General features: G+C 41.7%; 46 protein-coding genes, 1 tRNA gene, 2 rRNA genes and 2 pseudogenes (2 of these 51 only partly in view). 39 read left to right on the forward strand and 12 right to left on the reverse strand.

From position 1 onward, the window contains the following. The 7 genes from ABE28_RS01510 to tsaD all read left to right on the forward strand — a co-directional run. Nucleotides 1-350, forward strand: a 23S ribosomal RNA gene (locus tag ABE28_RS01510); it begins 2,583 nt to the left of the window's first position. 116 nt (nucleotides 351-466) lie between these two features. After that, nucleotides 467-582, forward strand: a 5S ribosomal RNA gene (rrf, locus tag ABE28_RS01515). A 38-nt stretch (nucleotides 583-620) separates the two neighbouring features. Then, nucleotides 621-694 (forward strand) — tRNA-Met (locus tag ABE28_RS01520). Nucleotides 695-898: 204 nt separating this feature from the next. Continuing rightward, entirely contained in the window at nucleotides 899-1,351 is a 453-nt protein-coding gene (gene tsaE / locus ABE28_RS01525) for a tRNA (adenosine(37)-N6)-threonylcarbamoyltransferase complex ATPase subunit type 1 TsaE (protein ID WP_064462454.1), read from the forward strand. Then, nucleotides 1,351-2,043 carry a tRNA (adenosine(37)-N6)-threonylcarbamoyltransferase complex dimerization subunit type 1 TsaB gene (gene tsaB / locus ABE28_RS01530; protein WP_064462453.1) on the forward strand — a complete coding sequence of 231 codons (693 nt, stop codon included), beginning with the start codon at nucleotides 1,351-1,353 and terminating at the stop codon, nucleotides 2,041-2,043. The genes tsaE and tsaB overlap by 1 nt, the downstream gene beginning before the upstream one ends. Before the next feature lie 22 nt (nucleotides 2,044-2,065). Continuing rightward, entirely contained in the window at nucleotides 2,066-2,518 is a 453-nt protein-coding gene (rimI, locus tag ABE28_RS01535) for a ribosomal protein S18-alanine N-acetyltransferase (RefSeq protein ID WP_064462452.1), read from the forward strand. Continuing rightward, nucleotides 2,515-3,525, forward strand: a complete 1,011-nt coding sequence (tsaD, locus tag ABE28_RS01540) for a tRNA (adenosine(37)-N6)-threonylcarbamoyltransferase complex transferase subunit TsaD (protein ID WP_064462451.1) — start codon at nucleotides 2,515-2,517, stop codon at nucleotides 3,523-3,525. Before rimI ends, tsaD begins: the two co-directional genes overlap by 4 nt. 278 nt (nucleotides 3,526-3,803) lie before the next feature. On the opposite strand, the gene ABE28_RS01545 is transcribed toward tsaD, so the two are convergent. Beyond that, nucleotides 3,804-5,723 carry an ABC-F family ATP-binding cassette domain-containing protein gene (locus ABE28_RS01545; RefSeq protein WP_064462450.1) on the reverse strand — a complete coding sequence of 640 codons (1,920 nt, stop codon included), beginning with the start codon at nucleotides 5,721-5,723 and terminating at the stop codon, nucleotides 3,804-3,806. A 129-nt stretch (nucleotides 5,724-5,852) separates the two neighbouring features. Here ABE28_RS01545 and moaC point away from each other — a divergent pair, with 129 nt between their 5' ends. Both moaC and ABE28_RS01555 read left to right on the forward strand, forming a co-directional pair. Beyond that, a complete protein-coding gene (gene moaC / locus ABE28_RS01550; RefSeq protein ID WP_064462449.1) occupies nucleotides 5,853-6,359 on the forward strand; it encodes a cyclic pyranopterin monophosphate synthase MoaC in 507 nt (168 codons plus the stop codon). Between the two features lie 25 nt (nucleotides 6,360-6,384). Next, nucleotides 6,385-7,047 carry a redox-sensing transcriptional repressor Rex gene (locus tag ABE28_RS01555; protein WP_064462448.1) on the forward strand — a complete coding sequence of 221 codons (663 nt, stop codon included), beginning with the start codon at nucleotides 6,385-6,387 and terminating at the stop codon, nucleotides 7,045-7,047. Between the two features lie 35 nt (nucleotides 7,048-7,082). On the opposite strand, the gene ABE28_RS01560 is transcribed toward ABE28_RS01555, so the two are convergent. Continuing rightward, the gene (locus tag ABE28_RS01560; protein WP_064462447.1) at nucleotides 7,083-7,295 is read right to left on the reverse strand and encodes a YdiK family protein; all 213 of its coding nucleotides are present in this window, start codon (nucleotides 7,293-7,295) and stop codon (nucleotides 7,083-7,085) included. Then, nucleotides 7,292-8,017 (reverse strand): CPBP family intramembrane glutamic endopeptidase, encoded by a 726-nt coding sequence (locus tag ABE28_RS01565; protein ID WP_064462446.1) that lies wholly within the window; start codon nucleotides 8,015-8,017, stop codon nucleotides 7,292-7,294. Before ABE28_RS01565 ends, ABE28_RS01560 begins: the two co-directional genes overlap by 4 nt. 326 nt (nucleotides 8,018-8,343) lie before the next feature. On the opposite strand from ABE28_RS01565, the gene groES reads away from it, so the two are divergent. Both groES and groL read left to right on the forward strand, forming a co-directional pair. Beyond that, complete coding sequence (gene groES / locus ABE28_RS01570; protein WP_064462445.1) at nucleotides 8,344-8,628, forward strand: co-chaperone GroES; 285 nt, start codon at nucleotides 8,344-8,346, stop codon at nucleotides 8,626-8,628. Nucleotides 8,629-8,687: 59 nt separating this feature from the next. Further along, nucleotides 8,688-10,325, forward strand: a complete 1,638-nt coding sequence (gene groL, locus ABE28_RS01575) for a chaperonin GroEL (protein WP_064462444.1) — start codon at nucleotides 8,688-8,690, stop codon at nucleotides 10,323-10,325. A gap of 172 nt (nucleotides 10,326-10,497) precedes the next feature. Here groL and ABE28_RS01580 read toward each other — a convergent pair whose 3' ends face one another. Then, the gene (locus ABE28_RS01580; RefSeq protein WP_064462443.1) at nucleotides 10,498-11,085 is read right to left on the reverse strand and encodes a hypothetical protein; all 588 of its coding nucleotides are present in this window, start codon (nucleotides 11,083-11,085) and stop codon (nucleotides 10,498-10,500) included. A gap of 283 nt (nucleotides 11,086-11,368) precedes the next feature. On the opposite strand from ABE28_RS01580, the gene ABE28_RS01585 reads away from it, so the two are divergent. From ABE28_RS01585 to ABE28_RS01625, 9 genes and pseudogenes are all read left to right on the forward strand, one after another. After that, nucleotides 11,369-11,866 (forward strand): GNAT family N-acetyltransferase, encoded by a 498-nt coding sequence (locus ABE28_RS01585; RefSeq protein ID WP_064462442.1) that lies wholly within the window; start codon nucleotides 11,369-11,371, stop codon nucleotides 11,864-11,866. 282 nt (nucleotides 11,867-12,148) lie between these two features. Then, nucleotides 12,149-12,469 carry a DUF3870 domain-containing protein gene (locus ABE28_RS01590; RefSeq protein WP_064462441.1) on the forward strand — a complete coding sequence of 107 codons (321 nt, stop codon included), beginning with the start codon at nucleotides 12,149-12,151 and terminating at the stop codon, nucleotides 12,467-12,469. Nucleotides 12,470-12,541: 72 nt separating this feature from the next. Continuing rightward, a complete protein-coding gene (locus ABE28_RS01595) occupies nucleotides 12,542-13,708 on the forward strand; it encodes a DUF819 family protein (protein WP_064462440.1) in 1,167 nt (388 codons plus the stop codon). A gap of 26 nt (nucleotides 13,709-13,734) precedes the next feature. Then, on the forward strand, nucleotides 13,735-14,799 hold the full coding sequence (locus tag ABE28_RS01600) for a dipeptide epimerase (RefSeq protein ID WP_180319974.1): 1,065 nt from the start codon (nucleotides 13,735-13,737) through the stop codon (nucleotides 14,797-14,799). An 82-nt stretch (nucleotides 14,800-14,881) separates the two neighbouring features. After that, the gene (locus tag ABE28_RS01605) at nucleotides 14,882-15,889 is read left to right on the forward strand and encodes a C40 family peptidase (RefSeq protein ID WP_064462439.1); all 1,008 of its coding nucleotides are present in this window, start codon (nucleotides 14,882-14,884) and stop codon (nucleotides 15,887-15,889) included. Nucleotides 15,890-16,044: 155 nt separating this feature from the next. After that, nucleotides 16,045-16,557 (forward strand): annotated as a pseudogene (locus ABE28_RS01610) (GNAT family N-acetyltransferase). A 559-nt stretch (nucleotides 16,558-17,116) separates the two neighbouring features. After that, on the forward strand, nucleotides 17,117-17,749 hold the full coding sequence (locus tag ABE28_RS01615) for a type 1 glutamine amidotransferase family protein (protein ID WP_064462438.1): 633 nt from the start codon (nucleotides 17,117-17,119) through the stop codon (nucleotides 17,747-17,749). Nucleotides 17,750-18,001: 252 nt separating this feature from the next. Then, nucleotides 18,002-18,931: an aminoglycoside phosphotransferase family protein gene (locus tag ABE28_RS01620; protein ID WP_064462437.1), complete on the forward strand. Its 930-nt coding sequence runs from the start codon at nucleotides 18,002-18,004 to the stop codon at nucleotides 18,929-18,931. Nucleotides 18,932-19,304: 373 nt separating this feature from the next. Beyond that, the gene (locus ABE28_RS01625; protein ID WP_064462436.1) at nucleotides 19,305-22,034 is read left to right on the forward strand and encodes an ATP-binding protein; all 2,730 of its coding nucleotides are present in this window, start codon (nucleotides 19,305-19,307) and stop codon (nucleotides 22,032-22,034) included. A gap of 169 nt (nucleotides 22,035-22,203) precedes the next feature. Here ABE28_RS01625 and ABE28_RS01630 read toward each other — a convergent pair whose 3' ends face one another. From ABE28_RS01630 to ABE28_RS01650, 5 genes are all read right to left on the reverse strand, one after another. Then, nucleotides 22,204-22,635 (reverse strand): VOC family protein, encoded by a 432-nt coding sequence (locus ABE28_RS01630; RefSeq protein ID WP_064462435.1) that lies wholly within the window; start codon nucleotides 22,633-22,635, stop codon nucleotides 22,204-22,206. Between the two features lie 653 nt (nucleotides 22,636-23,288). Further along, entirely contained in the window at nucleotides 23,289-24,635 is a 1,347-nt protein-coding gene (locus ABE28_RS01635) for a gluconate:H+ symporter (RefSeq protein WP_064462434.1), read from the reverse strand. Between the two features lie 117 nt (nucleotides 24,636-24,752). Next, nucleotides 24,753-25,766 (reverse strand): 4-hydroxythreonine-4-phosphate dehydrogenase PdxA, encoded by a 1,014-nt coding sequence (gene pdxA / locus ABE28_RS01640; protein WP_064462433.1) that lies wholly within the window; start codon nucleotides 25,764-25,766, stop codon nucleotides 24,753-24,755. A 13-nt stretch (nucleotides 25,767-25,779) separates the two neighbouring features. Further along, nucleotides 25,780-27,066 carry a four-carbon acid sugar kinase family protein gene (locus ABE28_RS01645; RefSeq protein ID WP_064462432.1) on the reverse strand — a complete coding sequence of 429 codons (1,287 nt, stop codon included), beginning with the start codon at nucleotides 27,064-27,066 and terminating at the stop codon, nucleotides 25,780-25,782. Then, nucleotides 27,063-27,836 carry a DeoR/GlpR family DNA-binding transcription regulator gene (locus ABE28_RS01650; protein WP_064462431.1) on the reverse strand — a complete coding sequence of 258 codons (774 nt, stop codon included), beginning with the start codon at nucleotides 27,834-27,836 and terminating at the stop codon, nucleotides 27,063-27,065. Before ABE28_RS01650 ends, ABE28_RS01645 begins: the two co-directional genes overlap by 4 nt. A 530-nt stretch (nucleotides 27,837-28,366) precedes the next feature. On the opposite strand from ABE28_RS01650, the gene ABE28_RS01655 reads away from it, so the two are divergent. The 4 genes from ABE28_RS01655 to gnd all read left to right on the forward strand — a co-directional run bounded on the left by ABE28_RS01655 (nucleotide 28,367) and on the right by gnd (nucleotide 33,480). Next, nucleotides 28,367-29,098, forward strand: coding sequence for a GntR family transcriptional regulator (locus ABE28_RS01655; RefSeq protein WP_064462430.1), 732 nt, complete (start codon nucleotides 28,367-28,369; stop codon nucleotides 29,096-29,098). Next, nucleotides 29,091-30,635 (forward strand): gluconokinase, encoded by a 1,545-nt coding sequence (gene gntK / locus ABE28_RS01660; protein WP_064462429.1) that lies wholly within the window; start codon nucleotides 29,091-29,093, stop codon nucleotides 30,633-30,635. The genes ABE28_RS01655 and gntK overlap by 8 nt, the downstream gene beginning before the upstream one ends. An 18-nt stretch (nucleotides 30,636-30,653) precedes the next feature. After that, complete coding sequence (locus tag ABE28_RS01665; RefSeq protein WP_064462428.1) at nucleotides 30,654-32,000, forward strand: GntP family permease; 1,347 nt, start codon at nucleotides 30,654-30,656, stop codon at nucleotides 31,998-32,000. Nucleotides 32,001-32,076: 76 nt separating this feature from the next. Beyond that, entirely contained in the window at nucleotides 32,077-33,480 is a 1,404-nt protein-coding gene (gnd, locus tag ABE28_RS01670) for a decarboxylating NADP(+)-dependent phosphogluconate dehydrogenase (RefSeq protein WP_064462427.1), read from the forward strand. A 551-nt stretch (nucleotides 33,481-34,031) separates the two neighbouring features. On the opposite strand, the gene ABE28_RS01675 is transcribed toward gnd, so the two are convergent. Further along, entirely contained in the window at nucleotides 34,032-34,556 is a 525-nt protein-coding gene (locus tag ABE28_RS01675; protein ID WP_083231912.1) for a hypothetical protein, read from the reverse strand. A gap of 673 nt (nucleotides 34,557-35,229) precedes the next feature. Here ABE28_RS01675 and pbp4b point away from each other — a divergent pair. Continuing rightward, nucleotides 35,230-36,606: a penicillin binding protein PBP4B gene (gene pbp4b / locus ABE28_RS01680; protein WP_064462457.1), complete on the forward strand. Its 1,377-nt coding sequence runs from the start codon at nucleotides 35,230-35,232 to the stop codon at nucleotides 36,604-36,606. Nucleotides 36,607-36,738: 132 nt separating this feature from the next. On the opposite strand, the gene ABE28_RS01685 is transcribed toward pbp4b, so the two are convergent. Next, the gene (locus ABE28_RS01685) at nucleotides 36,739-37,740 is read right to left on the reverse strand and encodes an ABC transporter substrate-binding protein (RefSeq protein ID WP_064462426.1); all 1,002 of its coding nucleotides are present in this window, start codon (nucleotides 37,738-37,740) and stop codon (nucleotides 36,739-36,741) included. 136 nt (nucleotides 37,741-37,876) lie between these two features. On the opposite strand from ABE28_RS01685, the gene ABE28_RS01690 reads away from it, so the two are divergent. From ABE28_RS01690 to ABE28_RS25920, 7 genes are all read left to right on the forward strand, one after another. Continuing rightward, a complete protein-coding gene (locus ABE28_RS01690; protein ID WP_064462425.1) occupies nucleotides 37,877-38,917 on the forward strand; it encodes a FecCD family ABC transporter permease in 1,041 nt (346 codons plus the stop codon). Next, nucleotides 38,917-39,942 carry a FecCD family ABC transporter permease gene (locus tag ABE28_RS01695; RefSeq protein WP_083231913.1) on the forward strand — a complete coding sequence of 342 codons (1,026 nt, stop codon included), beginning with the start codon at nucleotides 38,917-38,919 and terminating at the stop codon, nucleotides 39,940-39,942. The genes ABE28_RS01690 and ABE28_RS01695 overlap by 1 nt, the downstream gene beginning before the upstream one ends. 363 nt (nucleotides 39,943-40,305) lie before the next feature. After that, a complete protein-coding gene (gene hutP, locus ABE28_RS01700; protein WP_064462423.1) occupies nucleotides 40,306-40,755 on the forward strand; it encodes a histidine utilization transcription antiterminator HutP in 450 nt (149 codons plus the stop codon). 45 nt (nucleotides 40,756-40,800) lie between these two features. Next, complete coding sequence (gene hutH / locus ABE28_RS01705) at nucleotides 40,801-42,318, forward strand: histidine ammonia-lyase (protein WP_064462422.1); 1,518 nt, start codon at nucleotides 40,801-40,803, stop codon at nucleotides 42,316-42,318. Nucleotides 42,319-42,638: 320 nt separating this feature from the next. Continuing rightward, a complete protein-coding gene (locus tag ABE28_RS01710) occupies nucleotides 42,639-44,033 on the forward strand; it encodes an amino acid permease (RefSeq protein ID WP_257390789.1) in 1,395 nt (464 codons plus the stop codon). Nucleotides 44,034-44,990: 957 nt separating this feature from the next. Further along, nucleotides 44,991-46,196, forward strand: a complete 1,206-nt coding sequence (locus ABE28_RS01720) for a quaternary amine ABC transporter ATP-binding protein (RefSeq protein WP_064462419.1) — start codon at nucleotides 44,991-44,993, stop codon at nucleotides 46,194-46,196. 4 nt (nucleotides 46,197-46,200) lie between these two features. Further along, a complete protein-coding gene (locus ABE28_RS25920; RefSeq protein WP_064462418.1) occupies nucleotides 46,201-47,928 on the forward strand; it encodes a glycine betaine ABC transporter substrate-binding protein in 1,728 nt (575 codons plus the stop codon). Between the two features lie 72 nt (nucleotides 47,929-48,000). Here the strand turns inward: ABE28_RS25920 and ABE28_RS01730 are convergent, their stop codons facing one another. Then, on the reverse strand, nucleotides 48,001-48,183 hold the full coding sequence (locus ABE28_RS01730) for a hypothetical protein (protein WP_064462417.1): 183 nt from the start codon (nucleotides 48,181-48,183) through the stop codon (nucleotides 48,001-48,003). Nucleotides 48,184-48,387: 204 nt separating this feature from the next. Here ABE28_RS01730 and ABE28_RS01735 point away from each other — a divergent pair, with 204 nt between their 5' ends. The 7 genes and pseudogenes from ABE28_RS01735 to esaA all read left to right on the forward strand — a co-directional run. After that, nucleotides 48,388-49,314: a nucleoside hydrolase gene (locus ABE28_RS01735; RefSeq protein ID WP_064462456.1), complete on the forward strand. Its 927-nt coding sequence runs from the start codon at nucleotides 48,388-48,390 to the stop codon at nucleotides 49,312-49,314. Between the two features lie 786 nt (nucleotides 49,315-50,100). After that, a complete protein-coding gene (locus ABE28_RS01740; protein ID WP_064462416.1) occupies nucleotides 50,101-50,391 on the forward strand; it encodes a WXG100 family type VII secretion target in 291 nt (96 codons plus the stop codon). A 99-nt stretch (nucleotides 50,392-50,490) separates the two neighbouring features. Further along, complete coding sequence (locus tag ABE28_RS01745; RefSeq protein WP_064462455.1) at nucleotides 50,491-50,730, forward strand: ESX secretion system protein YukD; 240 nt, start codon at nucleotides 50,491-50,493, stop codon at nucleotides 50,728-50,730. 70 nt (nucleotides 50,731-50,800) lie between these two features. Continuing rightward, nucleotides 50,801-52,111, forward strand: a complete 1,311-nt coding sequence (gene essB, locus ABE28_RS01750; protein ID WP_064462415.1) for a type VII secretion protein EssB — start codon at nucleotides 50,801-50,803, stop codon at nucleotides 52,109-52,111. A gap of 30 nt (nucleotides 52,112-52,141) precedes the next feature. Then, nucleotides 52,142-52,477 (forward strand): annotated as a pseudogene (locus tag ABE28_RS26000) (FtsK/SpoIIIE N-terminal domain-containing protein); the annotation flags it as partial. A gap of 270 nt (nucleotides 52,478-52,747) precedes the next feature. Beyond that, nucleotides 52,748-56,623: a type VII secretion protein EssC gene (essC, locus tag ABE28_RS01755; RefSeq protein WP_373921329.1), complete on the forward strand. Its 3,876-nt coding sequence runs from the start codon at nucleotides 52,748-52,750 to the stop codon at nucleotides 56,621-56,623. Beyond that, nucleotides 56,616-57,671, forward strand: partial view of a type VII secretion protein EsaA gene (esaA, locus tag ABE28_RS01760; RefSeq protein WP_064462413.1) — the start only. It continues 1,875 nt past the right edge of the window; the window shows 1,056 of its 2,931 coding nt (coding positions 1-1,056); the start codon lies at nucleotides 56,616-56,618; its stop codon lies beyond the right edge, outside the window. Before essC ends, esaA begins: the two co-directional genes overlap by 8 nt.

A 57,671-nucleotide genomic window follows, 5' to 3' on the forward strand; every position in this document is an offset into this window, starting at 1 on the left:
GCTGTTCGCCCATTAAAGCGGTACGCGAGCTGGGTTCAGAACGTCGTGAGACAGTTCGGTCCCTATCCGTCGCGGGCGCAGGAAATTTGAGAGGAGCTGTCCTTAGTACGAGAGGACCGGGATGGACGCACCGCTGGTGTACCAGTTGTCTTGCCAAAGGCATAGCTGGGTAGCTACGTGCGGACGGGATAAGTGCTGAAAGCATCTAAGCATGAAGCCCCCCTCAAGATGAGATTTCCCATGGCGCAAGCTAGTAAGATCCCTGAAAGATGATCAGGTTGATAGGTCAGAGGTGGAAGCGTGGCGACATGTGGAGCTGACTGATACTAATAGATCGAGGACTTAACCAACGCTTTAAAAAAATGAAATACCTTCTTATTATCTAGTTTTGAAGGAATGAAGATTTCTTCTTGCATTTCAAAATCATATGTGTTATGATAAGAAATGTACTGAAAAAGATTATATGTTTGGTGGCGATAGCGAAGAGGTCACACCCGTTCCCATTCCGAACACGGCAGTTAAGCTCTTCAGCGCCAATGGTAGTTGGGGGTCTCCCCCTGTGAGAGTAGGACGCCGCCAAGCGATAATTAATTAAATTAATAATGCATCATTTATACCGTCGCGGGGTGGAGCAGTCCGGTAGCTCGTCGGGCTCATAACCCGAAGGTCGCAGGTTCAAATCCTGTCCCCGCAATCATGAAAAAAACGAAACTTATGTTTCGTTTTTTTGTTTTATCCGAAATCAAATAATAATGACTTTAACTTATTTGTTTCTTCTTTTGAAACAAGGTAAACTACATATAGAGCTCTTTGACTACGGTGATAAATATTTCGTTTCTGGTGGACATCAAAATCAGTAAGGAACGATTTTGCTAATAATGATAAAGGTGATTGATATATGCAGCATGTTGAATGGATTTCTCAAAATGAAGAAGAAACGGCTCTTTTTGCACAGAAGCTGGCCATAAGGCTATCAAGCAGTGATGTATTGGCTTTGGAAGGTGACTTGGGTGCAGGTAAAACGGCATTCACGAAAGGGCTGGCTAAAGGGTTAGGCGTTTCCAGAATGGTAAACAGCCCGACTTTTACGATAATAAAGGAATACATGGGGCGATTGCCTTTATATCATATGGATGTATACCGGGTAAGTGAATCCGAAGAAGATTTAGGCTTTGATGAATATTTTGAAGGTGATGGCGTGACTGTCGTTGAATGGGCCCACCTGATAAAGGATCAGCTTCCTGATGAAATCTTGACCATCTATATTTATCGTCTCGGTGATTCCAGCAGGCGGATTGTACTTGAACCTAAAGGCGAACGATATGTAACGATATGTAAGGAGATTATTTGATGAGAGTTTTAGCGATAGATACATCGAACTTCACATTAGGGATTGCTCTTGTGGACGAGAGTCAGGTAATTGGCGAGTACACGACAAATTTAAAGAAAAATCATTCGGTTCGGGTCATGCCGGCTATCCAGACCCTGCTCAAGGATTGTGATACTGCTCCAAAGGATTTGACCAAAATTGTGGTCGCGAAGGGGCCAGGTTCATATACAGGTGTAAGGATTGGTGTGACGATTGCCAAGACCTTGGCTTGGACGCTCCAAATTCCTTTATCAGGCGTATCGAGCCTGGAAGTGTTAGCAGCTAATGGACGCTATTTTAACGGGCTTATTTCTCCCTTGTTCGATGCAAGAAGAGGCCAGGTTTATACCGGGTTATACGATATGGAAAATAATCTGTTGAAAACGGTGATCGAAGATTGTAATATCTTATCCTCTGAATGGGCGAAACGATTGAAGGATTTGAATCGCCCCATTTTATTTGTCGGTCAAGACACGGATATCCATCGAGAGGCAATCGAGGAAGCATTGGGTGATTTAGCGGTATTTGCCCCGATACAGTCTTTCAACTCAAGACCTAGTGAGCTGGCCTTCCTTGGCCTTGATAAGACCGAGGAGGATATTCACCAGTTTGTACCGAACTATATACGCATGGCTGAAGCAGAAGCTAAGTGGCTTGAACAGCAGGGGAAATAAAAAAGGAAAGTGACCGATTATTATGAGTAAAACAATGACGTTCCGAAAGATGAAAACGGAAGATATCGATCAAGTGCTGCACGTGGAAACCCAGTCCTTTACTTTGCCTTGGAGCCGGGAAGCTTTTTATAATGAATTGAATCATAATCAATATGCCGTATACATGGTGATCGAGGACGAGGGGAAAATTGCCGGTTATTGCGGCGCATGGATCGTCATCGATGAATCGCACATTACCAATATTGCCATTCTGCCTGAATATCGCGGGCAAAAGCTTGGGGAAGCCTTGCTCAGGAAGATGATTGAAATCTCCATTGCCATGGGTGTGGTGAGGATGACGCTTGAAGTTCGTGTCAGTAATGGAGTGGCCATTTCCCTTTATGAAAAGCTAGGTTTTCAAAAGGGTGGAATACGGAAAAATTATTATACAGATAATTTAGAAGATGCTTATGTTATGTGGGTGAATTTTGCATGAAAACAGATCAACTTATATTAGGAATTGAAACGAGCTGCGATGAAACCGCGGCTGCGGTCATCAAAAATGGAACAGAGATATTAAGCAATGTCGTGGCTTCACAAATAGAAAGCCATAAACGTTTTGGCGGGGTCGTCCCTGAAATAGCCTCGCGTCATCATGTAGAGCAGATAACGATCGTACTTGAAGAAGCCCTGCTTCGGGCAGGTGTAAGCTATGAGGATTTGGATGCCATTGCTGTCACGGAGGGACCTGGTTTAGTGGGGGCGCTCCTGATAGGTGTGAATGCGGCTAAAGCTGTGGCTTTCGCACATGGAATACCGATTGTCGGGATACACCATATTGCCGGTCATATTTATGCGAATCGACTTATTCAGGAAATTGAATACCCTGCACTATCTTTGGTCGTTTCAGGGGGTCATACCGAATTGGTCCTTTTGGAAGAACCAGGCTCCTTCAAGGTGATAGGGGAGACGCGTGATGATGCAGCAGGAGAAGCTTATGACAAAGTGGCCCGGACTTTGGGGCTTCCTTATCCAGGAGGGCCGCATATCGATAGGCTCGCCCAAATGGGCTCACCTTCATTGAAGCTTCCACGGGCGTGGCTGGAAGGCAGCTATGACTTTTCCTTCAGCGGATTGAAATCCGCCGTGATCAACACTTTGCATAATGCAGAACAGCGAGGGGAAAAGATTGAACCTGAAGATTTGGCTGCCAGCTTCCAGGCAAGCGTTATAGAAGTGCTCGTCGTGAAGGCTGTGAAGGCTGCTAAAGAATATAAGGTTAAACAGGTGTTGCTTGCAGGGGGAGTGGCGGCGAATAAAGGCCTGAGGGAAGCGCTAACGGATGCTTTCTTGGAGTTGCCTATCGACCTATCCATCCCTCCCCTCTATCTTTGCACGGACAATGCGGCCATGATTGGAGCTGCTGGCAGTGTAATGTTCGAAAAGGGGAAGCGCTCCGGAATGGATTTGAACGGAAACCCTGGATTGGATATAGAAGTGTAGTAAAGAATGAGTAGACAGGATCCCTCAATCGGGATCCTGTTTTTGCCCTGTATCATTAAAAATAGAATATTCTGTGGATAAAGTTTTTTTGAAAATTAAATGGCATGTGTATAAACAGGTGATTATGTGGATAAGTGGATATGTTTCTGTGGATAATGTGTATAACTCTAATTATTCGCTTGTGCATGGTAATTGTTTTGTTAACAAGTTTGTGGATAACTTTAATCGTGCATTCCATTCAAAAAGAAAAGACCGAGTCATTAGACTCTGGTCTTTTGTCATTCTTCCAATTCTGCCCATTCTTCAAGAAGCTGATCCAAAGTTTCTTGTGCTTGATCGAGCTTTGTTTGGACCTCCATCACTTTTTCATGGTCCTGGAAAACATTTGGATCGCAAAGAAGTTCATTGCATTCGTTTATTTCGGCTTCAAGCTGCTCCATGGCCGCCTCGATTTCCTCTATCCGCCGCTTTCTTTGGCGTTCAGCCTTTTTTGCTTCCTTATCGATCTTGTAATTCGTTTTTTCGACAGCCACATTTACTGTTTTCGCTTGATTTTCCTGTTCAAGCGCCTTGATCTCCGCTTGCTCCTGTTTTTTCTCTACATAGTAATCATAATCACCGAGGAATTCCTCGTTGCCATCCTTGGAGAGTTCGATGACCTTCGTGGCTATGCGATTTATGAAATATCGATCATGTGAGACGAAGAGAATCGTACCCGGATAATCGATCAGTGCATTTTCAAGCACCAATTTACTGTCGAGATCCAGATGGTTCGTTGGCTCATCCAGTATCAAGAAATTCCCTTTTTCCATCATCATCTTGGCGAGCGCCAGCCGGGCTTTCTCCCCGCCGCTTAAAGTGGACACGGTTTTCAAAACATCGTCACCGCTAAAAAGGAAATTCCCGAGAACCGTGCGGATATCCTTTTCCGGTTTAAGGGGATAGTCATCCCATAATTCATTGAGTACGCGTTTATTGGAAATCAGGTTGGCCTGTTCCTGATCGTAGTAGCTGACCTCGACGTTCGTTCCGAAGCGGAAAGAACCGGCACGTGCAGGCAACTTAGAGATGATTGTCTTCAGCAGTGTCGATTTTCCAACGCCGTTCGGGCCGACTAGCGCAATACTTTCCCCTTTCGTCATCCGAGAGTTTATGTTTTTTGAGACCGTTTCATCCTCGTAACCGATCGCCAAGTCCTGGAGGTGGAGCACTTCGTTCCCGCTTTGTTTCTCAATCTGAAATGAAAAATTGGCAGATTTCTCATCACCTTGCGGCTTGTCCAGCACATCCATCTTTTCAAGCTGTTTGCGCCTGCTTTGGGCCCTTTTCGTGGTTGAGGCCCTTGTGATGTTCCGTTGGACAAAGTCGCGGAGCTTTTCGATTTCCCCCTGTTGTTTCTCGAACAGCTTCATGTCCCGCTCATAATCCTCGGCTTTTCCCTCCAGATAAGAACTATAATTGCCATAGTACTTTTTCATATTATTCCGGGAAATTTCATAGACCTGATTGACCACTTTATCGAGAAAATACCGGTCATGGGAAACGATAAGGACAGCTCCTTGATAGCTCTGTAAATATTGTTCCAGCCAGGAGAGTGTTTCGATATCCAAATGGTTCGTCGGTTCATCCAGGATCAATATATCAGGTTTCCTTAACAACAGCTTCCCTAACGCAAGCCTCGTTTTTTGCCCTCCGCTTAATGTGGAAATCAGGGTGGAGTAGTCAAAATCAGCAAACTGAAGGCCATGCAGTACGGAACGGATATCCGCTTCATACTGGTAGCCGCCTTTTTCCTTGAAGGCGACCATCAACGCGTCATATTCATTGAGCACTTTTTGGTAAACGACTTCATCCTCGAATACATCTGGCCTGGCCATATCAGCCTCAAGGCGGCGCAGTTCCTTCTCTTGATCGATAAGATCCTTGAATACGGTCAGCATTTCATCCCAGATGGTTAACTCGGATTCGAGGCCAGTATCTTGTGCCATGTAACCGATGGTGACACCTTTTGGCTTGATGATTTCACCGCCATCATGCGATAGTTGCCCGGCTATGATTTTCAGCAGCGTCGATTTACCCGCGCCGTTCCGCCCGACAAGGGCAATTCGATCTTTATTTTGAACTTCGAGCTTCATGTTTGATAAAATAAGTTCAGCTCCGTAATATTTTGATAGTTGATTGATTTGTAATAAAATCATAGTTTCACCTCAATTGATTATTTTAAGTGTAACGTATTATAGTTATTATCGGCAATAGCTTGGTTCCGGGCCAAAACAAGCTGTTACATAAAGTGGAATAATAGTGTATTATTTAGGAGGGGTTATTCAATGGCAGACTTGACGCATTTCAATGAACAAGGCAGGGCCAAAATGGTCGACGTGAGTGCCAAGCCGGAAACGACCCGGACGGCAACGGCTCGTTCGAGCATTTTAGTGAACGCTGAAATATATGAAGCGATCATCAACCAGAATATGAAAAAGGGTGATGTATTGGCTGTCGCGCAAGTTGCGGGCATCATGGCCAGCAAGAATACGTCCAATATCATCCCGATGTGCCATCCCATTGCACTGCTGGGCGTCAATATAGCCTTTGATTGGGAAAAGGAACAACAGGGATATCGCCTTGGGATTGAAACGGAAGCTAAGACCAAAGGGAGTACAGGTGTGGAAATGGAAGCGTTAACAGCTGCATCCGTCACTGCCCTAACTGTATATGACATGTGTAAGGCCTTGGATAAGGGCATGGTGATCGGGCCTACATTCTTAGTTGAGAAAACAGGTGGAGTATCCAGCAGCGATTATAGAAGACAAGTAAATCAAACAAATAGAGATTGAAAAGCATGTGTGAAGGCGGGGAAGAATGATGAACCATGACCCAAAGATACCGCAGGCAACTGCCAAAAGGCTGCCACTGTACTATCGATTTTTAAAAAACTTACACTCCTCGGGAAAACAAAGAGTTTCCTCGGCAGAGCTAAGCGAAGCTGTAAAAGTGGATTCTGCTACCATTCGTCGCGACTTTTCCTACTTTGGCGCGCTTGGGAAAAAAGGCTACGGCTACAATGTAAATTATTTATTATCCTTCTTTAGAAAAACACTGGACCAAGATGAACTGACGAAAGTCGCTTTAATCGGGGTAGGGAATTTAGGGACCGCGTTCCTGAATTACAATTTCATAAAAAATAATAATACAAAGATTGAAATGGCATTTGAAGTTTCGGAAGACAAGGTTGGAAAGCAAATAGCCGATGTGCCGATCTATCATATGGATCAAATCGATACACTATTGCAGGAAAATAATATAACGGCTGCCATATTGACAGTCCCTGCACAAGTGGCGCAAACGATCACCGATCGCCTGGTCAAAGCCGACATTAAAGGGATATTGAATTTCACGCCTGCAAGGCTGACGGTACCCCCATCCATAAGGGTGCACCATATTGACCTTGCAGTGGAGCTCCAATCGCTCATCTACTTTTTGAAGCATTATCCGGTAGTGGAAGAAGCTGCAGTGGAAGAATGAAATGAAAAAAAACGCTGCACCTTCGCAGCGTTTTTTTATTTTTTCTTATTTTTTTGCGCGGCCTTGATCTTAAAATGGACCATGATCATCCTTAGGCCCGATCCGAAATCAAGCGTCGCAATAAGGACAAGTATGTAGGCGAAGATTCCCCATCCAGAGGAATTGACGGTTTGAACCGCAATTCCCGTAAAAAGGACACCTAAGCCAGCATAAATGATTCCGATGAATAATGGTGATTGTCGTTTCATAATAAACCTCCGATGAAGGCTTGTGCAGTATCCAGCATCTTCTCAATTTGCTCGCGATTCACGACTTGTATGATGATAACAAGCGTATTCATCGCAATATGTGCGCTCATGGACACGAGGATGCGGCCTGTTTTCGCATAAAGATAAGCAAAGGTCAACCCCATTGCCGTATATAAAAGAAGATGCTCCAATTCACCATGCGCCAAGCCGAAAATAACCGAGCTGAGTACAGCGGAAATGAAGAAGTTAAACCGTTTATGAAGTGATCCGAAAATGATCTTCCGGAAAATGATTTCTTCCAAGATTGGTGCAATTACTGAAGTGACGAAAATGACCATGGGGACTTTGTAAATGATTGCAATGAGCTGCTGCGTATTTTCGGATTCACGCTGTACGCCAAGACTTTGCTCAATGATTCCAGCAACCGCTTGAGCAGTTAATGCCAGGAAGACTCCTGCTATCGCCCATAAGATGGATGTGCGAACGGAGGCTTGGTTGCTTGTGTCCATTTTTTCCTTCATATCTTTTCTCATTAAAAAAAGAATCAAGGCTAATGCGACGAAAAAGCTGAATACGATCCAGTATGCTGCAGACTTTTGCTCAAGCTCATCAGCATTCATACCGCTTGAAGCCCCTATCAGCATGAAAATGGGTATCCCGACAATACTGGATAATTGCATGGCAATGTAAGTGATGATGACGAACCAATATTCTTTTTTCAAAAATGAAAACTCCTTTAATTTAGTCGCCCATTTCGCCTGAAAATGTTCCTGACAGGGGGACAATCTATAAACGCATACTCCAAAATGGTATCAAATATTGAGGCAGAACACCACTCAAAGGTACCCCCGTAAAAACATTTCCGTATCTAATCATTATGTTAATGTAGTATACCCGGAATTTATCAGAAATTAATAAAAAATTTTCGATAAGATACTTGCAAAAAAGGCTCGGTTTATTTAATATTATAAATGTGTTAGCACTCGATGATGAAGAGTGCTAATAATCATGAAGCAAATATCAAGAGAATATGAGGAGGGTGTTTCACTTGTTAAAACCATTAGGTGATCGCGTTATTATTGAACTAGTTCAATCTGAAGAAAAAACGGCAAGCGGTATTGTTCTTCCTGATACTGCACAAGAAAAGCCACAAGAAGGTAAGGTAGTAGCAGTCGGTACTGGCCGTGTCCTTGAAAATGGCGAACGTGTTGCTTTAGAGGTTGCCCAAGGCGATCTAATTATCTTCTCAAAATATGCAGGTACTGAAGTTAAATACGAAAATACCGAATACTTAATTTTACGTGAAAGCGACATTTTGGCTGTTATCGGCTAATTATACATCATACTTAACTGAACGAAAATTTTCTTAAAATTTTAGGGAGGTACTTAAAAATGGCTAAAGAAATCAAATTTAGTGAAGAAGCACGCCGCTCCATGCTTCGTGGTGTGGATGCACTTGCAGATGCAGTGAAAGTAACGCTTGGACCAAAAGGCCGTAACGTGGTTCTTGAGAAAAAATTCGGTTCGCCGCTTATCACGAATGACGGTGTGACGATCGCTAAAGAAATCGAACTGGAAGATGCATTCGAAAACATGGGTGCGAAACTGGTTGCTGAAGTAGCAAGCAAAACAAACGACGTAGCTGGTGACGGTACAACGACTGCAACGGTTCTAGCGCAAGCGATGATCCGTGAAGGGTTGAAAAACGTTACAGCTGGTGCGAACCCAATGGGTATCCGCAAAGGGATCGAAAAAGCGGTCAACTCTGCCATCGCAGAATTGAAAGCCATTTCCCAACCTGTCGAAAACAAGGAATCGATTGCACAAGTTGCTGCCATCTCTTCAGCTGATGAAGAAGTGGGCCAACTGATTGCCGAAGCGATGGAGCGCGTTGGTAACGACGGCGTCATCACGATCGAGGAGTCCAAAGGTTTCACGACAGAATTGGACGTAGTAGAAGGTATGCAGTTCGATCGCGGATATGCCTCTCCTTACATGGTTACTGATTCAGATAAAATGGAAGCGGTCCTTGAAAATCCATATATCTTGATCACTGACAAAAAAATTACGAATATCCAAGAAATCCTTCCTGTACTTGAGCAAGTGGTACAACAAGGAAAACCGCTATTATTGATTGCTGAAGATGTAGAAGGCGAAGCACTTGCAACTCTTGTAGTGAACAAACTTCGTGGAACATTCAATGCAGTTGCGGTTAAAGCACCTGGTTTCGGTGACCGTCGTAAAGCAATGCTGGAAGACATCGCAGCTCTTACAGGCGGCGAAGTGATCACTGAAGAAATCGGACTCGACCTTAAAACTGCAACAATCGATTCTCTAGGCCGTGCGTCTAAAGTGGTTGTTACAAAAGAAAACACAACGATCGTTGAAGGATCTGGGGATACAGCGCAAATTCAAGCTCGTGTAAACCAAATCCGTGTTCAATTGGAAGAAACGACTTCTGAATTCGACCGTGAAAAATTACAAGAACGCCTTGCTAAATTAGCTGGCGGTGTAGCGGTAATCAAAGTCGGTGCAGCTACAGAAACAGAATTAAAAGAACGTAAACTTCGTATTGAAGATGCATTGAACTCCACTCGTGCCGCTGTTGAAGAAGGTATCGTAGCCGGTGGTGGTACAGCACTTCTTAACGTATACAATAAAATCGCTGAAATCCAAGCGGAAGGCGACGTAGCAACAGGCGTGAAAATCGTCCTTCGTGCAATCGAAGAGCCTGTACGCCAAATCGCTCACAACGCTGGACTTGAAGGCTCTGTAATCGTTGAACGCCTAAAAGGCGAAGCGGTAGGCACTGGCTTCAACGCAGCTACTGGCGAATGGGTCAACATGATCGCATCCGGTATCGTCGATCCAACTAAAGTAACTCGTTCAGCTCTACAAAACGCTGGATCAGTTGCAGCCATGTTCCTAACAACAGAAGCTGTCGTTGCGGACAAACCAGAACCAGCAGGCGCTGGCGGCATGGGCATGCCTGACATGGGCGGCATGGGTGGAATGGGCGGCATGATGTAATCAACGCTTAAATCCTCTAATAAAGGATTTAACGAGATTCAGAATGAATGCTCACCAAACACGTGAATATCTTTAAAGTTGAGGCCTCCCACAGTTTACTGTGGGGGGCCTTTCCTTCGGAATTTTGAGGGTTAATAGAAGCATTATCTGAATCGGAACTCTTCTTTGCAATCTATTTCGTTGTCTCATCTATATGAGTAGAATTTGAAGCATCAGAATCGAAAGTATTAAACCCATTCAAATCAATAAAATGAGCAATTACATCCTTATCTTTGTCAGCAATAATGAGGTTAAAGCCAGATAAGTTGTTTTTTATTTTCTCCAATTCTTTTGTCGTTAAATCGATGTTTATTTTGAATGGAGTTTGATATGTAGTTTTGTGATCTTTAGGTTGCTCTGCCAACACTGATTCACTGGTTGTCTTATGAAAAATATCGTATACTGCTTCAGGGTACTCCAGTGAAAAGTACAGCTTTTGGGTGTTTTCCTGTAAGATTTCGTATATTTCCAGATTTATTTCGTAATTCATAAGTAATGTTAATTCCTTATTCTCAGGAATATAATTCATTTCAAACTTTGTGATGCTAAACTTAGGGGGAAGCAGCTTGTTTTCTAATGATTTGTTTTTTTGATTCGATGATTTATTCTGTTTAGTCTCGATTGGATTGTCGACAGATTTTTCACTTGTCTTATCTGCAGTACTGCACCCCATTAGAAGGAACAGACAAATGATAAAAGGACAAGTATACTTTGGGAGCATATTTTACCACCTCTTTATATTAGTGATAAATAAAGACATCAAGGAAAAATCCCGAAAATATTCGCCTTATGTTGAATAAGGGATTTTACCGGTTGCTGTGATTACATTTGATAAACTTATATAACCGAATATATCTATTTTTGGATGTCACTTCATTGTTAACGGTATGTTAAATACTAGGAATAATCAATATTTAATTTTAAATGAATTTTGAAATGCTAGTATCAAAACATATAAAATCAGTGCAACTAATATTTTTAGGGAGGAAAGGAGTTTATTCAGAATGCTTTCTTTAAGAAATGTTCAAGCTACGGATTTAGAACAGCTTTTATCCATTGAGAATGAAGGCTTTTCAATGGAAGAAGCTGCCACAAAGAAAGCGTTTGTGGACAGGATCAAGCTGATATCCGACACCTTTATCGTGGCAGAAAAGGAAGGGAAAATCCTTGGTTATATTAATGGTCCCATCATTGATCTGCCTTATATAACGGATGATCTTTTTGAGGAAATCAAAGAGAATCCAAAAACAGGAGGATATCAGAGCATCCTAGGGTTAGCTGTGTCCAAGAAGGCTAGAAATCTGGGGATTGCGAAGACTTTATTGGAGAAAATGGAATCACTTGTAGATGAAAATGACAGAAAGGGAATCACTTTAACTTGTAAACAGGAATTAGTTCCTTTCTATGAAAAATTGGGATTTGTTAGCCATGGCCTGTCTGAATCGCAACATGGGGGAGCCAGCTGGTTCAACTTGGTCAAATTTAGAGAGGATAAGAATTGATTCGTACAGGTGCGTCCGTATTAAAGATTAGCCAGTGGGGCGCAAGGTGAAAACACTCGATAAAAAGCCGCTTCATTAATAAAAGTTTTTCCTTTTCGTGAAATTTTTGATAAAATTCACTCTACAAAGCTGATAATTAATAATTCCCTATTGTCTGAAAATAAAAGGGGTGGTATATTATTAATATTCCTTTGGAAACGATTTCATGATATAAGCTTCTGCAAGTGCTCCTTGTTGGTCCCTTATATCGTCTGTTATTATGATTGAAAGGAATTCAATGGTATGTATGAAAAAGAAACGATTTTTATAACTGGTGATGCGAAGTCGTCACAAAATAACCCGATTACCATGAAATTCAGTCAATATTTTTTGGCATTGGTAGTCGATCGAAGAGATGGCAAAATTATTGATGTGGATTGCTCGGCGACAGTGGATTTAACCATTCGCTTTGTGAAATCAATTTTTATTGGACGTCATGTGGATGATTCGTCCATTGTAGAAGATATTACCAACCGTTATTTTGGTTCTTCCCAAAAGGCGATGGTTGTCGCTTTTCAGGATGCTCTAAAGAAATATCAAGCTATAACTGCTTTGTCTAAATAAACCTAGACAAAATCCAGTCTAACGATTTTTTGTTAGGCTGGATTTTTTTGTCTTTTTAAGGAGGATATATCAATGATTCAAGATGGATTCATGTATTTCAGTGTATTAGTTGCTTTTGCAGCTTTAATGGTTGCGTTTGAGAAGAAATTCAATACCAATCGCTTTTTAAAATTTATACCGGGTATTGTTCTTATTTACATCGGTTCTGCGATCATGCAAACTTGTGGTCTCTTTGCAGATAATGAGTCCACAGCGACTGTTTATTCCAGTGTAAAAGGAGCCTTGCTTCCCGCTATGCTGGCCATCATGTTATTGAAGTGTGACATACGCAGTATTATCAAACTAGGACCGCGGATGCTTGGCGGGTTTTTAGTAGCTGTTGTCAGTATTATGATTGGCTTTATCATAGTCTATATCTCTTTTCAACACTTTTATATTAAAGATACGTGGAAGGCATTTGGGGCACTTGCAGGAAGCTGGACAGGTGGGTCAGCAAACATGGTAGCCCTTCAAGGCATATTGAAAGTGCCGGAGAATATCTTTGGTTATGCCTTAATGATGGATACAATTAATTACGCAGTTTGGGTCATGTTCATGTTTTGGCTTGTTCCATTTGCGAGCAAGTTTAATAGCTGGACGAAGGCGGATACAAGCTTTATTCAAAAAGGATTTGAGGAAGCGGCTGCAGCAAGTTCCGAAGAAAAGACGGGAGTACAATTCCAGCATATGTTGTATTTACTGGGTATTGGTTTATTCATTTCAGCTCTATCTACCTTTGCAGGTCAACATCTTCCTGAAATAGGTGCGGTAATTAATGGGACAAGCTGGACAATCATGCTTGCTTCAATTATCGGTTTAATTTTAGGACAAACACCAGTTGCCAAGATTCCGGGTGCATTGGATGTTTCCAATGTGATGCTATATGTTATTGTTGCACTCATTGCCTCGCAATCGGATTTTTCAAATATTGCGCAAGCACCGATTTATCTTGTCTCTGGATTCTTGATCATGTTGATCCATTTAATCATCATGCTATTGTTAGGGAAACTCTTTAAATATGATTTATTTACACTTGGCGTGGCAAGCCTTGCTAACATCGGCGGGATGGCATCAGCGCCAATGTTAGCTGCATCATATAGCCGCGCACTCATTCCAGTTGGTGTGATCATGGCATTAATCGGATCATTCCTTGGAACCTATTTTGGTATGATTGTTGCTAAAATATTAAGTATTTTCTAAAAGGGTTATAAAAAAGTGGAAAGGAAATGAGTATTGTGATCATACGAGACTTACAAGTCAATCGTCGTAAGGTTTCCTTGCGTGTACCCTTTAAAACCGCATTAAGAACAGCAACGGAAATTGAAAATATCGAAGTTTCATTAACACTTGAAAATGGCATGATTGGCAAGGGGGCAGCAGCACCAACCTTCATCATTACGGGAGACTCATCAGAGGGCATTGAAGCGGCTCTAATTGGGCCAATAAAAAATGAACTTGTCGGCTCTGATATTACTCATTTTCAAACGCTCCTTCAAAGAATCCAAACCTGCTGTGTCGGGAATACAAGTGCCAAAGCAGCTGCTGACATTGCTGTACACGATGCTTATTGCAAGCTATTAAATATCCCTTTGTATGCTTTTCTTGGCGATAAAAAGAACTTGAAAACATGTATGACAGTTGGGGTAGATACACCAGAAAAAATGGCATCAGATGCCAGCAAAAGTGTTGATGATGGCTTTCAAACCTTAAAAGTGAAGGTTGGAGCAAATCCAGAGCTTGATATTGCACGTATCGAAGCCATCCGTGATGGTATACCAAAAACGATTAAGCTTCGTCTCGATGCCAACCAAGGCTGGAGACCCAAACAAGCCGTACAGCTGATTAACGAGATGGAACGAAAAAAGTTTAACATTGAATTCATCGAACAGCCTGTAGCAAGCTATGATCTGGAGGGACTTAAATTCGTCACGGAACGAGTGGGGCTTCCAATTATGGCGGATGAAAGTCTCTTTTCGACCAAAGATACGTTGAAACTTGTCGCTGGTCGATATATTGATCTATTAAATATTAAATTGATGAAATGTGGGGGAATCTCACAAGCATGGAATATTGCGAGTATCGCCGAAGCAAATGGAGTCGCTTGCATGATTGGAAGCATGATGGAACCAGCCCTTTCTGTTGGAGCTGCAGCCCATTTTGCGGCCTCACATCCTAATGTGAAATACTTTGATCTGGATGCACCGCTTTGGCTTTCGGAAAAACCGGATGTACTTATCTATCACGGGGAAGAAATTCAATTATCGGATTTGCCTGGGATTGGTGGGGTCTAATTTGAGTAGTGGAAACGATGTATTAGTAAATTAATAGTTACAAGGATACAATCTTAAAATTAAAGTAGGGAGGACTTGGATTATGAAACGTTTCATTTTAACGATTATTTCCATTATCCTAGTAGGATTTGGTACGAATGTACAAGCAGACGCGAAAGAGAAAAAATTGGATGAAACCGCTTATGTTGATGTCTCAGTAGCCACACTTTGGACAGCTCCAAATATTTTACGTCCCGTTGATGAACCATCTGCTGCCAACCCAGTGAATATGAGAAAGTGGACGAGTGCTATGACACTTGAGCAGCAATTGCAATTATCCGCTGACGGAATGCTGGAAACTCAAGCTCTTTACGGAAATAAAGTGACCATTCTTGAAAGACAAGGTGAGTGGGTGAAAGTAGCTGTTGCGGGTCAACCAACCCCAAGAAATGATTTAGGATACCCTGGTTGGATGCCAGCATCCCAATTAACCTATAGCAAAAAGTTTGCAAAGGCAGAAAATCAACCTTTCATTATGATTACCGAACCTACAACCTTTCTTTATCCATCACCATCTTTTAAAGAAAAAAATTTAGAAATTAGCTACAATACTCTCCTTCCCTATGAAGGCGAAACCAAAAATGCTTATAAAGTACTCAAACCAAATGGCAAAAAGGCTTTTGTAAAAAAGGAACACGCCAAATTGTTTAGCTCAATAGCTGAAATTCCTGCGCCAACAGGGGAAAAGTTAGTAGAAACAGGAAAAAAATTTCTTGGATTGCATTATTTATGGGCCGGCATGAGCGGCTTTGGTTTTGATTGTTCAGGATTTACCTTTACGATGTATCAATCATACGGAATTACCATACCAAGAGATTCCAGTGTCCAAGCAAAAAATGGTGTATCAGTTGAACTTGATGATCTCCAGTCTGGGGACTTACTTTTCTTTGCTCATGATAATGGAAAAGGAAGTGTACACCATGTAGCCATGTACGCGGGAAATGGTATGATGATTCACTCGCCAAACTCAAAGAAAAATGTTGAAATCATTCCTGTTGATACTAAAGGGTATATAGAGGAATTATCAGGTGCAAGAAGGTATTTGCCTTAATAAGAAATTTGAAAAGTAAGGAAATTGACGGTGAATCTCCCTCAAAGGCTGTAGAGAAAGTATTACCCGAAAATATAAAGAGTGCGTGTGCCGCTGAAGATAACAAGTAGATTGATATTTTATGGTGTAGCACCTGTTTAAGACAGGTGCTATTAATATTTTTAGGGAGGCTTTCTTTAAGAAATGTTCAAGCTACGGATTTAGAACAGCTTTTATCCATTGAGAATGAAGGCTTTTCAATAGAAGAAGCTTGCCACAAAGGAAGCGTTTGTGGACAGGATCAAGCTAATATCCGACACCTTTATCGTGGCAGAAAAGGAAGGGAAAATCCTTGGTTATATTAATGGTCCCATCATTGACCAGCCTTATATAACGGATGATCTTTTTGAGGATATCAAAGAGAATCCAAAAACAGGAGGTTATCAGAGCATCCTAGGGTTAGCTGTGTCAAGAAGGCTAGAAATCTGGGGATTGCGAAGACTTTATTGGAGAAAATGGAATCACTTGTAGATGAAAATGACAGAAAGGGAATCACTTTAACTTGTAAACAGGAATTAGTACCTTTTTATGAGAAATTGGGATTCGATAGTCACGGCCTGTCTGAATCAAAACATGGTGGAGTAAGCTGGTTTAACTTGGTTAAATATAGAGAGGGGAGAGAAAAGTAGTCGCTATGCGAATTACCAAGTTGGAGGTCAGAATTTAACTCGAAAAATATTTAAATAAAGCAAATTTTGGCTTCCCACAGCTTCCTGTGGGAGGCCTTCTGTTTATGTGAGAATTTTGGTTTGCCACGATAAGGACAAGAAAACCTAGGTCAACCCTCTAGAAATAAATACAAATATAAGTTTTTTTAAGGAATTGCATCAAAAATCAAGGACCTCCTGTTACTAAAATATAATTAATTCCTTTCGAAAAAAACAAGACTTTCAAATAGTTCGTTCGTTATCTTACTGTTCGAAAGGATACCTCGATCCGGTGAAGTGAAATAAAATAAGTAACTGTCAATAGAAGAGGGACCTGCTCTATTGCAGGTTTTTAAGATATAAGTAAATAATTATCTGGACTATTGGTTAATTGTGGTATATACTTTTATCGTTAGGAACATACGTTCTTTATTTTGAGGAGATAGCTTTTGATTTGGAAAAGAATAGAATGTCATGCAATTTATAATGAAGACCTTGAAACTGCTAATAACTAAGAAAATTGTGATTGGAGTGTTATTGGATGAAAATAAAAAAAGTTTATCTTTATGTATTTAATACAATGTCAGACTGGGAATATGGATATTTAATTGCTGAACTAAACTCAGGAAGATATTTCAAAAAGGATTTAGCACCTTTAAAAGTAATTACAGTAGGAGCTAATAAAGAAATTATCACTACAATGGGAGGACTGAGTATAAAACCAGATATTATTCTTGAAGAATGTACTCTTGACAGTAAAGATCTTGTAATTCTACCTGGAGGGAATACTTGGGGAGAAGCTATTCATCAACCTATCTTGAGAAAAATTGGCGAGGCTTTAAAGCTTGGCACTATCGTTGCTGCAATTTGTGGTGCAACTGAAGGACTAGCGAATATGGGATACCTAGATACTAGAAAGCATACAAGCAATAGCTTAGATTATATTAAAATGGTCTGTCCTAATTATAAAGGAGAAAATTTTTATGAGATGGAATCTGTGGTAGCTAGTGAAAATTTGGTTACTGCATCAGGATTAGCTCCTTTGGAATTTGCGATGGAAGTACTGAAAAAATTAGATGTATTTGCACCAGATACATTACATTCATGGTATAACCTAAATAAGACTCACAAACCTGAATACTTCTTCCAATTAATGAACTCAATAAATAAATGAGTTTAAAAAATCAACTTAGCAGTTTTATATTTGTTGAAATAAAAACCATGCTTTAGACGATGTCAAAGCATGGTTTTTGTATATAACTTAAAATTTTAGGAAGTTAATAGAGATTGTGGATAAATTACACTTAAACTAGTGGGTTCGATAGCAAAAGATCGGAGCTGCCTTTATTAAGGCGGATTTTTCTTATGGCACTATCGGGCAGGTTAGTGGAATAACTGAAAAGATAAAAGCTGAGGTGTCAAATATATGGATGACATTATAAAAAATCTTCAAGACAGAGTAAAGTTTCTGCAAAACGCTACTAAAATTAAAAAACTATCAAAAGGGTACTCTCCCGATAAAAAATATGTGGTTTATGTTGACGATAACAAATTTTTGTTAAGGGTATATGATATGGAGGGCTATGAAAAGAAGAAGAAAGAGTTTCAAATATTACTAGAAATGAAACAGTTTAATGTTCAATCATCACAACCGATTGATATTGGTATTATTGAAGCATTAAACACCGGTTATAATATTTACTCTTATATCGATGGAATAGATGCAAAAGAGGCAATTCATACACTTAAAGAAGAAGAACAATATAAAATGGGAATGGAAGCAGGTATACAATTATCGAGAATGCATTTATATGAAGCACCTTCAACAGTTAAACCTTGGTATGATCGGGCGATGGATAAGCATTATAGATATCTAAATGCTTACAAATCTTGTGGTATAAAGATTAAAAATGATGAAAAGATTATTGATTTTATTGAAAAGAATAAACATCATATGAAAAATCGTTCCAATCACTTTCAGCATGATGATTTTCATCTGGAGAATATCATTGTGAAGGATAAGCAGTATGCTGGTGTAATTGATTTTAATAATTTTGATTGGGGAGACCCCTTTCATGACTTTGTAAAAGTAGCATTATTTCAAAGGGAATCAAGCGTTCCATTTTCAATTGGACAAATTGAAGGATATTTTGGTGGTAGTGTTCCTGAAGATTTTTGGATGCTTTATTCTATCTATACAGGAATGGTTATCTTTTCATCAATTGTATGGTCTTTACGATTTGCAACAGATAATTTAGATGCAATGATAACACGATTATACGTTGTGCTGGAAGACCACAAAAACTTTGAATTACTAAAACCTACATGGTATGAACCAAATAAGTTATTGAGCTAACGAGTGGGTTAGCTGAAGATCGGAGCGGTTTTTAAGGCATCTTTAGTTCCATAAGAAAATGAGTTTCCAAATCCAAATGATCACCGATTTTTCAGTACGAATAAATATTCTTATAGCTTCTAAAGCTTGATTGCGTACCTCATCCATCGAATACAATTCAGCATAATCTAACAAACGGGTAAAGTAATCACAGGGGTATACAAAGTCCTTGCTACACCTAGAATCCTGACACCAAGCCTAATTGGAGTGTTCTAATAATCCCTCGAATAAGTGCAGTGCTAGTCAGACTATGAAACTAAGAGCTATCTATATCTGGGGAAACAGATTATAATTAAAGGAAATAATGTTGTAAAAAAAAGGCAGGCAAGCATCGATGAATAATTTTAGATTTGGGATACGCCAGAAGATTATTACTGGCTATATAGTCGTGATTATTTGTTTAATTGCGTCTATTTGGGCTGTAACGAAACAGTTAGATACGATGAATACGGAAAGAAACTTTATCGTCGAGCATGATTTCGCGGTTAGGGATATCACAAACCGAATTGAAAAAGATCTTTTAAAGCTGGAGTCGGACCAGAGAGCGTATATCATTACGGGAGAGCAGAGCTATTTAGAGCCGTATAATGAAATGCGTTCCCAATTGACAGGAGACTATAATGCACTTAGGGAGCTTCTATCCGACAATCCGAAACAGCAAAAAAAGCTTGATTCGATTAATGAAAACATCAAGCGATGGGTGGCGGTCGCAGGTGACCCGTTCATTAAGCTTAAGGAGCAGAACGATACAGCGGGTATTCGCGAATTTTTTAAAGAAGAACGGGGAAAAGAAGAGATCGAAAACGTCTTGATCCAATTTGAAATATTCCGAAACAAGGAAAAAGCGCTCACGGAACAACGTGCGGAGAGTTTGAACGATCAGAACCAGTATCTGAAAATTGGTCTCTTTAGCATGTTGGCCTTCGTCATCATTGCCTCTGTTGTCCTGGCGATGATTATTTCTGGATCCATCCTCAAAACGTTAAAAGCGGTTGTGGCAAGCATTCGTGCAATGGCCAACGGCAGTGACTTGAGCGGGCGGATTCACGTTAAGACCAACGATGAGATTCGGGATCTTGGAGAAGCGACGAACGAACTTCTGAATTCATTCGAAGAACGGGATTGGCTGCAAACGAGTGTTACAAAAGTTGTAAGTGAGAACCAAGGTATATCTTCATTGGAGAACCTTGCGGAGACATTTCTATCAGGTGCCGCTCAAATAACGGGATCATCATTTGGAGCTTTTTATAGTAAAGAAGGAAAAGAGAAAGGGACTAAGTTCGTAAAAAAGGCTTCCATTGCAGAATACGCGGATGATGCAGGAAGAGAGAGTTTCAATCTCGGACAAGGTTTGATCGGACAATGTGCACTTGAAAAACGGATACAAGTGATCAATGGAATGGAAGCAGACTATCAGTTGATTTCATCTGGATTGGGAGAAACGAAGCCAAGAAGCATTCTGATCGCTCCAATCATTCATGAAGAGGAAGTTCTCGCCGTATTTGAACTTGCGAGCCTTAATGATTTTACGGGACAGCATATCGCTTTTATAGATACTGTACTTGAAACATTCGGGTTAACAATCAATAGTGTCATTGACCGAATGGAGATTGCACGATTATTAACTGAATCTCAGGCGATGACCGAAGAACTTCAGGCACAATCCGAAGAATTGCAGAGTCAGTCTGAGGAACTGCAGATGCAGTCAGAAGAATTACAGATGATCAATGAGCAGCTGAAAAATCGTTCACAAGAAGCGGAAGAAAAGTCAAAAGATCTTGAAAGCGCAAAGATAGATCTTGAAGAGAAGGCGAAACAGCTTACGATTAGTTCTAAATATAAATCGGAATTTCTGGCGAACATGTCTCATGAACTACGCACTCCGTTAAATAGTATTCTGATCTTATCTGAGATGCTTACTGAAAATAACAATCGTTCTCTATCAGAAGAAGAATTAGAGTTTGCCGGAGTCATACATTCTTCTGGGCAAGACTTGTTAAACTTGATCAATGATATTCTAGATCTTTCAAAAGTTGAAGCTGGAAAGCTTGAGCTTACGCTAAGTGAAGTGAATTTAAGTGAACTTCCTTCCAGCTTAGAAAGGAATTTTTCACATATTGCGAACAAGAAGGGCCTTGAATTTAATATAAATATGAGCCCGGACGTACCGACCATTTTCCAAACCGATGAGAAGCGTTTCCAGCAAATCATTAAAAACCTGCTCTCGAATGCCTTCAAATTCACAGAGAAGGGCTCTGTATCCGTCCAAATCAAGAAAGTGCTGACGAACGTAAACTACACGGGTGTCGATTATTGGCTAGAGATTTCGGTTACGGATACGGGAATTGGTATTCCAAAAGAAACACATGCCCTGATCTTTGAAGCATTCCAACAAGGAGAAGGAGATACGAGTAGAAAATATGGTGGTACAGGTCTAGGGTTGTCCATCAGCAATGAATTTTCCAAACTTTTAGGAGGCAGAATCCAGCTTGATAGTGAAGAAGGGAAAGGGAGTACGTTCGCTCTTCTCATTCCGAGTATTACCGAAGAAAGTATCTCTCGTGAAACATTTTTAGAAGCATCGGCAGAAGTAGCAGCAACTCTTGAACAGTCTAATCCAGCAATAGCGGCAAATCCGATAGTGGAACATACCAAGCCATTTGAACAATTGGCCGATGTAAATAATGTTTTTTATGGTAAGACGGTTCTGATCACCGATGACGATAACCGTAATATTTTTGCATTAAGAAGAGCTCTTGAAAGTAAAGGGATGAACATCCTCATTGCGAATAATGGTCTGGAATGCCTGGATGTTCTAGAGGATAACAAAGGTATCGACCTCATCCTGATGGATATCATGATGCCTGAGATGGATGGCTATGAAACGATGAAGCGGATTCGTGACATAAAAGAGTTAGCGGACATTCCAATTATCTCCCTGACTGCAAAAGCGATGAAAGATGACCGGAAAAAATGCCTGGAATCAGGTGCTTCAGACTATATTAGCAAACCATTGAAATTGGAACAGCTGTTTTCGGTGATGCATGTTTGGTTGACAAAATAGGTGATTAACAGTAGGTTTGCAAAATCAAGTCCATGAACTATAGACGCAGGATGAAAAGCACAATGACCCATCAGGGACATACAAATGATAAAATAATATAAGAGCAAGCCTCCTGTCCATTCCGCGACAGGAGGCTTTGTTTGTTGGTGAAGTGGAAGTGTGTTTAGTATTACTGCGGCTGCTCCCCTGGGACATTCAAGTTGAAATGAACCCCGAACTTGTCCTTTACCATCCCGTACAAGGGGCTAAAATCCGTCTTATGAAGGGGAATAATGACTTGTCCGCCGTCTTCCAAAGCGGCGAATATTTCTCTCGCCATTCCCTCTTCTTTAGGATGGATGGCAATCTGGATCGAATTGCCTGACAGATAAGGCATGCCTGCATACGTATCTGAGAACATGAGATCGGCTTCACCGACTTTCAAGTGTGCATGCATAACGCGATCCTTCATGTCATCCGTCAACGGATGATCCGGATCAGCCGGCACATCTCCGTAAGTCATTATACCCATCACTTTCCCGCCAAGAGCTTTCTCGTAAAAATGGACCGCTTCTCTCGTGTTACCGTCAAAAAACAAGTACGGGTTCAAACTTAATGACATCACACAACAACTCCTTTGGAATAATTTAGTCGTCTTATTCATGATACATCAAAATTAGGCTTGAGGAAACTGGACTATTCCACTTGAAGGATAACTGTTCCAAATGGCCCGAGGGCTGAACAAAAGTAAAAAGGCAAATCGTTGATAAGGTGTGGGATCGTAAGGTGGATTTAGATAAACGCAAAGAGTGGCCAAATACGAGCGGCAAGAGAGAAAAATGATTTTTAATTGTCTAAACAACTATTAGCCATTTCAAAAAAACTGAATCTTCTACATAGCAATTCAGGGCTATTAATTCCAAAAATCATCTTAGAGTATTTGCGTTACGTCGGCAGTACCTGATCAATAGTAACCAGTAAAACCATAAGCTTCAGAAGAATTCGAGCTTGTTGAACTATATCCTTCTGCTTTTGCATAATTTCCTACTGGATCATCAACCATGGGGGTATGAACATGATGTTTGTCCGGAAAGTATTCCATTTTCTCCAGAACTATTACAATCATATGACCGGAGCTTATCGATTTATCGGCATTGAACTGGTGAATGAAGGAATTCCCTGTATAAAAGGATGGCAAGGTGGAATTAAGACTTAATACCGTGAACTAAACTGTCCGCCCGACGTAAACCACGTGTATATTAACAATCTTTTCCTTTAAATAATTTGATCTAATAATAGCGTAAATACCAATCCTGATACAGCAACGATGGTCGAAAGTACGGTATAAGTTCCAAATGCTTCTTTCAAGGTCATTCCCAGAGACTCCTTAACCATCCAAAATCCAGCATCATTAACATGTGATGCGATTGCACTGCCAGCTCCAGTTGCAAGTGCAACTAGTTCTAAGTTAACTTTGGGCATTGTCGCGAGTAATGGGAGAACTAACCCCGCAGTCGTTAGAGTCGCAACAGTTCCTGAGCCTAAGCAAATGCGTAATATTGCTGCGACACTCCAGGCAAAGAATACTGGTGACATAGCAGATCCTTCAAATATTTTAGCGACATAATCACCAACACCGCCATCAATAAGTACTTGTTTTAAAGCACCGCCGCCGCCAATAATTAATAGCAGCATACCTAAGGAATTGATTGCTGAAGAACAAGAATTCATCAAAATTTTTATCGGAACATTTCTTCTCAACCCCATTGTGTAGATTGCCAGCAATAAAGAAAGCAACATAGCAGTCGTAGAGTTACCAATAAAACGAATAATTTTTACTAGCATATTATCTTCAAATCCCATAGCTGGTTGAATCATATCTACAGCGGCACCTAAAGCCATTAAAATAACAGGAAACAATGCTGTAAATACACTGATACCAAAACCCGGTGTTTCTTGTAATATAAATGTTTTTTGTACACCAAAGGACTCACTGCCTTCTCTAGTCCATGCAGTCGGCACAATTTTTTTAGCAAGCTTAGGATATAAAATACCTGCTAAAATAACGGTTGGTATTGCGACAATAATTCCGTAAATTAAAACTAAGCCAATATTTGCACCATATTCTGATGCGACTGCTGTTGGACCAGGGTGTGGAGGTAAGAAAGCGTGTGTCGCTAAGGCCGCTGTAACCATAGGAAGACCTAAGTGTACAATGGAAACTTTTAATTCTTTTGCTATTGAGAATATAATTGGCACTAATAATACAATTGTTACTTCAAGAAATAATGCAATGCCTACAATAAATGAAGCAAATAACACAGCCCATTGGATTCTTTTTTCTCCAAATTTGTCAATTAGGGTTGTGGCAATACGATTAGCTCCACCTGCATCTGCAATTAACCTGCCAAGCATTGCGCCCATTCCAAATATTAAAGCAATATGACCAAGCGTTCCGCCTAAACCGTTTTCAATTGAACCAACAACATCTGCCATGGGCATTCCCAATGCTAATGCTACGATGAATGAAACAATGATTAATGAAACAAATGTGTTTAATTTGAAGCCCATAATTAAAATTAGTAACAATATAACTCCAATGGTAATAATTATTAAAGGCATTTTTGTTCCCCCAAATCAATCTTTTTGTAAGTGCTTACATTTTTTAGGGTTGAAATGAAGGACAAACATCCTCCATTTCAATTATTAACGAATCAAGTATTATAGGTTTTTTATTTTCTACAAATTACTTTTTGTGAAATTGGGGGCATATTGTGCAGCAAGCTTAATGCACTCTTCCATGCTTACGCTTGCTGCGATGTTTTTACCTGCAATATCAAATGCTGTACCGTGATCGACAGAAGTTCTTAAGAACGGTAGACCATTTGTTATAGATATTGTTTTGTGGAAGTCCGTCATTTTTGCAGCGATATGTCCTTGGTCATGGTACAAAGATAGAACAGCATCATATTTTCCATTTAAAGCTTGGAAAAATACGGAATCAGCTGGAACTGGCCCTACAGCATTAATACCATCCTTTACAGCTGCTTCAATACCGGGTTTAATTTGTTCTACTTCTTCCCAACCAAATAAACCGCCTTCACCACTATGCGGATTTAACCCAGCAACTGCGAATTTTCTATTTTCTACACCTAATCTTTGAAGAGCCCTGTCACATCGAATAAGATAATCATGGACTCTTTCCTTCGTCATTTGTCCAATAGCATCTTTTAAAGATAAGTGACGAGTTAAGAAGAAGATCCTCATTCCGTTTACTTCAAACATTGTTAATGGGTCGTCTGAACCTGCTAAATCTTCAAGCATTTCAGTGTGTCCAATATAAGGAACGTTCGCTGCTTTTAAAGATTCTTTGTTGATTGGTGTTGTAGCAAGTGCTTTGACTTCTCCTGCCAAAGCCAATTCCACCGATTTTTTAATATATTCAAAAGCTCCTTGGCCGCATTGTGCAGATACTTGACCGTATTCAAGCTTATCCATGTCGATATTATTTAAGTTCATGACATCAACAGTACCAAACTCATACTTTCCTTCTGCTGGAGAATTCACTTCATTGATTTTTAACTTCGCTTCAACAATGGAAATCGCTTTTTTAAGTACAGCTGAATCACCAATGACTAACGGTTTACACACATCATAAATCTCTTGTTTAGCTAAAGATTTCATTGAAATTTCTGGGCCTATACCTGCTGCGTCACCCATTGGGATTGCAATAATTGCTCTTTCAATACTCATTTATTACTCCTCCTTAAAATTTTGCTTCCAAATATTTAACACTTGTATAAATTGCTTTTTTATCACCAGCCGTGCCACCTTTAGTGACAAGCGGAATACCATCAAAATACCCGCCAATAAACTGGCCGTACGCCACAAGAGGTGAAATTTCATCTATCAATTTAATTCCTTCCGCCCTCACTATCGAACATAAGGAGGCAGTTACATCTCCACCGCTGGAAAAACATCCGCCAATCTCATATTTGCTATTTTGAACAACTACTCTAGTGATTTTACCTAACCCATCAGCTATTCTTTTTGCTAGTGAATCCTGGCTAAACCCTAGTTCTTTTGATAATTCATTAAGATTAAGTACTTTAGCCGTTGGGGAATCTGTTGTGATAATTAAAATATCTTGTTTATCCATTTCCTCCAAAGTCTTATTAATGACTCTTGTCACCTCTTCATCCCATCTGCTATCTAAAGTAGCCAATTTTTCCGGATCTACATAGATTGAACGAGAATTTGTTTTTTCCATTAAATAATTCAATTGCATGGTGCTATTAGATGTAACACTGCCGACTGTAACAATAATTTTTTTATCTTTAATATGCTGGCGGCTGAACGCTTTAGAATATGCAGCTGTTAATGGTCCTGGATCTGCCGGAATCATCTGATATTCTTTAATATTTGCCATTGCACCAGCAAGAGCCTCTATATCTTCATTTGTAATGGCATCTAAAACAAGAATGCGATCTCCCAGTTCGATTTTTTCTCTGATTGCTTTTTCAATTTCATCTTTTCCGGCCAGCACAGTTTCAAGATCAATATGTGAAACAGGGTATTTGCTTTGCTTTTGAACAATTTCTGGTACAAATGATTGAGTAACTGGAATAACAGGATCCTTTGCTACATCTGTCAACTGTACTGGCACACCATGTACTAATAAATAGCCTCCTGCTGTAACTCTCCCTGAATCAGGGAAAGAGGGGACGACAACCGCAATAGCTTTTTCACCAAGCTCTGTCAACAATGTATCAATTTCAATTCCAATATTACCTCTCCCTGTACTATCAATCCGTTTGCAAATTACATTTACGCCCCATTTTGTAAGATTCTCAATAACTTTTTTCACTCTCATTTGAGCAATATCTTCTCTTGCATATCTGCTATCTGTATCTACGATAATAGCATTGATAGAATCAGAAGAAGGAAGGTTGTCATATTGAACCATTGTTGCTACATCAAAACCTAATTTAGTGAGCCTTACACCAGTCCCGTTTCCACCTGTCAAATCATCTGCAATGACTCCTATTTTCATTTGGCTTCACTTCCTTCAACAGTAACAACATGCAGATGTTCTTTTAATATCTCCTCGCAGACATCAGTTATGCCATCATCCGTAATCACTCCGTCAATACTTGAAAGGTGGCAAACCTTTGTGAGAGATTTTTGACCAAACTTGCTCGAATCAGCCACTAACCATGTCGTTTCTGCCGATTTTATCATTAATTTTTTTATGGAGGCTTTTTCAAATGTAGGTGCTGTTATACCTTCTTCTAGATGGACAGCATGTGCTCCTAAGAAAAGTAAATCAACATGCAAATTTCTCAAAACTTGTTCCGTTAATGGACCGAATAAGGCCCCAATATTATTTTGAAGTTCCCCACCTGCTACAATTACTTTTACTTCACTATCCATGAGTTCAGCTGCAATTTTTATATCATTTGTGACAACTGTTAAGTCCTTTTTTTCTTTCAGCAACTTTGCTATTTCAAGTGTCGTCGTTCCTGAATCTAATAAAATTGTGGAATGGCTTTGAATGTGGTTTAGCGCTTTCTGAGCAATTTGCCTTTTTTGGTAACTGTATTTTCCTTCTTTTACTTGGAATGATGTTTCAATAACCAATGGCTTATTCAGAACCGCCCCTCCGTGAGTCCGGATGAGCTTTTCCTGAGCTTCTAAATGATTTAAATCTCTGCGAATGGTCATAGCTGAGACATTTAAAGAATCAACCAACTGTTCAATATCCATTTTTTCGTTCATGCTTAATTGCTCTAAAATAAATTTTCTTCGGTCATTTGGTAACATATAAACCACCTTTGTTAGTTATAAACATATTATGTTAGTTTGGAACAATAATGTCAATAATTTCATCTAATTATTGTTCGTAATTAACATTTAAGGTTTATATTGAATGGTAAATGTTGTTTTAAAAAAAGAAAAAATGAATTAAATGATTCTATACTGGTCCTTTTTTGTCGAAAAATCGATAAATCACTGAATTCGTAGATAAATGGCCTAGAATCGTAGATAAAAAGCCGAATTCGCAGATAAAAGGTCCCGATTCGTAGAAAAAATGCCGATGTAAGCTAAATTATGGTTAAATATGAACCTACTAGAGGGCATAATTCTATATTTGCAATGGATGTTCCCATCACTATAAAACTGTTCCGACGGGATAGATACACCAGAAGGGGAGCGGCCCCGCCACGTACCATTCCCACAATTGAGCGGGGCAGTGTCCAGTGTTCGCCAGAAAAAGAGCGCTTGCATTATTCGAAATATTGATTATAATACTTGTATACAAGTGTACTTGAACTCTATGAGAAGGTGAATGTATGGCAGAATCTAAGGAATTTTTTTATCCAGTAAAATGGCTTTCAAAAGCTTCAGCGGGTGATCGGGTAACGTCGGAGCTTAGGATGCGCATTATTTCGGGCATGATTGAAAGCGGTACCATCTTATCTGAAAATAAGATAGCTGCGGATTTCGGTGTCAGCCGCTCACCGGTTCGTGAAGCGTTAAAAATACTGGCCTCTGAAAATATCATTCGCTTGGAAAGAATGGGTGCGGTCGTCATTGGGCTGACAGAAAAAAAATATGCGGAAATTTATGATGTACGGATACTGATCGAGACGTTTGTATTCGAGCGCTTGGTGAGGGCGGACACGGATGTATTGGTGAGGGAGCTTAGTAAAATTCTAGAAATGATGAAAATATCCATCAAATACCAAGATGCTGATGAATTTTCCTATCAGGACGTCCTGTTTCATGAAACGATCATTCGGTCCATTGATCATTCCTACATCCTGATGATCTGGGATAATTTGAAACCTGTGATGGAAAGTTTGATTCTTCTATCCATGCGTCATCGTTTTAAAGAAAAATATGAAGATTTTACTCGGGTCATAAATAATCATCAGCTTTATATCGATGCAATCAAATCAAAAGATCGAGACCTCATGATCAAGTCGCTGCATGTGAATTTTGATGATGTACAAGAGAAGGTTGAAGATTTATGGATGGCCCAACAGATGCTTTCAAAAGGAGTCGGACAAGAAAATGACTAGCTATATGTTAGGTGTAGATATCGGGACAACCAGTACAAAAGCTGTATTATTTACGAAAAAAGGCGATGTCATTGGACAAGCGAATATTGGCTATCCGCTTTACACACCGGATATGACAACAGCGGAACAAGACCCAGAGGAAATTTTCCAGGCTGTCTTGAAAGCCGTTTCAACGATAACGAAAGAGCATGCCGATAAAAAACCTTCATTCATATCATTCAGCAGTGCGATGCATAGTGTGATAGCGATGGATGAAAATGACCAGCCGTTAACCCCTTGCATCACCTGGGCAGATAACCGCAGTGAAGCTTGGGCACATAAAATAAAAGCGGAATGGGATGGGCATGTAGTCTACAAACGGACCGGGACACCGATTCATCCGATGTCACCATTATCCAAGATCACCTGGCTCGTGAATGATCGCAAAGAGATCGCAGCCAAAGCTAAAAAGTATATCGGGATCAAGGAATATATTTTTAAAAAGCTGTTTGATCAATATGTCGTCGATATTTCCCTTGCTTCATCGATGGGAATGATGAATCTCAAAAGCTTGGATTGGGATGGCGAAGCGTTAAAAATTGCGGGAATAACGCGCAGTCAATTATCCAAGCTTGTACCAACAACAAAGATCTTCAGCAACTGCGCTCCGGATATAGCGAAACAGCTTGGGATTGATCCGGAAACTGCCTTTGTGATCGGAGCTAGTGATGGTGTTCTTTCTAATCTAGGTGTAAACGCTATCCGAAAAGGGGAAATCGCTGTCACGATCGGGACAAGCGGTGCCATTCGGACAATCATTGACGAGCCGAAAACGGACGAAAAAGGAAGAATCTTTTGCTATGCCTTAACGGAAAAGCATTGGGTGATTGGCGGTCCGGTAAACAATGGGGGGATGGTCCTTCGCTGGATTCGTGATGAATTTGCTTCTTCCGAGGTGGAAACAGCCAAAAGACTCGGAATCGACGCCTATGAGGTGTTAACTAAAATTGCTGAACGTGTAAGACCAGGCGCCGATGGGTTGTTATTTCATCCATATCTTGCCGGTGAGCGCGCTCCATTATGGAATCCGGATGTACGGGGCTCATTTTTCGGATTGACCCTTTCTCATAAGAAGGAACATATGATTCGAGCAGCTCTTGAAGGAGTCATTTACAATTTATACACAGTATTTTTAGCCTTAACCGAATGCATGGAGGGTCCCGTGAATCGAATACAAGCTACGGGAGGCTTTGCCAGATCGGCTGTTTGGCGGCAAATGATGTCGGATATCTTCGAATCGGATGTCGTCGTGCCAGAAAGCTACGAAAGCTCATGCCTGGGGGCATGTATCTTGGGTTTATACGCCACAGGGGAAATCGATTCCTTCGAGGTCGTTTCCGAAATGATTGGTCATACCCATAAGCATGCACCGAATGATGATTCAGTAAAAGAATATAGGCAAATACTGCCGATATTCATTAACCTATCCAGAGTATTGGAAAACGAATATACGCAGATTGCGAACTATCAAAGAAACTTGATACATGCTACCAAGTAAACACATGGGGGAGTTACAATGCCATTAGTTATTGTTGCTGCAGGAATTGTCGCGTTATTAATTTTAATAATGGGCTTGAAATTAAACACATTCATTTCCTTGATCGTTGTATCGTTTGGAGTAGCTTTGGCACTAGGAATGCCACTTGAACAAATTGTAAAGACTATTGAAGCGGGGCTAGGAGGAACACTTGGTCATTTAGCGTTAATCTTTGGACTTGGAGCGATGTTAGGTAAGTTAATCGCAGATTCGGGCGGCGCGCAACGCATTGCCATGACCCTTGTTAACAAATTCGGTGAAAAGAATATTCAGTGGGCAGTCGTGGCGGCTTCCTTTATAATCGGTATTGCTTTATTTTTTGAAGTAGGATTAGTATTATTGATACCGATCGTATTTGCGATTTCAAGAGAACTAAAAGTTTCGATTTTGTATCTTGGCATTCCGATGGTGGCAGCATTATCCGTAACACACGGTTTTTTGCCGCCGCACCCAGGACCAACGGTCATTGCCGGTGAATATGGTGCAGACCTTGGTCAAGTATTGCTTTATGGCTTCATTATTGCGGTTCCAACCGTTTTTTTAGCTGGGCCGGTATTTACGAAGATTGCTAAAAGATTAGTACCTGCATCCTTTACGAAAACAGGCAGCATCGCATCTTTAGGAGAACAAAAAACATTTAAACTGGAAGACACACCTGGATTCGGGATCAGTGTATTCACCGCCTTACTTCCGGTCATTTTAATGTCCATTGCTACAATTATCACTTTGCTGCAAAAAACGATGGGCTTTGAAGATAATGGTATGCTGGCAGCGATCCGTTTTATTGGCGAAGCTGGTACATCCATGTTGCTTTCCTTATTATTTGCGGTCTATTCAATGGGATTGGCAAGGAAAATTCCAATGAAGGATATCATGGATTCCTGTACAAATGCTATCTTGCATATCGGGATGATGCTCTTGATCATTGGAGGCGGCGGAGCCTTCAAACAAGTATTGATCGACGGCGGTGTAGGTGACTATGTGGCTGAATTATTCAAAGGGACATCGCTATCACCGATCCTGCTTGCCTGGATCATCGCGGCAATTCTGCGTATTTCCTTGGGGTCTGCCACCGTTGCGGCCTTAACGACAGCTGGCTTGGTCATTCCTATGTTAGGTCAGACGGACGTTAACCTCGCTTTAGTCGTTCTTGCGACAGGAGCGGGAAGCTTAATCGCTTCACACGTTAACGATGCCGGATTCTGGATGTTCAAAGAGTATTTTGGTTTAAGCATGAAAGAAACGTTTGCAACATGGACCTTACTTGAGACGATCATTTCAGTAGCTGGATTAGGCTTCATTCTATTGATCAGCTTATTCGTATAGGTCCTTCCCGGCAGTGAGTCCTCCATTTATAGGAGGGTTTACTGCCTATTATTCTTACATAAAAGGAGAAAAAAACATGTTCAATTCAATTGGTGTCATTGGTTTAGGGGTAATGGGCAGTAATATCGCCTTAAATATGGCTAGTAAAGGGGAACAAGTAGCCGTCTATAACTATACAAGAGATTTAACGGATCAGCTTATGGCGAAGCTGGACGGTCAATCGCTCCATCCGTATTACGAAATCAAGGACTTTGTTCAATCACTGGAAGCCCCAAGAAAGATTTTCCTGATGGTGACGGCGGGCAAGGCGATCGACTCGGTGATCGATTCCTTGCTTCCTCATCTTGAAACGGGCGATATCATCATGGACGGCGGTAACTCCCATTATGTTGATACGGAACGCAGATATGATGGATTGAAACCTAAAGGGATCAGTTATTTAGGCATTGGTGTATCTGGCGGGGAAGTCGGTGCATTAAAAGGGCCTTCAATCATGCCAGGCGGAGATAAAGACGCCTATGAAAAAGTCGCGCCGATCCTGACGAAAATCGCGGCCAAAGTGAATGAAGAGCCTTGCTGTACCTATATCGGCCCAAAGGGATCAGGTCATTTTGTGAAAATGGTGCATAACGGGATCGAGTATGCAGACATGCAATTAATCGCCGAAGCATACACGTTCTTAAGAGAAAAGCTCCATTTGGAAGTGAATGAAATAGCTGACATCTTTGAAACATGGAACCAAGGTGAACTGAAAAGTTATTTAATCGAAATAACAGCCGAAATATTAAGGAAAAAAGATGAAGCAACGGGCTTGCCGTTAATCGATGTGATCCTAGATAAAGCAGGCCAAAAAGGCACAGGTAAATGGACTAGCATGCAAGCGATTGATAACGGCATACCTGCTTCGATCATTACAGAAGCCTTGTTTGCGCGTTACATATCCGCTCTAAAAGAGGAACGGGTGAAGGCTGAAAATATTCTGACAGGTCCTGAAAACGTTGAGCATAAGCTAGATAAAAATGAGTGGATTGATTATATTAGGCAAGCATTATATATGGGGAAGGTTTGTGCATACTCGCAGGGCTTCACGCAATATAAAATGTCTTCTGAACTTTACGGCTGGGATTTGCCTTTGAAGGATATTGCGCTGATTTTCCGCGGCGGCTGCATCATCCGTGCCGAATTTTTGAACGTCATCAGCGAAGCCTATCAAGAGCAGCCGAACCTGGCAAATTTATTAATCTCACCATATTTTGCCGAAAAGGTTACCGACTATCAGGCAGGATTGCGAAAGGTTATCTGTGAGGGGATAACATCCGGTATCTCGTTACCTTGTTTAAGCTCCTCACTCAACTTTTACGATAGTTACCGAAAAGGCATCTCAAATGCAAACATCTTACAGGCGCAACGTGATTACTTCGGTGCACATACCTATGAACGCCGCGATATGGCAGGAGTCTTTCACACAGACTGGCAGTAATATCTTTAGCCCTTGAAGATATGGATTTAAAAAGACCACTTTGAAAGTGGTCTTTTTAGTTTGCAGATTTCTAACCCTCTTGAAAATGCAACTGAATTTTCGTCTTACGTTATCGAATTGTTCGTTGTACTGATAGTCCTGTTTGCGAAATAATCCCTCTTTTTTCAAGTATGTGCATAGAGAAATGCCGGCATGACTTCTTTGTTAGAAAAGTAGTTGTTATCTCCGGTGTTCATTTGATTGTATGTTCAGCACCTGCCGCTTACCAAATTTACCAATTACTTATTGATTGTTCTTTCCTTCACATTTTAGATATAAGGGCTTTGATTTACACAAGGTTAGGGTAGGATCGTTTTGATTAACCCAAAAGGAGGGATTAATTAAAAGAAAATGCAACTTTTGATACAAATGGTTTGCGGTTATTCCTGTAGATAATTCATTTGGTTTAAATGAAGTTACCGGTAAAAATTTGACCGATTAATGCGTATGCCGTACCTGAAAGGTATACAACGAGGCCATCAAAGCCATTTTGGAGTAGATTTTGGCCGAAATCAGAAAGGGTCTCCATTATCATAATATTCATCGAATTGTATAGAGTACTTTTGTTTTAAATCCGCAATTTTCCCAACATCCTTTAAAATAATATCGATAACATCGCTATTTACATATAACAGTGATTTATCATTATAAAAAGAAATATAAGCTTCATTATGACCTTGGTAAATCTTCGTGCAATATTTGATAATATCATTACGAATTAAATCATTTATATTTGCGTATACTACACCCTCGCGACTAGATTCATCTTTAACAACTATTTCATGCCAATTTTTTATCTTGATAATATTACCGATGTTTGCTTTCGAAGAATAACGCTTATCCTTAAAAATATTTTCTGATAGGAATATAACACTTATATTATCGTCTTCTTTAAATACATCTCCAACAATTTTGGTAATTAAAGTAATATTTAAGTTATCCATACCAAATCTAATTCTTTGTTCTGAACCTACTTGGAAATAAGGGGTTGCTTTATTGCAATCGAAATCAATGTTAATCTTACTTAATTTAACCATTTATTTAATCTCCTAGTCTTTTTAATTCCGCATCATAAGTACTAGATCTAGCTTATTACTACCTGAATTTTTGACCGAAGCGCCTTTTCAAACGCCTCCGTCGTGTCCAGCTTTATCAACAGTTTAATAGGCTGAACCTTTTCCTTTACCACCATTATATTTCCAATAGCAGTAACAATGGTAATTCGTCTATCATAGCTTTTTTAAGCGTCTTTCTAAAAAACCATTATTTGAAAAGCTATAGGTCCTTTAAGTTCTTATAGTTAAAATCAATGTCACTATTCAATATTGCAAGGTTACTGAACTTAAATTTAGTAGAATAAATGGATGCGTTTCTTCTAATTGAATCTATCAGTCAGGATTTATAAAGACTTTAGGAAAATGACTGTATCTGAAAGTGAAAACCAGGTTGATTGGAGAGTAAGGTGCGAGAATCCTGAGTAGAAAGCGAGCTTTTCGAGTGGGGATAAATGTATAATTTTACACCCTCATATATGTATGACTTTTGAGCCATCTTTTGAAAATTGTTGGTATTAACTAGGAGATTTATGGATAAATGATATAAAATAAAAAAATGAAAACGGTTGCTACTGCGAGCTTGCTGCTGAATACGGGTATGGATACCCTGGGAATTTACGGTGGATTTCGAATGGAATATCATAGGGGGAATATGATGAAAAAATGGACAAGCTGTACACTGAGTTCAATATTGGCTTTTTCTTTATTTTTACCTTTCACATCCTATGCACAAGTATATCCAAACGAAGAGACTGTGGTGAGAAAGGAAGAAGGCAGCTCGTATCCGGTGTTGAAAAAAGCAAAAAAACCGGAAGACGCGGGTTTTTCATCGGAAAGGCTGGAGAAGGTCGATCGGCTGATTGAAATGGAAGTGGCTTCCGGGTTCCCTGGGGCTGCACTGATTGTCGTCAAGGACGGAAAGATCGTTAAAAATGATAGCTACGGGTACAAGCGGAAGTTCAATGAGCATACGCCCCTTAAACGCTTTGAAAAGATGAAAAATGATACAATGTTTGATCTTGCTTCAAACACGAAGATGTATGCAACCAATTTTGCGCTTCAAAAATTAGTCAGTGAAGGCAAGATTGATATCCAGGCAAAAGTTCAGCAATATATTCCTGAATTCAAAGACATGGAAGCGGATGTTATCAAGGGCAAGGATACCTTGAGAATCGTCGATGTTCTCCATCATACAGCCGGTTTTAAGCCGGATCCGCAATACCACAATCCAGCTGTTTCAAAGGAACTCTACTCACAGGAGCGGGATAAAACAATTTCTTTCATATCGAAAACACCGCTGACATATGTGCCGGGAACGCAGAACGTATACAGTGATGTCGACTATATGCTGCTCTGTGCGATTGTTGAAAAAATAACGGGTCAGCCGCTTGATACGTATGTTGAAAATGAATTGTACAAGCCGCTTAACTTGAAACATACAAAGTTCAATCCGCTTCAAAAGGGATTCAAGCCAAAGGACTTTGCCGCAACTGAATTGCTTGGCAACACACGGGATGGCGTGATAACTTTCCCTTACATTCGCACATATACCCTTCAAGGGGAGGTCCATGATGAAAAGGCCTTCTACTCGATGGGAGGCGTTTCAGGTCATGCAGGTCTTTTCTCCAATACGGCAGATCTCGCTGTCCTGCTGCAGGTGATGTTGAATGGCGGGGGATACGGCAAGCAGGCGTTTTTTGATCAAGAAACGATCGATGAGTTCGTTGCCCCTTCGGAAATGAATCCGACTTATGGCCTTGGCTGGAGACGAAATGGAGATGCAAGCATGGAGTGGATGTTCAGCCGACATGCGAGTGAGAGTGCCTATGGTCATACAGGGTGGACGGGGACGGTCACGATCATTGATCCTGAAAAAGATTTAGGCATTGTTTTGCTTACGAATAAAAAGCATTCTCCGCTCGTCAATCCTGTAGCGAATAGCAATCAGTTTTTCGGCGACCTCTTTAAAACAGGAAGTTACGGGAGTGTCGTGACGGCAATCTATGAAGCGTTGGAAAGTGATAAAAAATAGAGGCAGTGCACATATATCGACGAAAATAGAAATATATCAACGAATAGTCGAGATATATCGACGAAACGACAAAATATGAGTTTGGACTATTCAAAAAAAGAAGGCTATCACCTGATGTGATAGCCTTTTTCATTATTTCACTATACTTTTTAACACATTATCAATGATTTGTTCATTGGCGATTGCACCCGTATATAACCAGCTTTCGTCAGCGGAAAATTCATGAACATTTCCTGCTTTTACAGCCGGGATGCTTTTCCATAGTGCTTCATTAAGCGCTTTTGAGCCAGTGGATGTATCACTATTGATCAAGAATAGGTGATCGGCGTCCATTTCCACTAACTTCTCTAATGAAATCGCACTCCAGTTTCCTGTTGCACTAGCGGAGATTTCCTTGACGACGCCCGGTTCCTTCAAGCCTAAGTCATCGTACATGACTGCTCCGCTCGATAGGTTGTCGCTAACGACGAAGAACTTGCCGCCGACTAGCCAAACGGCTGCAACGGAAGGATTGTCCGTTTCTTTTTCAAGCGTTTTTTTAGCGTCTGCAGCTTTTGCCTCATACTTTTCTAAAGCCTTTTTGGCTGCATCTTCTTTGCCGAATACTTCTCCAACGCGTTTAAGCTCATCACGCCAGTCATTGTTCACTTCGGTACCGATAACATATGTAGGAGCGATTTTATTATATTGCTCATACTTTCCGCCTTCGACCATGCTTGCAGAGTCCATGATGATCAAGTCCGGTTTCATTTTTTGAACAGCTTCGAATGGAAGGTCGTGTGGAATGGTAGGAATCCCTTCAAGGTCGTCCTGTAAATATCCTTGAATGCTTGCTCCATCTTTTACACTCCATTGCGCGACAGGTTTAACGCCCAATGTGACAAGGTTATCTTCAAGGTATGAAGCGATGACACGCTTCGGCTTGGCGGGAATAACCACCTTATGACCCATTGCATCCGTTAACGTTCTTGTTTTCACTTCTTCTTTGCTTTCTTTATTGGAAGTTTGATCTGTTTTATTTGTCGAAGATTGATTATCCTTCGCTCCTTCATCACCACAAGCAGCCAATGAAATGGCTAACAGTCCAGCGCCCAAAAGTTGCAGCATTTTTTTCTTGCTTATTACGTTATACATTTAAATCCCCCTAAAGATATGATAAAATAATCTATGCATGATAATGATTCTCGATTTCAATTAATTTAAATATAGAAATCACTCATTGTCAATCGTTATTTTTTAGGGGTTTTCCCTTTGGAGAGTAGTTGTACAGATGAATGCAAAAATAAAAATCGACAAGGCACTGCTAAATACATATAAAAATAGAGTAACCAGCTTGGTCATCATGATAGCAGGCCTTGCATGCTTACTCGTTTCGATTGTTGCTTCAATCAATCTCGGTGCCGCCGATTTGAGCTATCGGGATGTATATAACGCATTATTTCAATTCGATGAAGGTAATCCCGCTCATACGATCATTCGGCAATTAAGATTTCCGCGGGCGATTGCAGCGGTATGTGTAGGAGCTGCGTTAGCCGTCTCGGGCGCAATCATGCAGGGAATGACGAGGAATCCATTGGCAGATCCTTCTATAATGGGCGTAACCGCCGGGTCATCGTTTTTCATTGCGATAGCACTTGTGGTCATGCCGGGTATAACGTATTTGGGTTTAATGATGTTCTCTTTTGCCGGGGCAGGGTTGGGCGCAGCATTAGTGTTCGGAATCACATCGTTTTCAAGGGGGGGCATAACGCCTGTCAAGCTTGCACTGGCAGGTTCGGCCATAGCATCCTTGCTTAGCTCGCTGTCAACTGCGGTCGGAATCAAGTTCAATATCTCAAAAGATATTAGCTATTGGTTTGCCGGAGGGGTTTCAAGTGTGCAGCCGCAGCATGTTTTATTTACGCTTCCATTTATCGTGGCGGGTCTATTGGTAGCCTTGGTTCTTTCCCGCTCCATTTCCATTCTTAGCTTAGGGGAAGAGGTGGCAAAGGGACTTGGGCAAAATACCGGCATCGTGAAGCTTATAGGGATGATCGCGGTGCTGCTGCTGACTGGCGCTGCAGTATCGATTGCCGGCATGATTGGGTTCGTAGGCTTGGTCATTCCTCATATCATCAGGTTTTTGGTCGGAAATGATTATAGGCTGATCATCCCTTGTTCGGCCATTCTCGGTGGCGTGCTCTTGCTGGTTGCCGATATCGTCGGACGGATGGTGAATGCACCGTTCGAAACGCCTGTTGGGGCGATCACGGCCATCATTGGCGTTCCCTTTTTCCTTTATTTAGCGCGTAAGGAAGGGAGGGGATTATGATGCCGAAGCAATCTGGACCAAAAGATGGACGGTTTAAGATGCTGCTTGCCTTAACTGGCATGTTAACCGTGCTTGTATTTTTCATTAGCATAAATGCAGGGTACCTCAAGATTCCACTGATGGATGTTATCTCGACATTATTGGGAAATGGCACTGCAGAAAATGAATTGACCATTTTCGATTTCCGTTTGCCGAGGATCGTTCTGGCAATACTTGTAGGCATGGGAATCGCCGTTTCGGGCGCAATATTACAGGGGATTTCCCAAAATCCATTAGCAGACCCTGGCATATTGGGCATTAACTCAGGAGCAGGATTCACGGTCGTACTTTATATGTTCTTTTTCCAAGGAACTGCTTTCTTCAGTGGATGGTCTTCCGTGTTCATCATGCCGCTAACTGCATTGCTTGGTTCCTTCCTTGCCGCATTTTTAATTTATGTGCTTTCTTGGAAAAAGGGGCATGTGACGCCTGCGAGGCTCTTGCTGGTTGGGATAGGCATCAATGCTGCGTTCGGCGCTGGCTTGGTCATTTTCCAAATGAAAATGGAACCGAACAACTTCATGAAAGCATTAATCTGGTTATCAGGAACGATATGGGGAACGAATTGGACGTTTGTCTGGGCGTTATTACCGTGGCTGGTTGTATTGATTCCTTTCGCCATTTATAAATCAAAGGTATTGGACGTCCTGCGCCTAGGTGACTCGATTGCCACAGGCGTCGGTGTCAGGATAGAAAGGGAACGCAGGCTATTATTGATGATTTCCGTGGCATTGGCGGGTGTGTGTGTTTCCGTGGGTGGAGGCATTACCTTTTTAGGCTTGATTGCCCCGCATATGGCAAGAAGGTTAGTAGGGGCTAGACATGCAAGAGTATTGCCATTGACTGCTATGCTGGGTGCGTTATTACTGTTATCCGCCGATACATTGGGACGGGTCATCATGGCCCCGGTGGAACTTCCGGTAGGCATCATCGTCTCGATCCTAGGAGCTCCGTACTTTATTTACTTGCTTGTGAAAAACATTTAAAATTGAGCAACTTGAAGGAGATGCAGTCTGTATTTTTGCAGGCGGCATCTTTTTTAGGTTCCGATGCAAGAGTGAAGCGAAGTGGAAGGAGCGAGCCCAAGGCACACCCCGCCGGAGTCTTCACTACCGCCCCAAAAAAGCAAGTGCCTGCAGCGGAAAGAAACGATTGACTTCCAAATCCTCCACTATGCTGTGTTTTTCTTGATAATGTAGGCGATGGGCCATTTTTTGGATATGCAATCTGTGTGATGTAAGGCTTGCGTCAAAAAGATATCTAAAAAATATGTTGACCGAACGGCTTGTACCCGCTTACAATAATAGTTAGTTATTAGTCAATTTAGAAAATTGAAAAAGAGGTTCTGCATGAGTAAGGAATTCGACAGAAGAATCGGGCGCCATGCAATCATGTACGCGTTTGCGGAAGAAGAGGAAGAAATCTCATTAACAAATGATCTAAAGCGAATGAATTGGCTTTACGGTAAAGGGAAGGTCGGATCGATGGAGCTGCAGAAAATAGTCGCAGCCATTGAGACATCAGCGAAAAGGCTGGGATTAGTCAATCCTGATATATATCGGGAAATGCATGCGCTATATCATGCAATCATCGAGGCCTTGCATGGGGTGACTCGGGGCCAAGTCGAGCTTGGCGGTCTTTTGAGGACGGCAGGACTTCGGTTTGCAATCGTCCGTGGCAGGCCGTTCAAGAACAGTGACGAGGGCGAATGGATAGCGGTCGCCGTGTATGGAACGATTGGAGCGCCGGTTCGGGGATTTGAACATGAAGCGGTTGGCTTGGGAATTAACCACATTTAAATAATTTAAAGCCTATAGTTAATTAGTGAATTAGGGGTGCAGGAAATGATTACATTAACAGGCCAAACTTTAACGATTGAAGATGCGAAGCAGGTATTGTATGGAGGGGCATTTGTCACGGCATCTGCCGAGAGTGTCCAAAAGGTCGAAAAAAGCAGGGAAGCGGTTGAGAATATCGTAAAACAAAAGAAAGTCGTCTATGGGATAACAACAGGTTTCGGAAAATTTAGCGATGTCTTGATTGATGCAGGTGATGCAGAGCAGCTGCAGTGGAATTTGATCCATTCCCATGCATGCGGTGTAGGCGAACCGTTTCCTGAGGTGGTTTCAAGAGCGATGGTCCTTCTCCGTGCCAATGCGCTATTAAAAGGGTTCTCCGGTGTGCGCCCTGTGGTCATCGAACGTTTGATTGAGCTTTTGAATGCCGGGGTCCATCCGGTCATCCCCCAGCAAGGCTCACTTGGGGCGAGTGGCGACTTGGCGCCGCTTTCCCATTTGGCTTTGGTATTGATGGGAGAAGGGGAAGTGTTCTACAAAGGAGAACGAATGGAGGCGATCACGGCATTATCGAAAGAAGGCATACTGCCGCTGACACTGAAAGCGAAAGAAGGGCTGGCTTTGATCAATGGCACGCAGGCGATGACGGGGATGGGTCTGGTCAATTACATTGAAGCGGAGCAGCTTGCCCATCAAACAGAGGCGATTGCTTCCATGACGCTGGAAGGGTTGCGCGGCATCGAAGACGCCTTTGATGCGGATGTGCATCTTGCCCGCGGTTATCGCCAGCAAACGGAAGTTGCTGAAAGGATTCGCCGCATGATCAACGGGAGTCAGCTCATCACCAAGCAAGGGGAGCTCCGGGTACAGGATGCTTATTCGCTTCGCTGCATCCCGCAGGTGCACGGGGCATCCTGGCAAACGCTCGATTATGTAAAAGAAAAACTGGAAATCGAAATGAATGCTGCGACGGATAATCCGCTTATTTTCGATGATGGTGAAAAGGTTATTTCCGGGGGCAACTTCCATGGCCAGCCGATAGCGTTTGCGATGGACTTCATGAAAATCGCCGTTGCCGAGCTTGCTAACATTTCCGAGCGCCGCATAGAGCGACTCGTCAATCCCCAGTTGAATGATTTACCGCCATTCCTCAGTCCGTCACCTGGCTTGCAATCGGGGGCGATGATCATGCAATATTGTGCTGCTTCTCTCGTTTCTGAAAATAAAACATTGGCACATCCGGCAAGTGTGGATTCCATTCCATCTTCAGCGAATCAGGAGGATCATGTGAGCATGGGGACGATTGGATCGCGACACGCCCATCAAATCATTCAAAACGTCCGCCGCGTATTGGCGATTGAGCTCATTTGTGCCCTGCAAGCGGTGGAATACCGAGGGACGGAAAAAATGGCTCCGTTCACGAAGGATTTTTACACGGAAGCAAGAAAAATCATTCCTAGCATTACGCAAGATCGAATCTTTGCAAAGGATATTGAAGCAGCCGCCAGCTGGTTACTTGAAATCGATTGGAATTCCTTCATTCATGGGAACTTGCCCACGACATGATGTGGAATGACAGAATGTAAGATGGAAGCGATTCTCTTCTAAACGTTAGGCTTATAAGCTCTTTACGGGTTTTTAAGCCTGACAATGCTACATAAAGTACATGGTTCCCAATCCCAAGCAGTTCTGCTGAAAAGAGACTTGGACACAGGAAAAATCGAAAGCTGCAAACGATTATATGGTCGAATTTGATTTAAGGATTAAAAATGCATGCTTGGAGGGGAATTAATTTGGAAAATCGCCAATTGCAACTGCCCGTTAAAACGGAGCAAAACGAACCGCCCCATACTTTGCAAAGGAAATTAAAAGCACGTCACCTGACGATGATTTCATTAGGCGGCGCAATTGGAACGGGACTTTTTCTTGGAAGCGGCCCGGCCATCCATTCTGCAGGGCCGGGCGGGGCATTGGTTGCATATGCCGTCATTGGCATCATGGTTTATTTCATTATGACAAGTCTAGGGGAATTGGCTTCATTCATGCCAGTCAGCGGCGCTTTCAGTACCTATGCCACAAGATTCATCGATCCCGCAATCGGATTTGCGCTTGGCTGGAACTATTGGTTCACATGGGCGATGACGCTTGCCGCGGAACTCTCTGCCGCAACGATGGTCATGAAATTCTGGTTTCCCCACAGTCCATCATTTTTATGGAGTTCCATGTTTTTAGTTTTGATATTCCTATTGAATTACATATCCGTTAAAGGGTATGGCGAAGGGGAATATTGGTTTTCACTCATCAAGGTCGCGACAATTGTCATTTTTATCGTTGTCGGTATATTGATGATATTCGGAATCATGAACGGAGAGGCGATCGGTTTTAAAAATTTCACGGTAGGTGACGCGCCGTTTGCTGGCGGGTTCTTGGCGACATTGGGAATTTTCATAGCTGCTGGCTTTTCTTTTCAAGGAACGGAAATCGTCGGTGTGGCAGCGGGTGAGAGCGAGGACCCTGCCAAAAATGTTCCCAAGGCCGTTCGCAGCATCTTTTGGCGAATATTCCTCTTTTATATTTTAGCGATATTGATCATCGGCTTGATTGTTCCTTATACGAATGGGAGTCTTCAGGGACATACGATCATGGTCAGCCCGTTCACGATGGTATTCGAAAAAGTGGGACTGGCATTTGCAGCTTCGGTGATGAATGCCATCATCTTAACCGCCGTATTATCCGCAGGTAATTCAAGTCTCTATGTGACAAGCCGTATGCTGTACTCCATGGCAAATGAAGGGCTGGCACCAAAGATCTTCGGAAAGCTCAATAAACGCGGCGTTCCGATCTGGGGACTTATCGTCACTTCACTTGTAGGCATGCTCGCATTTTTCGCTTCCGTTTTCGGTGACGGAGTGATATATGTTTGGCTGATGAATGCTGTCGGAGTCACGGGTTTTATTTTTTGGCTTGGCATAGCGGCGAGTCATTACCGCTTTCGCAAGGCATACATCGCTCAAGGGCACTCATTGGCTGACCTTCCCTATCTGTCAAAATGGTTTCCCTTCGGTCCGATATTTTCGTTTGTCCTTTGTTTCTTCGTTTTATTGGCGCAAAACTATCAAGCTTTCCTGGGAGACCATATCAATTGGGCCGGTGTGATGGCTGCTTATCTTGGCATCCCGTTTTTTCTGGTGATGTGGCTTGGCTATAAGTTCATTAAGAAAACGAAAGTGATCCCGCTGGAAAAGTGCCAGATTGATTTTAATGAACACAGGAATATGTAATGTACGATAAGAAGGAAACCTTGAAATGGAACTATTTTCAAGGTTTTTTATTTGGAATTCGGGGTAATAAAATATGAGATTATCCGATTATAAAATTCACGCATCATTTAATTTTGGGTTTTATTGGAAAAACACTTCTTTAAAAAAACTGAAAAAAATTCATTGCCGTAAGTTTGCCCTTCGTTTTGAGGCTTACGAGGACGTTGATATATCAACGGTTTTTCGGGATTTCGGAACCCATGGAGTGGAATGTCATTTTGGGCATTTTAGGCAGGAATGCGGCAGTACATCATTTGAATTTATATTCATTGTTTGTTAAGGTAATGAAGTGCTTTAGGGATAAAGGTTCAGTCCCTATGCTGTGACTGACCAAAACATTAAAATAAAAACCATTATATTTCAGTTGGTATTTGCTGTGCCATTTCTTTTCCTCATTTGTATGCACCTCGTTTCCATGCTCAAATTAGACACATGGGAATTTTAATAATCATTTTACAAATGCGTTTTGGTGCCACATACCGCAGGCATCATTCCATCTGATTTAGGAAAATGAAATACTATAGAGGGAAATCTTTGTCCAAAACTTGGGCAAAATCTCTAAGTGGAAAAATCGTTTAGATTACAGTTGGTATAGGTTGTACCTGCTAATTTCCTCAGTTGTGATTGCACCTCTTTATCCTACTTGAAATGCTCAATTAATCACACATATATAATCCAAGTAAAGAATTCCTTCTTGGGAAGGATAAATAGTAATTATTTCTTTACACGAGGGTACCCCCATATATGTGTCCATTCCGCTTTTTTTTGACCGAACAAAAGAAAAAGTGTAGAGGTAGAACCGTTTTTTACATTCCGGTTATTTCAAGGGACTTGTGTATAAATCATCATCACTCGCATAAAACGGGGAAATTCAGCAAAACTGAAACATATGGGCAACTATTAGAATGAGGTGACTTGATGAAGCCATATGTAGAAGTCAGAAATGTCTCGAAAATTTTTGGGAAATCTCCAAAAGCAGCAACAGATTTATTGATTAAAGGCAAATCCAAAAAAGAAATCCTGAAAGAAACGGGACAGACTGTCGGCGTTAATAACGTGAATTTCGAGATTTATCCTGGCGAAATTTTTGTCATCATGGGTTTATCCGGTAGTGGTAAATCGACGTTGATTCGTATGTTCAATCGTTTAATCGATCCTACCCTTGGTGAAATATTGATTGGGGGAGAAGATATCGTAAAGATGAACGCCGCCCGCTTAAGGGAAGTCAGGCAAAAGAAAATAAGCATGGTGTTTCAAAACTTTGCTTTATTCCCGCATAAAACGATATTGGAAAACGCGGAATTCGGGCTCGAAATCCAAAAGGTCGATCCGGCAAAACGTCATGATAAAGCGATGAAGGCACTTGAGGCGGTTGGATTGAAGGGCTATGAAAATCAGCTTCCTTCCCAGCTTAGCGGCGGAATGCAGCAAAGGGTCGGATTAGCTCGTGCGCTAGCAAGTGACACGGACGTATTATTGATGGATGAAGCCTTTAGCGCCCTTGATCCATTGATACGTAAGGATATGCAGGATGAGCTGGTTGAAATTCAGGATCAGTATAAAAAAACGATCATTTTCATTACCCATGATCTTGATGAAGCGTTGCGAATCGGCGATAGGATCGCTCTTATGAAGGATGGAAGCGTGATTCAGCTGGGAACACCAGAACAAATCATGATGAATCCAGCCAATGAATTTGTCGAGAAGTTCGTTGAAGATGTTGATTTATCAAAAGTATTGACAGCTTCTCATGTGATGATCCGTCCAGAAAAAATCTCAGTTGACAGAGGTCCGAGGGTTGCCTTGGAAATCATGCGTAAACAGGGGTATTCCAGCATTTTCGTTGTGGATAGGAAGCAGAAATTATTGGGAGCGGTGACTGCTGAACAGGCTCGTCAGGCAATGAGCAATAATCAATCGATTTCTGAAGTGATGACAACGGATATCCCAACCGTAAAAGAGGATGAATTACTTGGAAACCTAATGGACGTGATGGCAACGTCAAGCTTGCCCATCTCAGTCATTGACGATGAGAAAAGAATTAAAGGGATTCTGCTCCGCGGTGCCGTAATCGGTGCCTTGGCAGGAAATAAAGATTCCTTGAATGAAATGGAGAGTGAATAATTCAATGAATATGCCGAAAATCCCATTAGGAGCTTGGGTCGATTCTTTAGTGGATTGGATAACTATTGTATTTGCTGGATTATTTACACTGATTACGAATGTGATTGAAGGACTATTGAATATACTTGTCGACGTAATGAGTGCAGGACCATCCATCGTGTTGATTTTAGTGCTGACCCTTCTGGTTACTTATACAAGCAGATGGCCATTAGGAATCTTTACACTTATCAGCTTACTATTGATTGATAACCTTGGTTATTGGGAATCAAGCATCCAAACACTGGCTATCGTCCTATTGTCAGGTTTCCTAACGATACTGATCGGGATACCGATTGGAATATGGTGCGCCCAAAATAATACGGTGCGCAAAATCGTTACCCCGATTTTGGACTTCATGCAAACGATGCCTGCATTCGTTTACTTGATCCCTTCGATATTATTCTTTGGGATAGGGGTAGTGCCGGGGATCATTGCGTCATTCATTTTCGCAATCGCACCGACCATCCGGATGACCAATCTAGGGATCCAGGAAGTGCCCAATGATTTAATCGAAGCATCGGATGCATTTGGCTCGACTAGCGGCCAGAAGCTAATCAAGGTACAAATACCTTTGGCCACTCCGACGATCATGGCAGGGGTCAACCAAAGCATCATGCTTGCATTATCCATGGTTGTTACAGCTTCATTGGTTGGTGCACCAGGACTTGGGGCAGATGTTTACCGCGCTGTCAGCCAAATAAATGTAGGACAAGGATTCGAAGCAGGACTATCCATCGTCATCATAGCAATCATTCTTGATCGTATTACGCAAAATCTTCGTAAGCCGGCTTACGAGCACATCGTTAGCAGAAAAATCATTGTAATCGTTCTTGCGATCCTCGTGGTTGCTACTGCACTATTCAGTACGTTTGCAAAAGACACGGGTGTGAAAGGCGATGAGAACAGTTTTGCTGCCAAAGCCAACTATGAAATCATCGGAATCGAACCTGGAGCAGGAATCATGAAGCAAACAAAAACCGCTATTTCCGATTATAAGCTGGATGATTGGAAGCTTGTGGAAGGATCTTCAGCTGCAATGGTAGCTGAATTGAAAAAGGCAATCGATAAAAAAGAACCAATCGTCGTTACAGGCTGGACACCGCATTGGATGTTCTCGAAATATGACTTGAAATATCTCGAAGATCCGAAGGAAGCATACGGCGGAGCTGAAAATATCAATTCGATCGCCAGGAAAGGTCTTGAACAGGATGCGCCAGGGGCCTATAAAATTCTTGATCAATTCTCCTGGGAAACGAAAGATATGGAAAATGTAATGGTTAATGTTGCAGAAGGAATGACTCCCTCAGAGGCAGCAGATAAATGGATAAAAGAGCATCAGGACAAGGTATCCAAATGGACCAAGGATGCTGTGCCAGGAAATGGTAAAAAAATCAAATTGGTTTATGTTGCCTGGGATACTGAAATTGCCAGCACGAACGTAATCGGCAAGGTATTGGAGAAAAACGGGTATGACGTAACATTAAGCCAAGTTGAGGTGGGACCAATGTTCGCAGGCGTGGCAAACGGAAGTGCCGATGCCATGGTGGCTGCGTGGCTCCCTAGTACACATAAGGAATACTATGATAAGTACAAAGCCGATTTGGTCGACCTTGGACCAAACTTAACTGGAACGAAAAATGGTCTGGTCGTACCTGATTATGTAGAAATCGATTCGATTGAAGACTTAAAATGAATGCAAAACGAGGGGATCTCATGAGAGGTCCCCTCGTTTTTTAGCTTATCACTTAGTGAATGGTGGGGCTGCTTAATGGATGGAAACGAACTTACCTGTCAATTGTTCTTCCGTTACTTCAATCTTCCCTTGTAAATCTTCAGCCAGTAGCACATAGCTTTTGACACCGATGAATTCAGAATGCGAGATTAAAAAGAATTTTGTTCCTTTTTTGTACGCAAAAGATTCATCTTTGACTAATTTATACATTTTCATCCTTTTTCCACCTTGACTGTTCATCTCTTTTGCATAAATGCAGCCAGCATATTTAACTTTTTCTGTTCCCTTTTTATAACATCACTAGCTAATTTGTCAACCATTTTCACCATGGAGGGCATGTCCATTTTTATCTGGAATTGGTTATGATTGAATGATAAAATTCAGTTGAGAATAAGCGTGTTCAGGAAGGTGTGGGAAAAAATGAAATCAATCATATTCGATGTCGATACAGGAATTGATGATGCCCTGGCGATGGCATATGCACTACATTCCCCAGAATTGGAGATACTCGGTTTTACGACCTGCTTCGGTAATGTGGCCGTTGAAGATGCGACTCGCAATACGCTAGCTGTTTTGGAAAAGTTAGATCGCCATATACCGGTATTCAGCGGAGCCGGACAAACATTGAACCGCGGGGAAAAGAAGAAATACCCAAAACATGTTCATGGCGAAGATGGGCTTGGAAATACACTTGATTTTGAGTGGGCACCAACCCTCCAAGCATCACAAGGACATGCGGTGGATTTCATCATCGAACAAGTGAAAAGCCGTCCCGATGAGATTACAATCATTGCAGTCGGGCCTCTGACCAATATCGCTTTGGCGATTAAAAAAGATCCGGAAATCATGTCCCTCGTTAAAGAGGTGATCATAATGGGCGGTGCCGTAAAAGTGCCGGGGAATGTAAACCCTTACGCAGAAGCGAACATCATATCCGATCCCGATGCAGCCGACCTTGTATTATCATCAGGTGTGCCAGTTACCTTGGTGGGGCTTGATGTGACGATGCAAACGTGTCTGCCGAAATCGAAGCTTGATGAATGGAGTGCAACCGGTAAGGAATCTGCCCAATTTCTTGCGGAAATGACCAACTATTATATGAAGGCGTACGATTCCTCCCACCCAGGATTAGGAGGTTGCGCTCTTCATGATCCGCTTGCAGTCGGGGTTGCCATCGATTCTGATTTTGTGAGTACAGAATCGATGAACATCAAGGTGGTGACCGAAGGCGAAGAGACGGGCCGAACGATCGGTCAGCCTGATAGCGAATCTCGTATCCGCGTTTGCACGGACGTGGATGCAGCTCGGTTCGTGAAACACTTTTTGGAACGGGTAATTCGAAGCTAGACCGAATAAATCTAGAGTAAGGTCGAATAAATCAGAGTTAGGTCGAATAATTCAGAGTAAGGTCGAATAAATCTGGAATAAGGACGGATAAATCGGAGTAAGGCCGAATAAATCAGAGTTAGGTCGAATTAATCTGGAATAAGGTCGAATAAATTAGAGTAAGGCCGGATTAATCGGAGTAAGACCGAATAAATCAGAGTAAGGCCGGATAAATCGGAGTAAGGCCGAATAATCTAGAGTATGGTCGAATAAATCTAGAGTAAGACCGAATAATTCAGAGTAAGGTCAAATAAATCGGAGTAAGGTCGAATAAATCTGGAATAAGGCCGAATTAATCCAATTACGGCCCAATAAATCCAACGCAAGGACGAAAAAAGCTGAATCAAGGCCAAATATTTCAAAAAAAGGACTTCCGTTTTGTCGGATGTCCTTTTTTAAATCTAATCAGCTTAAAACACAGGGGGGTTTTCAAACATTAATCAAACGGTTGATTAATTTCCGTCTAAAGTCACTTTATGGTTTGGACTAAAGTTATATATTTGAGTAATGCTTCTGAAATATTGGGTATATGGGACTTTTTTTTCGAAAAAATGTAAAACTCTTGAAATTATTATGAAAAAAAGTTTAGTGATTATGAAAAACAGGTACATAGACTTTAATGCTTCCATATTTAGGTTGAATATTATAATTATAAGTTACCATTTTTCGACTTCGTTCGTATTTATATGGCAGAATTTGTATGGTTCAATTAAAATGTATCTATAAGATAAAAGGAGGATTTTTACTATGTCACAAATTCGCGTAACACCTTCAGAGCTGAAAGATGTAGCAAGACAATATGATAATGAGAGCCAACAGGTAACGGATATCATTGGTCGTTTAGATAAAATGAGAGATCATTTAACGGGTATTTGGGAAGGTTCTTCCAGTGAGGCTTTCGTCGGGCAATATGAGGAATTGAAACCTTCATTCTTGGATATGGCCCGATTGTTGAATGAAGTTTCTCAACAATTGCACAAATCAGCGCAAATCCTTGAGGACACAGATAACCAGATTGCTAGTCAAATTCGCGGATAATCGTCGGAACAAAAGAGATAAAGAATTGTCTAGAAAAAGCGCCGCGACTCTTTTATGAAGATCGTGGTGCTTTTTTTTGCTTGAAATGAGGTGGGCTCTATATATATTCAATTAACGATCGATTTAAAGAGGTATACGGGGGAAGTTTTCGATTTGCAAGTGTCGGATTACCGATCCATCAAGATGGTAGTGGAAATAGTATGGCAGCTAAAGCAGATTGCCAGTACACCTAAAGAGGGCTATTGGGTACGGGTCCAGAATAAAGAGTTCGTATGTTCAGGCTATGATACCTTGCTTGATAGCGGGATTACGACTGGGGACCGCCTTGAGATCCTCTAATGGTTAAGTGCGGCTTGCATCATAGGAAAAAAGTCTAAAGCCCATAAGCAGGGAAAAAGGAGTACATAGAATGGATGAGTTAAAATCCTCCTATCTGGAGAAAAAGATTGAAGCACACATGGTGAAGGATGATGGTGGATATTTGTTCGTATTCCAACGAGCGAAACTGTCGATGCAGGATCCAATGGAATTGCAGCTAATCCATGAAGCTGATGATGCTCTCCGAAAACATATAGAAATGACAGAGGATGAGGTACATATCAGAGTAAATCCGCCAGCCTCTTTTTTTGTTTTTTCGAGAGCAAGAGAGAAAAATGTGATAGGCCGTTGGTTATCTGCTTATCAAGTCGTGAAGAAGATCAGAAATCATCAATTGACTCGGCTGATGCTTGCCGTCTGTCCGGAGAATATCGTTTTTGATCCAAGTATGTCCCCGTATTTCCTCCATTACGGTGTAAGAGACAGTTTGCCACCATATGAGCAGGATCAGGATACGTTATTTCGCGAAACGAAGGCTTTGATTTTGGCACTTGTGGATGGGCAGCATTCATTCGAAGATTACCTGCTTTACCATCAAACGTTAAAGCTATCGAACGAAGCACAAAGCATATTGGCCGCCGGGACTTGGGATGAACTTTCCACGGTCATTCAATCTCGGATAGACGCGTTGGAAAAGGAAGAAAAAGCATTTGTGCATATCCCTGAAAAGAAGTGGAAGACGGCGCGATATACGCTTATAGGAACGATGATCGCCCTTGTGCCATTGCTGTTCTTTACGATTTATACCTTATTCATCTCCCAGCCAAGGCAAGCTGCATACGTTGGAAGCGGTGAAAGCTTCCTCAAGCAAAAATATAGTGAAGTCATTGATCGTCTGGAAAACCATGATCCAAAGAAAATGCCATATGTCGTACAATACGAACTGGCAAAGTCATATGTCCGTTATGAACCGCTAAAGGGTGTCGGGAGGAAGAATGTCGAAAATGCCATCACCTTGCAGACCGATAGTCAGTATCTCCTCTATTGGATTTATATAGGCAGGGGGGAGAACGAGGACGCGATCGATATGGCAAGAATCATGGAGGACCGCGAGCTGATCATGTACGGGCTGATCAACGAGAAGGAACAGATAAAGTTGGATGATAAGCTATCAGGAGAAGAAAAGGAAACGCGACTTAAGGAAGTCGATACAGAGCTGACCCAATATGAAAAGGAACGAAAGGAATTGGAAAAGCAATTGGATGAACAGAAAGAACGGAATTTAGAGAATTCCAATGTGGAAGCAGAAGCTAAACCAGCAGCAAAGGAAGAAGGGGAAAAGGAACAAAGCAAGGATTCCATCAAAAAAACATCTGAAGAAAAAGAGAAAAGCAAAGAGTAAGCAAATTGCCTTTTGCGGAGGTGAGATTATATGAGTATATTATGGATTTATTCCAAGGGAACCTTTCAATCCTTTACGATCAAGGATGAGCGTGATGGTCCAATTACGATAGGACCATCAAAAAAGGATACAATCACCATCTTTTCGTCGCCTTTTGAACAGGAATCTATCGAGCTGAGAAAACGGGATGCGATCGACGAGTATGAGGTATATGGAGGAGAAAAGAAGCTTGGTGATGTAAAGCCGCTACAGAGCTTCACTCTCCGTAAAGGAGAAGACACGGTCGAAATTTTTTACATGGCAGGGAAATCGGAAGAAAGTCTCTACTATATTGGCAACTTGAAGGAGATCACTATATCACATAAGGATGAAGCCACTTTCCGTAAGGAAGGGCCCCCTTCGTGCAATGGCTTATCGATGCTTTTTCTGCAAGGGCAATGGTTTCTCTTGCCCGAAGAAAAAAGCAGGGTTTTCCTGAACGGTGAAAGGGTGGCAGGAAAAACACCCTTCCAGAATGGCGATCTCATTTTCTTGCCGAATATGACACTGAGGTTGATTGAAGGCGACTTATTGATGATTCATAGTGCCGAAACCTATGCTACATCGTTACCTGAAATGAAGAAGCCGATTTCGGAAATGAAGAAAAGCTACCCGCAATTTCGCCGGACTCCAAGGATGATCTATGAATTGCCGGACGAGAAAGTGACGATATCCTTTCCGAGCCAGGAATCGGAGGATAATAATAGAGGGTTATGGTTAATCCTGATGCCGCCATTAATGATGTTGATGGTCATGGGTGTCATCACGATCGTTCAGCCGCGGGGGATATTCATCATCATATCGATAGTGATGTTCACCACGACCTTAGTAACTTCGACGGCACAATACTTCAAAGACAAAAAGAAACAAAAATTCAGGGATGAAAAACGCCAACGTGTGTACACACGATATCTAGAGCAAAAGCGGGGGGAACTGCAAGAGCTTTCTGAAAAGCAAAGGAATGTGCTGTTCTATCATTACCCATCCTTCGAAAGGATGAAGCAGCTAACCGAAAGCATCAGCGACCGTATATGGGAGAGAACATTGGAAGGTGAAGACTCGCTCCACCTGAAGATAGGGACGGCTACGATACCGTCAAGCTATGAGGTTGCGGTTAACAGTAACGATATGTCCAATCGTGACATGGATGATTTACTCGAGAGGTCACAGGAATTGGTCAATGTTTATAAAAACCTGGAGAAGCTTCCGTTAGCCATCGACTTATCACGTGGATCGATGGGGCTTGTCGGAAAGGATTCAATCGTGAAAAGGGAGCTGCAACAATTGATTGGGCAGCTTGCCTTTTTTCATAGTTATCATGATGTCCGATTTGTAGCCATTTTTCCGGAAACGGACTATCAGGAATGGGAATGGATGAAATGGCTTCCCCATTTTCAACTGCCACATGCCTATGCAAAAGGATTCATATACAATGAACAGTCACGCGACCAGCTATTGACATCGATTTATCAGCTTTTGAGGGAAAGGGATTTGGATGAGAACAAAGGGAAGGTGCGATTCACTCCTCATTTTGTCTTCATCGTCACGGATCGCCAATTAATTGCTGAGCATGTCATATTGGAATATTTGGAAGGCAGAGAAGATGATTTGGGCATCTCGACGATTTTTGCTGCCGATGCAAAAGAAAGCTTGACGGAGAATGTCCATACACTCGTGAAGTATATAAACGATCGCCAAGGTGAGATTATCATCCAGCAATCGAAGGCTGTCCATACTCCTTTTACACTTGATGTCCATGCTAGAGAAGGAAATGAGCGTTATGCACGTAAGCTGCGCTCCCTGGATCATCAAAAAGGCATGAACAACTCAATCCCAGAAACGGTATCCTTTTTGGAGTTATTGAAGGTAAGAGAAGTGAAGGAACTGCCTGTTGGCGATAATTGGCTAACCAATCAATCCTCCAAGTCGCTGGCGGTGCCGATTGGATTGAAAGGGAGAAGTGATAGAGTTGAATTGAACTTACACGAAAAGGCACATGGACCTCATGGATTGGTCGCTGGGACGACGGGGTCGGGGAAAAGTGAACTGCTGCAAACCTACATCCTATCATTAGCCGTTCATTATCATCCACATGAAGTGGCCTTTTTGCTCATCGATTATAAAGGCGGGGGAATGGCACAGCCCTTCAGGCAGATACCGCATCTGCTCGGAGTGATCACGAATATCGAGGGAAGCAAGAACTTCAGTGCCAGGGCACTTGCTTCCATCAATAGCGAATTGAAAAAACGCCAGCGCCTGTTCGATCGATATGAAGTCAATCATATCAACGATTACACGGATTTATACAAAGAAGGAAAAGCGGAAGAACCGTTGCCGCATTTATTTTTAATATCAGATGAGTTTGCCGAGCTCAAGAATGAGGAGCCCGATTTCATCCGTGAATTAGTCAGTACTGCCAGAATTGGCCGGAGTTTAGGTGTTCATTTGATTCTTGCCACGCAAAAGCCAGGCGGGGTCATAGATAACCAGATATGGAGTAATGCCCGATTCAAGATTTCATTAAAGGTGCAGGATGCCAATGATAGTAAGGAAATCCTTAAAAATAGCGATGCAGCAAACATCACTGTCACAGGCCGGGGATATTTGCAGGTGGGCAATAACGAGGTTTACGAACTGTTTCAGTCAGCATGGAGCGGTGCCCCTTATTTAGAGGATACGGCAGGATCGGAGGATGAGGTGGCTCTGGTAACAGACCTTGGCCTTGTTCAAATCTCGAGTGTTTCGGAACAGGTCGCTAATCAAAGGAAGGAAAAAATCAGTGAAATCGAAGCCGTTGCCGATCATATCGTGATGACACAGGCGGAAATGAAAATCAAAAAGCTTGCGAGTCCTTGGCTTCCGCCCCTTCAAGCTCGCCTTTCAAGAAACAGTGAAAGAAGCCTTGCTAGCAATCAATTTCATCTCGGAATGAAGGATGAGCCTGAGTTACAGAGCCAGACAAACTATATATATAATTGGATTGAGGATGGGAACATCGGGATATTCGGTTCTTCCGGATATGGTAAATCAACTACGGCATTGACCCTGCTCTTTAGCTTTGCAGATCAATTCTCACCTGAGGAACTGCATTATTACTTGTTCGACTTTGGCAATAGCGCGTTACTGCCGTTGCGCCAGCTGCCTCATACAGGGGATTACTTCCGATTCGATGAGCTAAGGAAAATTGAAAAATTCATGTTATTCATGAAAGCGGAAATGGAAAGGCGCAAGCAGCTTTTTTCGCAAAAGGAGCTTAGTAACATCAAGCTTTATAACGCGTTAGCGGAAGAGAAATTGCCGATTATTTATATCACGGTCGACAATTTTGATTTAGTGAAGGATGAGATGCCTGATCAGGAGGCGCAACTGATCCAGTTTGCACGTGATGGACAATCACTGGGGATTTTCATGATTTTGACGGCGACTAGAATCAATGCCATTCGCCAGCCATTGATGAATAGCCTTAAGACGAAGGTGGTTCATTATTTAATGGACAGCTCGGAGCAATATTCAGTCCTGGGCAGAACCCCTTATCAAAATGAGCCGGTCCCGGGAAGAGCTTTAGTGAAAAAAGATCAAACCTTTCTCGTTCAGGTGTATTTACCAGCCGATGGAGCGGATGATATAGCCGTGTTGGATGAAATGAAACAAGCTGTCGCCGAGCATAAAGGCAAGTACCGGGAAGCAGCTAAGCCTCCGGCCATACCGATGTTGCCGCCGCACCTTGATGCCAGCTCTTTCAAGGAATACTGGTCACAATCCATCAAGAAGGATGACATACCAATCGGTCTTTCGGAGGAAAGCGTAACACCTGTTTGTGTGGAGCTGAATTCCGATCCTTTCTTGCTTGTCCTCGGTCAGTCAAGGAAAGGAAAAACGAATGTCCTGAGAGTGCTATTGGAATCTTTGCTCACACAACCGATTGGCGAGATAGGCTTATTTGACGGAATTGACCGTGGATTGTCCTCATATGCATCGATTGAAAAGGTACGTTATGTGGAAACGAAGGATCAGATATCGGATTGGCTGGATCATATTACGGGAATTTTTGAAGAGCGTGAGAAGCTTTATCTAGATGGATTGGGAATGAAACCGATGAAGCAACAGGAATCCAAAGCAATCATTTTTGTCATTGATAGCATTTCCCGGTTTCAGCAGACGATCGACGGCAGGATACAGGATCGAATCAGTGGGATGATGAAGCAATACGGTCATCTTGGTTTCAGGCTGATCGTCGCTGGAAATGCCGGTGACTTCACCAAAGGGTATGATTCATTGACAACGGAATTGAAGCAAGTCAGGCAGGCTGTCCTGCTCCTGAAAAAATCGGACCAAAGCTTGTATACACTCTCTTATTCAAGAAAAGAAGAAGAAATTCAGCCTGGCTACGGATACTTTGTCCATAATGGCCGGGAATGCAAAATCCAAATTCCATTAAGTGAAGAAAGAAGGAGAGTGCACGAGAGTGTCTGAAAAAATAAAACCGGTGCTGTTAATCGCTAAAATACTTGTGATTTTGGCATTGCCCATCTTGTTTTTTTCTTATATAGGTCAAAACCCAATGAAAAAGCAGGAAACGGCATCCCGTGAAATCGCGATCGTCAACGAAGATAATGGGACTGAATTCAATAACAAGCCGATTTACGTCGGTTCTGAACTTGTCACGACGTTGGACAACAATTCTGAATATGAGTGGGTCGTAGTTAACAGAAGTACGGCCGAAAGCGGGCTAGCCAATGAAAAGTACGATGCCGTAATCTATTTGCCATCCGATTTCTCAGAGAATGTTTATACGTTCAATGACGAACGGCCCATCAAGGCGGGAATTAAGTACAAGGTACAAACTAGTTTAAATGCAGAGAATATGGAAAAGGTACAAAAGGAATTAGAGAAAACAAAAAGCAAAATGAACAAGCATATTTCAACACAGTATTGGAGTTATGTTTCCCAGTCAGTCGATGACATCCGCAAGAAGTTCGATAACGTCCTTGCAAAGGAAATCGCGTTTCAAAATACGATGTACGAATTTTATACTCCTAGCTCGGAAAGTCTTGCGGGGAGTATAAAGCAGCATAAGGACATGCTTGAAGGCGTGTTTGCCCAAACGAAGGATGCTGGAAAGGCGAGTAATGAGACCATGGATGAAATAGGTCATACAAAAGCCCAAATGGCTTCCTTCGTAAAAGACGTCGTATCTTTCGAGGAGTATCAAAAAAATCAAAGCAAACTATTGCTGGATGCTTCGAACCAAAATCAGCAGCTTGTCAAGGAGAGCGTTCAATCATATGACAAAGTGTTGAGTGAAGGGAACCAACAGGTTCCGGAGATTCAGCAAGGGATGTATACGAAGTACAGCCTAAATGACCAAGGCTTTAATGAAAATGTCGGGGTCGTGAAGGAAGGGCTGGAAACTAGCAATGCTGAATTGGAAAACTTCGCAACAAGCATGAAAGGGAAACAAGTGGATCAAATTTCGAAAATCTCACAAGATCAACAAAGCTCGATTGAGCAATTCAAACAA

Source organism: Peribacillus muralis (assembly GCF_001645685.2).
GTDB lineage: Bacteria > Bacillota > Bacilli > Bacillales > DSM-1321 > Peribacillus > Peribacillus muralis_A.

Coding starts and splice junctions, on each gene's coding strand:
- ABE28_RS01710 (WP_257390789.1), top strand. CDS start 42,639: ATGATTTCATTAGGCGGCGCAATTGGAACGGGACTTTTTCTTGGAAGC.
- ABE28_RS01740 (WP_064462416.1), top strand. CDS start 50,101: ATGTCACAAATTCGCGTAACACCTTCAGAGCTGAAAGATGTAGCAAGA.
- ABE28_RS01560 (WP_064462447.1), bottom strand. CDS start 7,295: ATGAAACGACAATCACCATTATTCATCGGAATCATTTATGCTGGCTTA.
- ABE28_RS01630 (WP_064462435.1), bottom strand. CDS start 22,635: ATGTCATTAAGTTTGAACCCGTACTTGTTTTTTGACGGTAACACGAGA.
- ABE28_RS25920 (WP_064462418.1), top strand. CDS start 46,201: ATGAATATGCCGAAAATCCCATTAGGAGCTTGGGTCGATTCTTTAGTG.
- ABE28_RS01580 (WP_064462443.1), bottom strand. CDS start 11,085: ATGCTCCCAAAGTATACTTGTCCTTTTATCATTTGTCTGTTCCTTCTA.
- moaC (WP_064462449.1), top strand. CDS start 5,853: ATGGCAGACTTGACGCATTTCAATGAACAAGGCAGGGCCAAAATGGTC.
- ABE28_RS01685 (WP_064462426.1), bottom strand. CDS start 37,740: ATGTATAACGTAATAAGCAAGAAAAAAATGCTGCAACTTTTGGGCGCT.
- ABE28_RS01605 (WP_064462439.1), top strand. CDS start 14,882: ATGAAACGTTTCATTTTAACGATTATTTCCATTATCCTAGTAGGATTT.
- ABE28_RS01735 (WP_064462456.1), top strand. CDS start 48,388: ATGAAATCAATCATATTCGATGTCGATACAGGAATTGATGATGCCCTG.
- ABE28_RS01625 (WP_064462436.1), top strand. CDS start 19,305: ATGAATAATTTTAGATTTGGGATACGCCAGAAGATTATTACTGGCTAT.
- ABE28_RS01645 (WP_064462432.1), bottom strand. CDS start 27,066: ATGAAAATAGGAGTCATTGCAGATGATTTGACAGGTGGAAACGGGACT.
- ABE28_RS01675 (WP_083231912.1), bottom strand. CDS start 34,556: ATGGTTAAATTAAGTAAGATTAACATTGATTTCGATTGCAATAAAGCA.
- ABE28_RS01720 (WP_064462419.1), top strand. CDS start 44,991: ATGAAGCCATATGTAGAAGTCAGAAATGTCTCGAAAATTTTTGGGAAA.
- ABE28_RS01665 (WP_064462428.1), top strand. CDS start 30,654: ATGCCATTAGTTATTGTTGCTGCAGGAATTGTCGCGTTATTAATTTTA.
- ABE28_RS01695 (WP_083231913.1), top strand. CDS start 38,917: ATGCCGAAGCAATCTGGACCAAAAGATGGACGGTTTAAGATGCTGCTT.
- ABE28_RS01690 (WP_064462425.1), top strand. CDS start 37,877: ATGAATGCAAAAATAAAAATCGACAAGGCACTGCTAAATACATATAAA.
- gnd (WP_064462427.1), top strand. CDS start 32,077: ATGTTCAATTCAATTGGTGTCATTGGTTTAGGGGTAATGGGCAGTAAT.
- ABE28_RS01545 (WP_064462450.1), bottom strand. CDS start 5,723: ATGATTTTATTACAAATCAATCAACTATCAAAATATTACGGAGCTGAA.
- rimI (WP_064462452.1), top strand. CDS start 2,066: ATGAGTAAAACAATGACGTTCCGAAAGATGAAAACGGAAGATATCGAT.
- ABE28_RS01555 (WP_064462448.1), top strand. CDS start 6,385: ATGATGAACCATGACCCAAAGATACCGCAGGCAACTGCCAAAAGGCTG.
- ABE28_RS01615 (WP_064462438.1), top strand. CDS start 17,117: ATGAAAATAAAAAAAGTTTATCTTTATGTATTTAATACAATGTCAGAC.
- ABE28_RS01655 (WP_064462430.1), top strand. CDS start 28,367: ATGGCAGAATCTAAGGAATTTTTTTATCCAGTAAAATGGCTTTCAAAA.
- pbp4b (WP_064462457.1), top strand. CDS start 35,230: ATGAAAAAATGGACAAGCTGTACACTGAGTTCAATATTGGCTTTTTCT.
- ABE28_RS01590 (WP_064462441.1), top strand. CDS start 12,149: ATGTATGAAAAAGAAACGATTTTTATAACTGGTGATGCGAAGTCGTCA.
- ABE28_RS01650 (WP_064462431.1), bottom strand. CDS start 27,836: ATGTTACCAAATGACCGAAGAAAATTTATTTTAGAGCAATTAAGCATG.
- ABE28_RS01730 (WP_064462417.1), bottom strand. CDS start 48,183: ATGAAAATGTATAAATTAGTCAAAGATGAATCTTTTGCGTACAAAAAA.
- tsaE (WP_064462454.1), top strand. CDS start 899: ATGCAGCATGTTGAATGGATTTCTCAAAATGAAGAAGAAACGGCTCTT.
- essB (WP_064462415.1), top strand. CDS start 50,801: ATGGATGAGTTAAAATCCTCCTATCTGGAGAAAAAGATTGAAGCACAC.
- pdxA (WP_064462433.1), bottom strand. CDS start 25,766: ATGAGTATTGAAAGAGCAATTATTGCAATCCCAATGGGTGACGCAGCA.
- hutP (WP_064462423.1), top strand. CDS start 40,306: ATGAGTAAGGAATTCGACAGAAGAATCGGGCGCCATGCAATCATGTAC.
- ABE28_RS01620 (WP_064462437.1), top strand. CDS start 18,002: ATGGATGACATTATAAAAAATCTTCAAGACAGAGTAAAGTTTCTGCAA.
- ABE28_RS01635 (WP_064462434.1), bottom strand. CDS start 24,635: ATGCCTTTAATAATTATTACCATTGGAGTTATATTGTTACTAATTTTA.
- ABE28_RS01600 (WP_180319974.1), top strand. CDS start 13,735: ATGAGTATTGTGATCATACGAGACTTACAAGTCAATCGTCGTAAGGTT.
- tsaD (WP_064462451.1), top strand. CDS start 2,515: ATGAAAACAGATCAACTTATATTAGGAATTGAAACGAGCTGCGATGAA.
- groL (WP_064462444.1), top strand. CDS start 8,688: ATGGCTAAAGAAATCAAATTTAGTGAAGAAGCACGCCGCTCCATGCTT.
- gntK (WP_064462429.1), top strand. CDS start 29,091: ATGACTAGCTATATGTTAGGTGTAGATATCGGGACAACCAGTACAAAA.
- tsaB (WP_064462453.1), top strand. CDS start 1,351: ATGAGAGTTTTAGCGATAGATACATCGAACTTCACATTAGGGATTGCT.
- hutH (WP_064462422.1), top strand. CDS start 40,801: ATGATTACATTAACAGGCCAAACTTTAACGATTGAAGATGCGAAGCAG.
- ABE28_RS01595 (WP_064462440.1), top strand. CDS start 12,542: ATGATTCAAGATGGATTCATGTATTTCAGTGTATTAGTTGCTTTTGCA.
- ABE28_RS01585 (WP_064462442.1), top strand. CDS start 11,369: ATGCTTTCTTTAAGAAATGTTCAAGCTACGGATTTAGAACAGCTTTTA.
- essC (WP_373921329.1), top strand. CDS start 52,748: ATGAAGAAAAGCTACCCGCAATTTCGCCGGACTCCAAGGATGATCTAT.